The following is a 56,542-nucleotide window of genomic DNA, read 5'->3' on the forward strand; positions in this document are numbered from 1 at the left end:
GTCACGGATTCCTCCGTGACCGGCCCTCTCTGCGACTCTCACGAGTCGGGACGACAGGATTTGAACCTGCGACCCCTTGACCCCCAGTCAAGTGCGCTACCAAGCTGCGCCACGTCCCGGTGCTTGTCCGGATCGGCGTTCCGGCCGCCCGTACGGACGTAACGATACCCCATGTCAGAGGCGTCTCGCCCACCCTTCCGGGCGGGCCCGGCCGCCGGGTCCCGCAGCGGGCTCGTGCCCTCGCGCCGGCGGACGGTCCGGGTGGGGCCTCCCGGGTGTCAGAAGCGCTCCTCCAGCCAGGCCAGCAGGTCGTCCTGGACCTCCTCACGGTTGGTCTCGTTGAGGATCTCGTGCCGGGCTCCCGGGTAGGCCTTCCACGTCAGGTCGCGGGTGCCCAGGTAGCGGTAGTCCTCCAGCATCTCGTGGACGAGGATCATGCCGGCGTGGCACGGGTCCTGCTCGCCGACGGCGATGTGGATCGGCAGGTCCCGCGGCGTGCGGGCCAGCGCACGCGGGTCGTTGACCTTGCGGGCGGCGGCCACCCAGTCACGGCACAGGCCCGCGCTGAACGGGAAGCCGCAGTCCGGGTCGGCGGCGTACGCGTCGACCTCCGCCTCGTCGCGGGAGAGCCACTCGTAGCCGGTGCGGTGCTCGTAGGGGTCGTTGAAGGAGGCGAAGAGGTCGGGGACGAAGTCGGACAGGGCGGTCCGGCCCCGCTCGGCGATCTCCGCGTCCAGTCGGTCCAGGGCCCCCTGCACCTCCGCGCCGGGCAGGGTGCGGAAGGTCCCGGAGAGGATCAGTCCGGCCAGGTCGGCGCCGTACTCCTGGGCGTGGTCGCGGGCCAGCATCGAACCCATGCTGTGGCCGAGCAGGACCAGGGGGACGCCCGGGTGGGCGGCGCGCACCGCGTCGCCGATGTCCTTGAGGTCGGCCACCACGGCCCGCCAGGCCTCCTCCCCCACCACGCCCCGGCCGCCGGTCGAGTCGGCGGTGGCTCCGTGGCCGCGGTGGTCGGACGCCACCACGAGGTAGCCGTGTTCGGCGAGGTGGCGGGCGAACCGGTCGTAGCGGCGCGCGTGTTCGGCCGCCCCGTGGGCGATCTGCACCACCGCACGGACGCCGCCGGCCGCCGGCGCCCAGGTGTAGGTGGCGATCCGTGCGCCGTCGGGGGCCTGGTGGAACTCCGGCCGCAGGGTCTCCCGCACTGTTCTCTCCTGACTCTCGTCACCGGTTCACGCTGCTGGCACTCTCTCCCCTCACCTCCCGTCCCGCCAAGGGGTCGGCAGCCGGGACCGCGACCCCGCGCCTCCCGCCCGGTGCCAGGGCTTCCGGCCCGCCGCGGGCACCGGCGCGTCGCGGGACGCTGTCTGTCGCCTGCCGGGTGAACGTGTCACCATCGGCCGGCGGCCTGCGATCCGGGCCGCACCGCCATCCCCGGCCCGCTTCCGCCGACCGCCCCGCCCCCGGCAGCTCCGCGGTGTCCGCCGCGGAGCCCGGCGGGCCGCGGCGTGGTCACCACCGCCCGCCAGGAGGACCGTTGGCCCCCACCGACTCCGCCCCCGCCACCCCGCCGGACGCCGTCCCCCCGGCCCCGTCCCCCACCCGGCCTGCCCAGGGCCCCGGCCCCGGTCCGGAGCACCGGCCGCTCTCGCGCCGCGGCTTCCTGCTCTCCTCGGCGTCCGCGCCGGTGGTGGCACTCGGTCTCGGCGGCACGGCCGTCGCCACCACCGCGCCGGCCGCCGGGGCCGCCGGGCGCAGCGGCACCGCGCGGCTGGCGCTGACCGCGGCCACGAACGGTGCGGGCACCCTCTCCCCCACCGGGGGGCCGCTCGTCGCCGACGTCCAGGGCATCCTGTGGTCCATCCCGCCGGAGGGCGGTGAGGCCACCGCCCTCACCCCGCCCGACCTGGAGCCCACCCGGCCCGTCTTCTCCCCCGACGGTTCCCGGGTGGCCCTGTGCGCCTACCGCGGAGGCCGCTTCCACATCTGGACGATGGCCCCGGACGGATCGGCCCTGCGCCGGCACACCGACGGCCCTTGGGACGACCGGGGCCCGGCGTGGTCCCCGGACGGCCGCCGGCTGGCGTTCGCCTCGGAGCGCGGCGGCGACCCGGTGTCCGGCAGCCCGTACCGGATCTGGACCCTCGACCTGGCGACCGGGGCGCTGCACCGCGTGACGGGCGGGCCGGAGGACCCCGGGCCTGCCCAGGGCGGCGCGTGGGAGGACTTCGACCCGGTCTGGGACCCTGCCGGGGAGCGGCTGTGGTTCGTGCGCGGCCGGGTGGCCGAGGGCGTCCTGCACGCCGACACCCTCGCCTCGGCCCGCGCGGACGGCCGGGGCGAGATCCGGGTGGAGCACCGGGACGACAGCGGCGCGCAGCTGATGGCCCCCGCGCTCGCCCCCGGCCCCCGGCCGCGTCCGGCCTACCTCCGCACCACCCCGGCGCCGGGCCCCACCTGCACGCTCGTCGTCGACGGCGAGCCCGTCGACGTGCCCGGTGACGTGCTGCCGGTGCCGCCGCGCTGGATCGGCGGCGACGAACTCCTGCTCACCGTCGACGGCCACTTCCGCCGCTTGCGGCCCGGCGCCCCGGGCTCGGCGGTCACCGTGCCGTTCCACGCCTCCCTCCCCCTGGAACGGCCCTCCTACCGGGTGCGGGACTACGGCTTCGAGCGCCGTGGAACGGCCGCCGTGCGTGGCGTGCACCTGCCGGCCCTCTCGCCCGACGGGCGTCAGGTCGCCTTCGCGGCGCTCGACGGGCTCTGGGTGGCGCCGGTCCACGGCCGGGGCCGGCCCCGCCGTCTGGTGCGCACCTCGCCGTCCCACTACCTGCTGGCGCCGAGCTGGTCGCGCGACGGGCGGGCCCTGGTCTGGGCGGACGACCGGGACGGCCTGTTCGCGGTGCGGCGCCGCGAACTGGCCGACGGCTCCGAGTCCGTGCTGGCCTCCGGTGGGCGGGTGCTGCCGGCGCTGTCCCCGGACGGCGGGCGGCTGGCGGCGCTGGACATGTCGGGGAACCTGGTGGTCCGTTCCCTGGCCGACGGCACCGAGAAGGTGCTGGCAGCGCCGCTGGGCGGCGGTGGCCTGCCCGGCCGGCCCAGCTGGTCCCCGGACGGCCGTCACCTCGCCTTCTGCGACCGCAACCGCCTCAACCAGCGGTTCCGCGAGGGCTACAACCTCATCCGCGTGGTGGACACCCGCACCGGGACGGCGCGCCTCCACTCGCCCGCCCCGCACCTGTCGCTCGCCGACCGCTACGACTCCGGGCCGGTGTGGTCGCCGGACGGCCGGATGATGGCGTTCGTCGCCGAGTCCGCGCTGTGGGTGCTGCCCGTGGCGCCCGACGGCACGCCCGACGGGGAGCCGCGCCGGATCACGGACGAGGCCGCGGACCACCCGTCCTGGTCCGGTGACTCGCGCACACTGCTGTACCTGTCGCCGACGGGCCTGCGCACGGTGGGCGTCGACGGCGGCGGGGTCCGCTCGGTGGCGCTGCGCATGGACTACCGGCCCGCGAGCCCGGCCGACGTGGTGGTGCACGCCGGCCGGCTGTGGGACGGCACCGGCGAGACGGTCCGCGAGGACGTCGACGTGGTCGTCCGGGAGGGCCGCATCGCCTCCGTCTCGCCCCACCGGCCCGGGCGCGCCGCCTCCCGCATGGTCGACGCCTCGACGGCGACGGTGATCCCGGGGCTCTGGGACACCCACACCCACCCCTGGCAGAGCACCTACGGCGGCCGGCAGACCTCGCTGCAGCTCGCCTACGGCATCACCACCGCCGTCTCCTTCGGCGGGTTCGCCTACGAGCAGGCCCGGTTGCGCGAGGCGGTGGCCGCCGGGGCGCTGGCCGGTCCTCGGCTGCTGGCCACCGGGGAGCTGCTGGACGGGTCCCGGGTGGCCTACAGCATGGGGCGGGCGCACGCCACGGACGCGGGGCTGCGCCGGTCGCTGGCCCGGGCGGAGGCGCTGGACTGGGACTTCGTCAAGTCCTACGTGCGCAGCCCGGGGACCCGGATGCAGGAGGCCGCGCGCTTCGCCCACGAGCGGCTGGGGGCGCGCTCGGGAAGCCACCTGATCAGCCCGGGCGCCGAACTGGGACTGGACCTCACCACCCACCTCCAGGCCACTCAGCGCCTGGAGTTCGGGCACGCCACCTCGGCCACCGGGCACGCCTACCAGGACGTGCTGGAGGTCTACACCCGGGGCGACTTCGCCCTGGTCGCCACGCCGTTCACCGCGGCGGTGCTGGTGGGTGCCGACCCGTCGCTGGCGGCGGACCCCCGCGTTGCGACGCTGATGCCGCCCTGGGACGCCGCGTTGGTGCGCGAGGACTCCGGGCACCGCCCCACCGACGCCGAACTCGCCGACCTTGAGCGGGAGGTGGACGTCTACCGCCGGGTGATGGCGGGCGGCGGGCTGGTGGCGCTCGGCACCGACCAGCCGCTGGTGCCGGTGGGGCTCTCCCTCCACCTCTGCCTGCGCGGCCTGCACAGGTACGGGCTGAGTCCCGCGCAGGCGCTGCGCACGGCGACGCTCCACCCGGCGCGGATGTTCGGCGCGGAGAAGGACCTGGGGACGCTGGAGCCCGGCCGGCTCGCCGACCTCGCGGTGGTGGACGGGGACCCGTTCAGCGACTTCGAGGACCTGGTGCGCACCACGGCGGTGCTGCGGGGCGGCCGGCTCTTCACGCAGCGCGATCTGGTGGCCGCCTTCCGGCCGGCGCCGCAGGCCAGGGCGGCGAGCGCGGCGGCCCCCGGAGCTGCCGAGACCGACTGGCTCGCGGTGGGGCACCGGTTGCGGCAGGAGGGGTGCTGCGGAACGCCCGACCGGCGCTGAGGCCCCTTCGCCCGCAGGCAGGCGCACGGCGGGGACGCGTGGCCCCCGAACGTGCGCCCGGGCCGGCCGGGGAGCGGAAGGAGCGGGCCCGGCCCCTCAGCCCGTGGTGGTGGTCACCGGCTGTCCGGTCGGGCCGCGCGGTGTGCGCTGCCGCGGGGGGAGGCCGGCGAGGCCGATCAGGACGGTGGAGGCCACGGCGGTGAGGGCGAAGGCGGTGAAGCCCCACTTCTCCGCGCCGTCAGCGAGGAGTTGGCCACCGAGCCAGGGGCCGAAGACGGCGCCGAAACGGCCGATGCCCGAGGTCCAGCCGACGGCGGTGGCCCGGTTGTCGGTGGTGGAGCGGTCGGCCACCGCAGCGTAGACCATGGCCTGTGCGCTGAAGAGGAACAGGCCGGTGAGGAAGACCAGGGTGTAGGTGAGGGGCAGCGGCATGTGCACGCCCAGGAGGTAGACGCCCACGGCCGTCAGGACGAACCAGAGGGCGGCGATCCGGGGCGCGCCGAAGCGGTCGGAGAACCGGCCGGCGACGAGCATGCCCACGATGCCGCCGAGGTTGATGACGACGACGAAGGCGAGTGAGGAGCCGAGTTCGTAGCCGGCGCCGCGCATCATGGTGGGCAACCAGGTGCTGACGCCGTAGACGAGGAGCAGTCCGCCGAAGGAGGCGAGCCAGAACAGGAGTGTGCGCAGCCAGAGTCCGCCGCGGAACAGTCCGGCCGGCGCGCTCCGGCGTGCGGGCGCTCCGGGGCGTGCGGTGTCCGGGGCGGGGAGTTCCACGCCGTACCGGTCGGCCAGGCGCCGGGCCTCGTCGGTGCGGCCACGGGCGAGCAGGAAGCTCGTCGACTCCGGAAGGAGCTTCACGACCAACGGCACGGCGAGGACCAGCGGCGCCACGCAGACCCAGTAGGCGACACGCCAGCCCGAGTCGCCGCCGGTCCACAGGCCGACGAACCCGGAGAGGATGCCGCCTGCCTGGTGGGCGGTCATCAGCAGGCCGACCATCAGGTTGCCGCGGCCGCGCGGGGCGTACTCGGCGACCATCGTGATGGTGGTGGGCAGCAGTCCGCCGAGGCCGACACCGGCGACGAACCTGCCGGCCCCGAAGACGGTGAGGCCGGGAGCGAGGGCACAGGCGGCGGAGGCCAGCGAGAACACCACGGTGCAGGTGGTGATCACCTTCTTGCGTCCGACCAGGTCGGTGAGGGTTCCGGCGGAGAGGGCACCGAGCAGCATCCCGAACGTGGCGTAGCTGCCGATGTCCCCGCCCGCGGCCGCGTCGATCCCGAGGGCGTGGTGTTCGAGCATGTGCGGCAGCACCGAGCCGTAGACGAACATGTCGAGCCCGTCGAAGAGCACCACTGTCCAGCACAGGCCGACGACCAGCGCGGCCAGTCCGGTGCCGCGGGCGGGCTGGGCGAGGGAGGAGGACATCGTTGTTTCCTCTCGTCCGGGAGGAGGGTCCCTGGAAGGCGGGAGCGAGGGATCGGCGCGGCTCGCGCGGCCGAGGCGCCGGCGGGCGAGGGCCCGCGCGGCGGCGAGCGGAGGTGCTCGCGGTGTGGCCTTGACGCTAAGGACACCCGGCACAGCTGTCAACGCTTTTGTTAACAATCTGTTCGGCAGTTGTCCCGGCCGCCGGCGCGGGGCCGGTCTCGCCCTGCACGGCGGGGAGTCGGACTGCGCTACCGGGGTCGTGACGGCAGCGGGGCGTTCCGGGGGCCCGGCCTCTCGCCCCGCGCGCACGACTGCCCGGCCGGCGCGCAGGGTGGGGCGTGCCGGGCCGGGCAGTGGGGGCGGACGGGTGGGCCGGCGCCGGGGGCCGGGCGGGCGGAGCAACACTCGCGAGGCCCGCGAGGCCGCCCGCCGACCGGGCGGCGCGCGCCGCCGGCGGTGGCCCGCCACCCGTGGCGGCCGGGGCCTCAGGCGACCGGCGGTGTGCCGTGGGTGTGGAAGGACTCGATGGTCTTCAGCCCCCAGGCCTGCCCCTTGGAGCGCTCGGACTCGGTCCAGGTGACCAGGGGCCAGTCGGGTGCCAGCACCAGCCGGGTGAGCGGGTTGCACAGCTCGATGCGGTTGCCGCCCGGCTCGTAGACGTAGAGGAAGAACGTCTGCTGGATGGCGTGCTTGTGCGGACCGGTCTCGATGAACACCTGGTTGTCCAGGCAGATGTCGGCGGCGCGCAGGATGTCCTCACGGGTGTCCGTGGCGAACGCGATGTGGTGGAGCCGGCCGCGCGAACCGGTCCAGTCCTCGGTGTAGACCAGGTCGTAGGACTTGTTGGTGAACGTCAGCCACTGGGCGGCGAGTCGGCCGGTGTCCAGCACTATCTGCTCGGTGGGCCGGGCGCCGAGCAGGTCGCGGGTGAAGGCGGCGTTGGCGGCGACGTCGGCACCGAGGAAGTTGACGTGGTCCAGGCGGCGCACGCCGACCCCGTGTGCGGGCTTCGCCTGCGGCTGGTTCTTCAGGCCCGGCTTGAGGTCGGCCGGCGCCTGGTACCACTCGGACCCCCAGTACAGGGCCACCTCGTGGCCGTCGGGGTCGCTGGTGACGTACAACGGCCCGAGGCCGGGTTCGTCGCTGACCCAGCGCCCCGTGTGCCCCGCCGCCTCCAGCTCCGCCACCCGGCGGCCCAGCGCCTCCTCGCTGGAGGTGCGCAGGGCGGTGCGGCGGATGCCGGAGGTGGTGTGGGCGGTGAGGACGAGGCTGTGGTGCTCGTAGTCGTCCCAGGTCCGCAGGTAGACCGAGTCCCCCTGGCGGCCGTTCTCGGTCAGGCCGAGGATCCGGGTGAAGAAGTCGACGCTGGCGTCGAGGTCGGGGGTGAGGAGTTCGACGTGGCCCAGGTGGGCGATGTCACCGAGGGGCGGAGTCATCCGTGCCTCCTTCAGGGCTGGGTGCGGGGGCGGGGTGCGGGCCGGGCTGCGGGAGGGGGCGGGGGAAGACGGTGCCGTCGAAGATCTTGCGGGCGGTGCGGACGAGGGCGGTGCGGGCCACTGCCGGGGCACCGTCCGGGCCGTCCGCCATGTCCACGGAGACTTCGAGGAAGCCGGTGGGATGCTCGATCCGCAGGGGTTCACCGGGCGCCGGCTGCGGGGCGATGCGGCGGGCGACGCCGTCGGCCAGCCGGAGGCCGGCCGCGACGCCGGCAGCCCCGAGCACGCCGATGGAGGTGTGGCAGCGCCTGGGGATGAAGGTGCGGGTGGTGACCGCGCCGCCGGCGACCGGCGGGGCGAGCAGACTGACCTTGGGCACGGTGGTCTGCGAGACGTCGCCCAGGCCCATCAGCTCCCCGGCCTGACGTCGTATCTCCTGGACCCGCTCGACGAGTTCCTCGTCCCCCTCCAGCTCGCCGGGGCTCTCGTAGCCGCTCACACCGAGTGAGGCGGCTGCGACCAGCACGGTCGGCATGCCGTTGTCCACGCAGGTCACCGGCGTGTCCGCGACGGTGTCCAGGGGCCGGCCGGTGGGGAGGAGGGGGCCGGCGCCCTGCGGGAACTCGATCACCACGGCGGCCGCCGATCCCGGCACTCCGGAGATCCGCGTGTCGCCGGCGTAGGACACCCGGCCGCCGGGGGTGGGGAAGGTGGCGGTGGCCAGGTCGCCGCTGTTGAGCATGCGGATGCGGACGGAGGTCCGGTCGTCCCCCGGGGCCACCAGGCCGCGTTCGACGGCGAAGGGGCCGACGCCGGCGAGCAGGTTGCCGCAGTTCTGGCGGTCCGACACCTCGCCGTCCTCCACCCCCACCTGGAGGAAGAGGTAGTCGACGTCCGCCGCCGGATCGGCCGAGGCGGAGACCACGGCGACCTTGCTGGTCAGCGGGTGGGCGCCGCCCAGGCCGTCGATCTGGCGGGGGTCGGGGCTGCCCATGGTCCGCAGCAGCAGGTCCTCGCGGGCTGCGCGGTCCGGCGGCAGGTCCGCCGCGAGGAAGTAGGCGCCCTTGGAGGTCCCGCCCCGCATCAGCATGCAGGGCAGCTCCGCAGGCCCGCTCACGAGCCCGCCCCGTCGCGGACGTACTCCTCGTGCGTCCGGTAGCGCACCCCGAGACGGGCCAGCGTCTCCCGCAACCCGTAGCGGTCCAGGCCCAGTTGGCCCTCGGTGAAGGCAGCCCTGGTCGCCTCCTCCTTGGCGGTGCGGGCCGCGGCGGCCGAGACCGCCTCGGCGCTCCGGGCGCGGGGCACGCACATGACGCCGTCGTCGTCGGCGAGGATGACGTCGCCCGGGTGGATGCTCCGGCCGCCCACCACGACGGGGACGTTGACCGATCCGCCCGTGGCCTTCACCGTGCCCTGCGCCGACACCGCCGCCGACCAGACGGGGAAACCCATCTCCCGCAGCTCCGCGGTGTCCCGCACGCCGGTGCCGGTGACCAGGCCCCGCACACCGCGGCGCTGGAGGGCGGTGGCGAACAGCTCGCCGAACAGGCCGTCCGTACAGGGCGAGGTGGTGGCGACGACGAGGATGTCGCCCTCCCCGCACTGCTCGACCGCCGCATGGATCATGAGGTTGTCGCCCGGCCAGCACAGCGCGGTGACGGCGGTACCGGCGACCCGTACGCCCTGCTGGACGGGGCGCAGCCGGGAGTCGAGCAGCCCGGTGCGGCCGAGCGCCTCGTGCACGGTGGCCACCCCGTGTTCCGCCAGCGCCTCGACGTCCGCACGGTCCGCCTTCGGGGGGTTGGTGACGATCACGCCGCTCATGTCAGCTCCTCGGTGGCCTGGGGGTGGGAAGGCAGGTACGCCTCGCCGTGAACGGCGCCTCCCGGGCGTCCCGCGCAGTGCCCGGCGGGCGCGGTGCCGGCCAGGGGGGAACCCGGTGTTCTGGACGCGTCGACTTCCGTCATGTGCTGCAATCTCCTCGCTGGACAGGGCTGCGCCCTCCCCGGCGGCGCCGACGGCGCTGTGCGTGGCGGAGTCCGTGGCACATCGGGCACCCGACGAGGCCGCCCGGGCTGGTGCCGGGCGCCCCCACGGCGCCGGGAGTCCACCTGGGACGGCCTCGGGGCGCCGGGCGTGCGGGAGGAACCACCGGGACGGTTCGGCGGCGCGGTGCGGTGCCGCCGCCCGGCCCGGGCGGTCGTGCGGTCAGGACTCCTCAGTCGCGCAACGCCTCGATCACGCTGCTGAGGTGGGCGCGGACGGCCGCTTCGGCCGCCTGCGGGTCCCCGGCCCGGATCGCTTCGATCATGGCCAGGTGCTCACTCAGGGACTGCTGGGGGCGTCCGGGTCGCAGCGCCAACTGGAAGCGGTGTCGTACCAGTTGGGCGTTGAGCCGTTCCAGGAGCGCGACGGCCGTCTGCTGGCCGGAGAACTCCCGCACCCGGGTGTGGAGGTCGTGGTTGAGCTCGGAGTAGGTGACGGGGTCGCCGTCGGCCACCGCCCGGGACATGGCCTCGCCCAGGCGGATCAACTCCTCGCGCTGCTCCTCGGTGGCCGCGACCGCGGCCTTGGCCGCGCACAGCCCCTCCAGCGCCATCCGGCACTCGGTGATGGCCACCGCCTCCTCGACGGTCACCACCCGCACCCGCGACCCGCGGTTGCGGACGCGCTCCACCAGACCTTCGGCGGCGAGGTCGATCAGCGCCGCCCGGATGCTGGCCCGGGTCACACCGAACTGCTCGGCGAGATCGTTCTCCACCAGCCGCTGCGCCGGCACCATCTCCCCTCGCTGGATCGCCCGCCTGAGCCGAGCCAGGGCCAACTGCTTGGCCTCTTCTCCGCTGCTCGGACCGGCTTGCTTCGGCATGGTCGCCCTCCCTGAGTGAGTGCCTGTCGAAGCTAAATCTAGGGCAACAGGATTGTCAACAATTTTGTCTGCAATGCACTGCGGCAGCTCGGTTCCGCACGCCGGACGCCACGCCCGCCACCCCCGGCAGTTGCCGGCCCGGACCCGCTCCGGCCGGAGTCTGTGCGCGAGCCATGAATGTCAACGAAATCGTTGACGCTGCTTCGCCGCCAGCCCTACGTTCCCCCAGCAGGACCCGGCAGCGAGGTTCCCGAGCTCCGCGTCAGCGCCCCACCGGACAGCCCGCCGGGGCGGTTTCCGCCGGCACCGGTCAAGGCCACGGGCGACGCGAAGGAGACAGCAGTGAAGCGCAGGACCTTGGTCATCGGGCTCACCACGGCAGTCGCGGCGCCCGCGGCGGGCCTCTCAGCCGGCTCGCAGGCATGGGGCGCCGCCGCCCCCGCGACCTCACCTCTCCACCCTCCTCGGCACCTCCGGTGACAGCCCGCCGCACGAGGCATACCTCAGGGAGCCGGGCGCGGCCCCCGCCGGCGACGCCGTCTTCGCGGTCGCCGGCTACTGCCCCATCACCGACCTCGAACACGCCGACATGGCCTACGCGTCGGCGTGGGGGGGAAACCCGACGGCCTCCGGCGCCCGTGGACCGGACGGTCTCCCGGCAACCGAGCAGCGACTTCACCGTTACCAGGCCGGCCTCGGGCCGGGGACCAGCGCGGCGCGGCCCTGACGGCCCGCAACCTCGACACGCACCTGCTGGAGACCTACCTCCGGCCGGTCGCCACCCGCTACCTGACCGGCCTGTCCGCCGCGGACCGCGCGACCCGTCTGGCCGCGGACCCGTGGCTCACCTGGTCCGCGGGCCGGGCCGCCGTCCGGCCGGGACAGCGGCCGGACCCGCGAGGTCTGCGCCGGGGCCGCACGCCGCCCTGGCACGCCGAGTTGGTCTAGTCCAAAGCATTGACGTGCCCGCGTCGGACGCCGATAGTGAGGCGACCTTCCCACAGCAGCCGCCAGGAGACCTCCGTGAAGCGTCTTCGTACCCTGCTCTGCGCCGCCGCCGGCACCGCACTCGCCGCCGCCGGTCTCACCGCCGCGTTCGTCCCCCAGGCCTCGGGGGCGACCGCGGCGCAGTCCGCCCTCAGCAGCCGCTGGTACGCCGCGGCCCCGTACCTCATGCCGCTGGACAACGACCCGCCCGACGCCGGCGCCATCATGGACGCCAGCGGGCTCAAGGCGTTCCAGCTCGCCTTCGTCCTCGCCCCGAACACCGGTGGCTGCACCCCGACCTGGGACGGCACCGCGCCGGTCTCCGCGGACACCAAGGTGGCCTCGGTCATCAACGCGATCCGCGCCAAGGGGGGTGACGTCTCGGTCTCCATCGGCGGCTACAACGGCACCAAACTGGGCCAGGCCTGTTCCGACGCCGCCTCGACCGCCGCCGCCTACCAGCAGGTCATCACCAAGTACGGGCTGAAGGCGATCGACTTCGACCTGGAGGAGCCGGAGTACGAGAACACCGCGGCGATCGCCCACGAGATCGGCGCCGCGAAGATCCTCCAGCAGAACAACCCGGGCCTGTTCGTGTCGGTGACCACCGCCGGCACCTCGGCCGGCACCGGCTGGTTCGGCCAGCAGATGCTCAACGAGGCGAAGTCGCAGGGCTTTACCCCCGACAACTTCTCGATCATGCCCTTCGACGGCGGCTTCTCGAACGCCGCCGCGCAGACCAGTGCCCTGACCGCGTTCAACGGACTGCTGCGTTCGACCTTCGGCTGGGACACCGCCACGGCCTACGCCCACGAGGGCTTCTCCGGCATGAACGGCCGCAGCGACACCGGCGAGTTCTTCAGCCAGAGCGACTTCCAGACCGTCCTGGACTACGCGACGAGCAACGGCATGGGCCGCTTCACCTTCTGGTCCCTCAACCGCGACCGCCAGTGCTCCCCGCCGGACAACAACGGCCGTACCTCGGGGACGTGCAGCAGTGTGCCGCAGAGCTCCTGGGACTTCGCCAAGTACTCGGTGAAGTTCGCCGGGGCGACCCCGCCCACCACTCCGCCCACCACTCCCCCGCCCACCGACCCGGGCAGTGGTGACTGCACCGCCACCGCCTGGCAGGCCACGGCCGTCTACACCGCCGGCAACCTGGTCTCCTACAACGGGCACACCTGGAAGGCCAAGTGGTGGACGCAGAACGAGACGCCGGGCAGCACCGGCGAGTGGGGCGCCTGGGAGGACGAGGGCGCCTGCTGAGAACAGGCTGCGGCGGCCGGCCGGGGCGCACCGCCCACCGGCGGGAGAGCCCGCCCCCTTCACCGGGGGCCCGGTGACCGGCACCGCCGCGCACACGACGGAGCCCGCCCCGTCCTCAGCGACGGGGCGGGCTCCGGCGTCTTTCCGCATCCCGGGGGCCGGTGGCGGCGCTCTGGGTGGACGGGCCGTGCCGGCGCCGCCCCCCGGCGGGAGGGCGGCGCCGGCGCGTCCGGGCGCGCTTACCGCGTGCGCAGGGCGTCGGTGAGGACCTGGGTGACAGAGCCGCCCTGGTCGTCGTGGACGGCTGCGCGCAGCGACACGCCCGTCGCGCCGCGCGGTACCCGGAGGGTGCCGGTCCACTTCGCACCCTTGCGGCTCAGGTCGACGGGGACCCAGGTGTGTCCGCTGTCGTAGGACACCGAGAGGGCACCGGTGGTGAGGGTCCCGGTGGAGGCGGCGCCCGTGACGTAGGAGGCGTGCAGGCCCACCGGGAGCCGCCGGCCCGCCGGGACGGTCCCGTCAAGCGCGGTGTCCACGTCGAACCCGAGGTTGATCACCGGCAGGGTGGTCCGGACGTCCGCGGGGGTGTGGGCGGACCTGACCTCCCAGGCGGTGTGGCCCTTGGTGCCCAGGCCCCAGACGCCGGGGTCGAGGCTGGTGTCGGTGATCACCTTGTAGGTGTGCACGGCCGGGTCGGCGTCCCAGAGGTTGATGCCGGAACTGGTCGCCTTCGCCACCGTCTCGCCGTCCACCTGCACCTGCGTGGTCTGGGTGAGGGAGGTGTCGCTCCAGACGTCGCCGAAACCGGTGTGGTCGGTGCCGGAGTCGCCGAAGCCGGGGGTGTTGAAGGCGAGGTCGTCACCGGTGCGGGTCTGGCCCCAGCCGAGGCCGCCGCCGAGCCAGGGGTGCCAGACCGGCTGGAACCACCGCAGGGCGGTGTGGGTGCCGCCGGGGTAGGCCACCAGCCCGCCGCGCTCCTCCAGCGAGCCCTCCTCCCCCACCGTCAGGGACTCGTGCCAGCGCTGACCGGGCGCCGCGGTGACGTAGTCGGTCCGCTTGCCCGGGTAGGAGGCCCGCTCCGGGAACCCGACGCCGACGGGGAAGGCGTCGGTGATGGAGTACCGGAACTCGCCGCCCGTCCGGGCCCTGGGGGCGTAGTAGGTGGTGTCCACGGTCGCGAGGTCCTTGCCGCGCGGGGCGATGGTGAGGTCCTTGGCCGGGATCGCCCCCGCGTAGCCCTGCGAGAGGTCGTAGACGTAAGGCGGGTAGGGGTCGCCGGTGAGCTTCGCCTTGGCGCCCCTGGCGGCGGCCTTGGCCAGCCGGGCGCCGTCCGCGGCGTTCAGCGTGGCGACGGGGATCTTCCGGTCGGCGTAGTCGGCGTCCCCGACGAAGTCGGTGAGGCGTCCCGGTACGTCGTCGGTGAGGAAGAGCGCAGCGGCGCCCGCGTCGACGGCGTTCTGGGCGAGTCGGGAGGCCGTGGCGGTGCCGTCGGCATGGACGAGGACGGCGCGCCCCTCTGCCTCTTTGCCGGCGTAGTCCGCGGGCGTGCCGGCGCCGGCGTCGAGGAGCGGTGCGGAGAGGGTGCCGTCCAGGAGGCCGGTGCCGCCCGGCAGGTAGGCCTCCCCCAGGGTGGTGCCGCCGGCGTGGACGGTCAGCGGGGCCTTGCCGAGCCGCCACACCGTCCGGTACTCGAAGGTGCCGGTGGCGGGCTTGTGGCTGGGTGCGGCGAAGATGCTGTCGTACTTCGGCGGGACGAGGGCCTGCGCGGTGTAGGTGGAGCCGTTCGCGGTGCGGCCGGCCTCCATGACGAGCTGCCGGGTCTGGGCGGCGCGGGGCAGGTCGGTGCTGATCTCCCGCAGGGTGCGGCCGTCCAGGGTGATCTCGCGGTCGCGGTCCAGGGTGATCTGCGGGTCGGTGAGGTAGCCGAGGCCGAGCGAGTCCTTGCCGTGGCTGCCGTGCACGTCCAGGAAGGTGCTCACGGCGTAGCTGCCGGGGGCGAGCCGGAGCCGCAGCGTTCCGGAGTCGCCGACGGTCTCGGGGAAGGTGTCACCGCCGGCGGCGAGGGTCTGGAGGGCGAGGGCCGCGGCGACGGGGGCGCCGTCCCGGTTCTTGACGTGGATCGTCAGGCTGTACCGCTCCTCCTCCTTGACCATGCCGAACGCGGTGTGGGCGACGGCTTTGCCGTCGGCCTCGGCGACCACGCGTCCGCTGGTCTGACCGGTGGGTGCGGGGCCGGGGTCGCCGGTGAGGGTGGTGTGGGCGCTGCCGTGGGCGGGGACGGTGAGGCTGTCGTCGGCGAGGGTGACGGCTGCAGCGGGGGCTCCCTCGGCCCGCAGGTGCAGGGTCACCGGCGCGTCACCGTCGTTGCGGTAGGTGAGGGTGCGGGTGACCGGGGTGTCGTCCTCGTGCGGCCAGGCGTGGAAGCCCAGATCGGCGCTGCCGGTGGCGGTGACGGCGCTGCCCACCGCGTCGGGGACGCTGACCCGCCCCGCGCCCAGGGCGTAGGGACTGGCGTCGAGCTGGTGGGAGGTGGACATCAGGGCGTCCTTGAGGCGCGCCCCGTCCCAGTCCGGGTGCTGCTGGGCGAGGAGGGCGGCGACGCCTGCCACTTGCGGGGTGGCCATGGAGGTGCCGCTCATCTCCACGTAGTCGCCCTCGCCCGCGGTGAGGCCGGAGCGGGCGGCGAGGATGTCCACACCGGGTGCGCAGATGTCGGGCTTGAGGGCGTTGTCGCCGTAGCGCGGGCCCTGGCTGCTGAAGTAGGCGAGCTGGTCGGCGGAGTCCACGGCGCCGACGGTCAGTGCGTCGTCGGCGGCGCCGGGGGAACCGATCGAGCCGGGTGAGGTGGAGTTGCCGGCTGCGACGACGAAGAGCGCCCCGGTCTGCTCGGAGAGCGTGTTGACGGCCTGGGCCATCGGGTCGGTTCCGTCGCTCGGTTCCTGCGAGCCCAGGGACAGGGAGACGATCCTGGCCTTGGCGTCCTGGGCCGCCCACTGCATGCCCGCGATGATCTGCGACTCGGAGCCCTCGCCCGCGTCGCTGAGCACCTTTCCGACGACGAGGTCGGCCTCGGGTGCGACGCCCTTCTCCTTGCCGTCGGAGGCGGCGCCGCTGCCCCCCACCGTGGAGGTGGTGTGGGTGCCGTGGCCGTTGCGGTCGGCGATCTCCTCGCCCTCGATGAAGCTCTTCGACGCCGACACCCGGCCCCTGAGGTCGGGGTGGGCGGTGTCGATGCCGGTGTCCAGGACGGCGACCCTGACGCCCTTGCCGGTGAGGCCGGCGTCCCAGGCGGCGGAGGTGCCTATCTGCTGGTTGGACTCGGCGAGTGCGGAGGTGACCTTCGCGTCCAGCCAGACCTTGCCGACCCCGGCCGCGAAACCCTTGGGGGTCCTTGCCATATGAGCGTCCGATGAGGTCGCGTGGTCTGGTGCCGTGCATCGCAAGGCGCCGGAGAGTCCTCGTAGCGGAGCTACTAGGGCTTTTCGGCAACGCCGCGAGGTGCGGTGCCAGACCACGCGGCCCGGGCGGGCATATGGCAAGGACCCCTTAGCCGAGCGCCCGGACGCCTCGCCGGCCCTGGTGGTGAGCGCCGACCACAGGCGGGTGTCGGGAGCGGCCCGCAACGCCTCGCCCCGGACTGCCGGCAGAGCCCGGACCTGTCGGGCGCCGGGGAGGTCGGAGCGGGCGGAGCGGGCCGCGGTACCGGTGACGATCAGCGGCAGCCCTGCGGGCTTCTCACCGGCGGGGGTGGCGAAGCCCTGGGCGAGGAGGGCGGTGACGTCGAAGAGCCGGCGGTCCAGGGTGCCGGCGGCGAGGTAGGGCCTGGCCTCGTCGGGCACCACGCTGACGTGGCCGTCGACCGTCTCGGTGCGGACGCCGCCGGTGGCACCGCGGGGACGTCGGACGGAGACGGTGGACCGGCCCTGGCCGAGACCGGTGACGGTCACGCGGTCGCCGGTCACCAGGGTGACGGTCCGGGCGGCCGCGGTGGCGCTGTGCGCCTCAGTGGTGGGGCGGGCGCCCGCCGCGTGGGCGAGGGCCCCGCCGGGCAGCAGCACCAACGCCAGCCCGAGGGCCGGCAGACTCGCTCTTCGCCGCTGGGAAGCTCTTGTCATGGGTCGCCTCTCTGCGAGGGCCGGGGTGGGAGCCCGGCATGCTGCGAAGAGTCTGACGGGACTTGTGTGACACGCGAGTTGCCCGGTTCAAGCCGGTTCCCGGGGATGGTGTTTTCGCGCCAGAATCGTTCGCAGGGCAACCTTCTGGCCGTGGTCTGTGCAGGCTCGACGCTCTCTCCGACCCCGTCGAGCGAATGGCGGTCGAAAAGCATCGACGTCCGCTCGAATGCGACCGGAAATCGCCGTATGGCGGGCAGGCGCCCGCAGTTCCTGCGAGGCCGGAGGGTGGCGCGGCCGTGCGCCCCGTCCCCGTCAGCCGGCGAAAGCGGCGCACTCCTCCCGGCGGCGGACCGGAGACGGGTACACGCGGCAGACGGCACCGCCCCGGTCAGGTCTGCGGCGCGTCGAACGGCAGGGCGCGGTGGAAGACGACCATGTCCCGCCCGGGACCGTTGTAGTCGGCGACCGTTTCCGCCTCGAAGCCCAGGCGACGGTGGAAGGCGACCGAGGCGGTGTTCCCGGTCGACGTGATCGCCTTCAGTCGCACGGCGCCGTGGCCTTGTGCGGCCTTTGCGAACGCCGCGTACAGCTGACGCCCGAGTCCGGTGCCGCGGGCGTCGTCCCGGGTGGCGATCAGGTGCACGTACCCCGTCCCGGCCGGGGTGACGAAGCCGAGCACGTACCCGCGGATCCCGTCCCCGGCCCGCGCGACCAGGCAGGTCGGGCCGAACTCCTGGACCAGGGCGAGGAGATGGAGGGAGCGCAGGTCCCGCTCCCCCCAGTACCGCGGGTGTTCGGCGAGGACCTGGTGGATGTCGGCCATCGCGGCCGGTGTGATCTGCAGGGACATGGCAGAGATGATGACAGGCGCCCGGGTCGGGACCGGCGGCGCGTGAACCGGTGCAGCCACGGCCTGCCGGACCGGGGCACCGGGCCCCGCTGGTACTTCGCTCCCGCGCGGACATCTCCCGGCGGGATCAGGCAGGTCGGCGCTCCGGCAGGGAATGCCCGGACCGCCCACCGGCTCGTGGACATCCTTCGCGCGGCGGGTCTAGGTTGACCGCGTATCCGCACCGGTCCCGCGTCGGCGATGGGAGCCTGGCCATGACGGACCTCACCCCGCTCGGTGACGGGTGGAGCCTGCACCATGCCGGGGCGTCGCTGCCCGCCCGCGTCCGCGCGGGCAGCCGGCGCGGGCCGGACGCCGACCACGGCCGGGCGGCCTCGTACCCCCTGGGACCCGTATGAGCGCTCCCACCGGGCGGGTGACCATCAAGGACGTCGCCGCCCGGGCCGGGGTGTCCAAGGGGGCGGTGTCCCTGGCCTTCAACCACAAGCCGGGGGTCTCCCACGCCACCCGGGACCGGATCTTCCGGGCCGCTCAGGAACTGGGCTGGGCCCCTGACGCGCGGGCCCGCAGCCTGTCCGGCACCCGGGTGGACACGGTGGGCCTCGCGATCTGCCGCCCGGCCCGGCTGCTGGGCCTGGAGCCCTGGTACATGGAGTTCGTCTCCGGTATCGAGAGCGTGCTGGCGACACGCTCCTGCTCGCTCCTGCTCCACCTGGTGCGGGACCTGCCGGAGGAGATAGCGCTCCAGCGCAGGTGGTGGCAGGCGCGCCAGATCGGCGGGTCCCTCCTGGTCGACTTCCGCACCGACGACCCGCGGGTGCCGGCGCTGGGTGCCCTCGGGCTGCCGGCCGTGGCGGTCGGACACCCCTCCCTCACCGGTGACTTCACCTCGGTGTGGACCGACGACGCGGGGGCGACCGCGGAGGCGGTGCGCTACCTCGCCGCACTGGGGCACCGGCGCATCGCCCGCGTCGGCGGGCCCGCCGGGCTGGGCCACAGCGCGATCCGCGCCGCGGCGTTCGACGCGACGATGCGGGAGTTGGGGCTCACCGGCGGGCTCCAGGTCGCCACCGGCTTCGAGGACGAGGAGGGGGCACGCGCCACCCGCTCGCTGGTGCTGCGTCCGGACCGTCCCACCGCGATCCTCTACGACAACGACATCATGGCGGTGGCCGGGGCGGCGGTGGCGGCCGAGACGGGCCTGCGGGTCCCGCACGACCTGTCCCTCCTGGCCTGGGACGACTCCCAGTTGTGCCGGCTGACGCACCCCGCGCTCTCCGCGATGAGCCACGATGTCCACGGTTTTGGCGCCGACGTTGCACGGACCCTGTTCGCGCTCCTGGACGGGGAGGAGGCCGAGTCCCACCCGGTCCCCACCCCCTCGCTCACGCCCCGCGGGTCCACCGGCCCGCCCACCGGGGGCTGACCGCGCCGGAGGCGGGCCGCCCGTGCGGGGCGGGTCGGCCCGTGCCCCCGGCGCGCCGACTCACCCGGCCGTCACCGGGCGGGCCGCACTCGGTGCGGTGCCGTGGACACCGGCCTCCCTGGCCGTCTCCTGGATGCCGTCCGGTCCCTGGAAGATCCGCTGCCCCCAGGCGGTGAGCCGGGAGGCGTCGAAGTCGGTGGCCATGTCCAGGTAGGCCACGTCCTGGCCGTTGCCGCTCCACGACCAGCCCAGGTAGCCCACGCCGAGCTGCCGGGTGGCGCTCATGATGGCGTCCTCGTCCGGGTCGCCGTCGGTGTGCCGGTCGCCGAACTCGCCGACCACGAGCGGCAGCTTGGCGTCGGCGAACCGGTTCAGGTAGTCGTTCACCTCGGCCGCGGTGTCGAAGACGCCGTACATGTGGACCGAGAAGAGGGTGTTGCGCTCCGGGTCGGCGGCGAACACGGACCCGGCGTTGTCACGCATGGTGAACGACCAGTCCTGTCCCCAGTTGGGCGCGTCCACCATCAGCGTGTTGTGGAACCCCGCGGCCCGCAGCTTGTTCACGGCGGCTGAGGTGTCCGCGGCCCAGGAACCGTAACCGGTGTTGCCGTAGGGCTCGTTGCCGATGTTGAGGACGACGTACTTCTCCTGGCCCCGGATCGCACTCGCGACGCTGATCCAGTAGTCGGCCGCGCGGTCCAGGCTGACGGCGCCCGCCTGCTCGCCGAATCCGGTGGTGTCGTGCGCCTCCAGGACACAGACCAGGCGGTTCTCCTTGCACTGGGCGACGACGGCGGCCACGTCGGCGGCGTCGTCGGCGGCCCAGCGGTCGCCGGTGCCCAGGACGATCCGGACCGTGTTGGCGCCGAGCGCCCTGATGTCCTGCAACGCCCGGGGGGTGCTGGACCGGTACCAGGCATGGGCCTGGTTGACGCCCCGCATGACGAAGTCGTGGCCGTCCGCGTCGAGTAACCGCCCGTCGCTGATGTGGAATCCGGGCGGGGCCTCTGCCCGGGCGGGAGGCGCGGCGGTCACGCCGAAGGTGGCCGCGGTGGCCAGGAACGCCGTCACCAGGGCGGCCAGTCGTTTCCTCATCGCTCTCTCCTGTTCGCTCGTGTGCACGCGGTTCCGCCCGCGGCGGCAGGGCGCGCGTGCGGCTCACCGGGAGGTACGGGGGCGCCGCCACCGGTGCCGCCGCCCCGCCCCGGGGATGCGGCGGGGCCGGCCGGGGCGGGCGTACCGGCCCGCGCCGGACCTGCGGCACCCCAGGCGACGTGCGGCGACCGGTGCCGGAACTGCGCTGTGGCGTCGCTGTGTTGCAGCCCCCGGCGGGCAGCGGTGACGCGCTTCCGTCCGGGCTCTCCGGCCCCTCCGGAAGCAGGGCCGACCGCCGTCCCGGGGGCCCCTGGCATCTCCGCGGGCGGTCGTGGACGACAGTAGGGGCGCGGCACGGGCAGCACAACGGTCCGGACGAAACCGGTTCAGGAGGCCACGTGCTCCGGGCTCGCCGACTCCGGGACCGCCCGGGCTCCGGGGTGGCGAAGGGCTTTCTCCGGGTGGCCGGACACTGCGGGACGAAGGCCGGAAGCAGCCGTTGCCCCGTCAGAACGCGCTAGGTTACGGTGACATAGATGTGGATCGAGATCCTGCTTCTGTCCAAGCTGGCCAGGGAACCGCTGCACGGGTACGAACTCCGGAGGGCGGTGGAGGCCTCGACGGGGCGCACCCTGTCCAACAACTCGCTCTACCCCACCCTGCGCCGGTTCGTCGACGCGGGTGCGTTGACCCGGACGGCTGAGGAGCAGGAGGCCAAGCCGCCCCGGCACGTCTACACGATCACCGACGTGGGACGGGAGCTACTGCACGACATGCTCGCCGACCTCCCGGCGGAACTTGCCCTGGACGAGGCGGAGTTCCTCGCCAGGGTCGGCAACTTCGACTGGTTGGGCGCTGCGGAGCGGTCGGCCGTCCTCGACGTGCGCGACCGTGCCCTGGCCGCGGAGTGCGACCGGCTCGCCGCGCTCGCCGGGGCGCAGGCCGATCCGTGGAGTCGCGCAGCGCTGGACCACGTACGGCACAGGTACGCCGCCGAGCGGGCATGGCTCGCCGAGCTGCGGGGTGCCGGGAAACCCATCCAACACGAGCAGAGGACCCACGCATGACGAGTACGGCGAACGAGGCACCTCAACTCCCCTTCCACCAGCCCAACGCGCTGGAGATACCGCCGCTCTTCGGTGCGCTGCGCCGCGAGGCACCGGTGACGCGGGTGACCACCCCCGCCGGCGACCCGGCCTGGTTGGTGACCTCGTTCGAGGAGGCGAAGGCAGTCTTCCGCGACGCTCGCTTCGGTCGCTCGCACCCCGCTCCCGAGCAGGCGGCCAAGATCTCCTACGCCGCGATCCAGAACGGCCCGACCGGCAACTTCGAGGACGAGGAGCGCGAGCACAAGCGGATGCGCCGGATGCTGGCGCCCGCCTTCTCCGCACCCCGCATGCGCGCCCTGACCGAGCACATCACCGAGCTGACCGGCCGCTGCCTGGACGACATGCAGGCCGCACACGACGCCCGGCCGGACGAGCCGGTCGAGCTCACCGAGCTGCTGGCGTTCCCGCTGCCGGTGCTGGTCATCTGCGCACTGCTCGGAGTCCCCTACTCCGACCGCGCCCACTTCCGCCGGCTCTCGGAGCGCATCGCCGTCCTGGACGGCGGCACGGACGCCCAGGAGGCCATGCGGGAGTTCAAGGCCTACATGACGAGCCTGGCGGTGGCCAAGCGCCGGGACCCGCAGCCCGACGTCATCTCCGACATGGTCGCCGTGCAGGCGGAGGACCCCACGTTCACCGACGACGACCTTGCCCGTCAGGCCGCGGGCCTGCTGTTCGCCGGGCACGAGACGACGTCCACCCGGATCGCCCTGGGCGTGCTGTTCCTGCTCACCGACACCGACAGGCGGGACCGGTTCCTCGCGGACCCCGAGGGCCGGGTGCAGCAGACCGTCGAGGAGATCCTGCGCATGTCGGCCACCAGCCGCACCGGCGGGCTGCTGCGGTACGCCCACGAGGACGTCGAGGTCGGCGGCGTCCGGATCGCCCGCGGCGACGCCGTGCTGGTCGCCAGCGACGCCGCCAACCGCGACGAGTCGGTCTTCCCCGACCCGGACGAGTTCGACCCGGACCGCTCCCCCAACGTCCACCTCGCCTTCGGCAACGGTGCCCACGTCTGCATCGGCGCCAACCTCGCACGGACGGAGCTGCGGGTCGTCTTCCCCGCCCTGTTCCGCCGTTTCCCGGGGATGCGCCTGGCCGTCGACCTGAACGACATCGCGGTGCGGACGAACCGGATCGCCGGCGGGGTCGACCGGGTCCCCGTCCTGTGGTGAGCCGGGCGCCGGCGTCCGGCGGCCGCGGGGCCCGCCGGGAGCGGAGCGGCCACTGCCGCCCGGCCGGCAGCGCCACCGTCCGTGCCCCGAGGAAGCGCTGAGGAGAGAACCGCCATGAAGTTGACCGTCGACCACGGCAAGTGCGTCGCCTCCGGGCAGTGTGTGATGGCTGCCGGGGACGTCTTCGACCAGCGTGAGGAGGACGGTCTCGTCGTCCTCCTCACCGAGGACCCTCCGGCCGCACTGGCCGACGACGTCCGCCACGCCGCGGCACTGTGCCCGTCCTCGGCCATCACCGTCGTGGAGGACTGAGAACTCGGCCGCCGGGTCGCGGCACACTGTGTAGGTGGTGTCGCGACCCGGCGGACCGGGCCGGCGGCCGCAAGGCTCCGGGGCGCCCTCGTGCCGCCTGGTGTGGCGGGTCGCACGACCGGGGCGGCGGGCGCCCCTCCGGCCCCGGTCAGGCCCCGGCCTTCACACCCGGGCCGTCGCCCCGCCCGCGGGCTTCGACCGCGTCCTGCACGGGAGCGGTCTCCTGAGCCCCCGGCGGCCAGGACGGCCACCCGTGGCGCGGCGGGACGGCCACCTCCCGCCACCACGGGACGACCGTGGGCGGCTCCGCGGGTTCGAAGGGCTCCCCCACCCGGGGCACCACGCTGGTCGCGCCGGCCTCGTGCGCGGCGCGCACGGTGTGCTCCGCCGGTTCGGCCCACGGGTGCGGAGCCAGGTTGAAGGTGCCCCAGTGGATGGGCACCATCACGCCACGGCTCGCCTCGCCGCCCTGGAGGTCGCGGTGGGCCCGCATGCCCTCCGCCGGAGTCATGTGCACGGCCGGCCAGAACTCGCTGTACGCGCCGACCTGGATCATCGTCGCGTCGAAGGGGCCGTGTGCGGCCCCGATCCGGGCGAATCCGGGGAAGTAGCCGGTGTCACCGCTGTGGTAGATCCGGTGGTCGGGTCCCGCCACCACCCAGGAGGCCCACAGCGCGTGCCGCGGCCCCCGCACTCCCCGGCCGCAGAAGTGCTGCGCCGGCGTCGCGGTGAGGGTGAGCGGCCCGACCTCCGTCGACTCCTTCCAGTCCAGTTCCCTGATCCGGTCCGCCGGCACGCCCCAGAACTCCAGGTCGGCGCCGACGCCCAGCGGTACGGCGAAGAGGGTGCCGGTCCGGGCGAGGGACCGGACGGTGTCCATGTCGAGGTGGTCGTAGTGGTCGTGGGAGATCACCACGACGTCCACGTCTCCCAGCTCCGTCAGCGGGACCGGCACCGGGTGCAGCCGGCGGGGGCCGGCCCAGGTGAACGGCGAGCACCGCTCCCCCCACACCGGGTCGAACAGCACGCGGCAGCCGTCGATCTCCGCCAGCACGCTGGAGTGGCCCAGCCAGGTCAGCCGCAGCCCCGAAGCCGGCGCCGTCGCCCAGTGACGCGGCGCCTCGCGGTACACCGGGATCTCACCCACCGGGGCCCGCCGCACTCTCCCCTCCCGGCTGAACTGGCTGCGGGCGAAGGGCAGCAGGGACCCGCGGGCGAACTGCTCGGCCGGCACCGGGTTGCAGAACTGGCCGTCGGCGAACTGTGGTGACCGGCGCATCCGTGCCAGCCGCTCGCCGTCCGGAGCGGCGCCGAACGAGGCGGGTCGCAACGAGGGAAAACCGACGCGTCGGAAGGGTGAGTCGGGCACGGCACCTCCTGGGTCAAGACGAACGTGGGGGAAACGGTCCGCGCGGGAAGCGGGTTCCACACGGTGGCGCGGACAGCCGGTCACCGGCGGAAGCGGCCGCGACGTCACGGAACACCCGTGTCCGTCCGGTTCGTCGCCTCTCGTCCGATCTGTCCCAGCCGTCCTCCGGCATCCGTGCTCTCCTCCGCCCCGGCCTGCATCTGTAGTCCGTGTACCACTCACGACCTGGGCAAACCCCCGTCCGCCCGGGGAACCTCCCGCAGCGGCCGAGCCCGGCGCGAGGCAGCCTCAGAAGCCGCTGACCCGCAGCGTGAGGTTGAGCCTGCCGGTGAGGCCCAGCCCTGCGGGGGCGCTGTGCGCCTCGGTGCGGGGCACCCCGTGGAAGGCGGCCCTGGACGGTCCGCCGAAGACGAAGAGGTCGCCGCTGCGCAGTGTGACGTCGGTCCAGGGCCGTCCGCGGTGCTCCAGGTTGCCGAACCGGAAGACGCAGCTGTCGCCGAGGCTGACGGAGACCACCGGGGCGGGCGAGCGTTCGTCCTCGTCCCGGTGCATGCCCATGCGGGCACCCGCCTGGTAGAAGTTCAGCAGGGCGATGTCGTAGCTGCGGCCCGAGGCGTCCCGTGCCGCCTCGGCGTCCCCGGGAGCGGCCTCGCCCGGCGGTCCGTACGCCGCCGCCACCGCCTCCTGCGCCAGCGCGTCGAGGTGGGCCGGGAACGGCTTGACCGGTGCTCCGTCGCCGTCGAAGACGGTACGGCCGTAGGCGTAGGGGAAGGAGTGCCGGCCCGGGCAGGCCGCGTTGTGCGGGGTGGCCAGCGCGCAGGACGGGCAGCGGTCCACCGGGCCCCAGTGCCGGCCCAGGGACACCTGCCGCACGGACATCCGCGCCCCGCCCCTGAGCGTCACGCTCCGCAGCCCCGCCGGCGGGCGGGCCCACTCCCGGCAGGCCGCCAGCAGGCCGCGCTGCCGGTCGGCGTCGAGCCAGTCGGGCACGTGCACGGCTCCCGGCGCGACCCGCGTCACCGGGCGGGGGAAGAGAGCGTCCACCTCTCGATTGTGCAGCAGTCCGGGAGCGGCCGGCCCGGCGGGGACGGGGCACCGGCCGGCCCTGGGGCACGGGTACGCGGTGGACTTCGCTCGGGGACGGGGGCGGGCCCGGTCCTCAGGGCTTGCGGCCCACCCCGCCGTATCCGCCGGGACGCGGCGCGTCGGCGGGTTCCCCGGGGGGCGTCCCGTCGGGGCGCCACTGCGGCCCCGGGACGAGTCCGGGTTCGATGAGGGCGAACGGCCCGAAGAGCCGGGCGATCTCCGCGTGGCTGCGCAGGACCAGCCCGGCGGTGGCCTCCCGGTAGGCGCCGACCACCGCGCGGCGCACCTCCTCGTCCGCCGGGCGGTCCGCCGCCCGCTGCTCGTCCTGGTCGGAGGTGACGTGGGTGAGGAGCAGGTGGCTGCCGGCGGGCACGGCGTCGGCGAAGGTGCGGACGATGCCGGCGGGGTCCTCCGCGTCGGTCACGAAGTGCAGGACGGCGAGCATGGAGACGGCCACGGGCTGGTCGAAGTCGATCAACTCCCGCACCACGGGGCTCTCCAGCACCGACTTCGGTTCGCGGATGTCGGCGAGCACGAACCCGGTCCCCGGGGTGTTCGTCAGCCGCGCACCCGCGTGCGTGGCCACGATCGGATCGTTGTCGACATAGACCACCCGCGTGTCCGGCGCCACCTCCCGCGCCACCTCGTGCGTGTTCGGCGACGTCGGGATACCCGTCCCCAGGTCGATGACCTGCCGCACCCCGGCCGCCACCACCGTGCGCACCGCCCGCCGCAGGAAGGCACGGTTGATGCGGACGGCGGCCCGGATCTGCGGCGAGGCGTCCAGGGCCTGCTGCGCCGCCTCGCGGTCGACCTCGTAGTTGTCGCGGCCGCCCAGGTAGTAGTCGTACATCCGCGCCGGGTGCGGTCTGCTGGTGTCGATCTCGTCAGGGCGGAAGCCCTCCTCGCCTGCCATGCCGTCTCCGTCTCGTTCGCCGCTCACCAGGTGTCCGCGCGCCCGCCGGTCGGTGCGGTGCGCGTCGTACGGGCGCTGAGCCCCGGGGTCAGGAGATGCGCCCCACCGCCCCGTAGCAGCCGACGAGGCTGACCTGCTCGGCGGTGGGCACGGCGCCCTCGGGCCGCCAGAGCGGCACCCGGACCAGTCCGGGGTGAAGGAGGGTGAGGCCGGCCAGCAGCGGCTGGATCTCCTCGTGGCTGCGGAAGGTCAGTTGCGCGGTGGCGTTGCGGTAGGCGTCCTCCAGCGCGCTGCGGGCGGTGCCGTCCAGCGGGTTGTCCGCGTCCTCGTACCGGTCGGTGGTGCCGTGGGAGAGGATGACCATGCTGCCGGGGGGCAGGGCCTGGACGAAGGTGCGGACGATGCCGGCGGGGTCCTCCGCGTCGGTCACGAAGTGCAGGACGGCCACCATGCACACCGCCACGGGCTGGCCGAAGTCGATCAACTCCCGCACCACGGGGCTCTCCAGCACCGACTCCGGTTCGCGGATGTCGGCGAGCACGAACCCGGTCCCCGGGGTGTTCGTCAGCCGCGCACCCGCGTGCGTGGCCACGATCGGATCGTTGTCGACATAGACCACCCGCGTGTCCGGCGCCACCTCCCGCGCCACCTCGTGCGTGTTCGGCGACGTCGGGATACCCGTCCCCAGATCGATGACCTGCCGCACCCCGGCCGCCACCACCGTGCGCACCGCCCGCCGCAGGAAGGCACGGTTGGCCTCCGCTCCCACCCGGATGAACGGGACGACCTCCATGGCGGGTTCCACGGCGGCGCGGTCGGCCGCGTAGTTGTCCCGGCCGCCGAGGTAGTAGTCGTACATCCGCGCCGGGTGGGGCGTGCCGGTGTCGATCTCCTCGGCGGTGAAGCCGCGCTCGCCGGCCATCGCCGACCTCCGATCCGTGGTGCTGTTCGCTGTGCCCGGGGCCGCGCCGCCCGCCGGGGGCGGCGCGGGTGAGGGACGCCCGTCGGGCGTGTGCCGGTCCGGGGGTCGGCCGCGGACCGGGGTGCGGTCACCCCTTGCGTCCCACGCCGGCCAGGAGGCCGATCCGGGCTGCCTCCTCCCGGCTGGGTTCGGCGCCGTCCGGGCGCCACAGGGGCAGGGGGACCAGTCCCGGTTCCAGGAGGGCGAACGGTCCGAAGAGCGCGGCGATCTCCTGGCGGCTGCGGAGCGCGAGGCCGGTGTTGGAGGTCTCGTAGACCTCCTCGATCTCGTCCCGCTTGTTCTCCTGGCCGGCCACCGGGAAGTAGGGCTCGGTCGTGCCGTGCGACATCGCCAGCATGCTGCCCGGGGCCAGGTCCGCGGTGAGGGTGCGGACGATGCCGGCCGGGTCGCTCTCGTGGCCGACGAAGTGGAGCACCGCGAACATGCAGACCGCGACCGGCTGGTCGAAGTCGATCAACTCCCGCACCACGGGGCTCTCCAGCACCGACTCCGGTTCGCGGATGTCGGCGAGCACGAACCCGGTCCCCGGGGTGTTCGTCAGCCGCGCACCCGCGTGCGTGGCCACGATCGGATCGTTGTCGACATAGACCACCCGCGTGTCCGGCGCCACCTCCCGCGCCACCTCGTGCGTGTTCGGCGACGTCGGGATACCCGTCCCCAGATCGATGACCTGCCGCACCCCGGCCGCCACCACCGTGCGCACCGCCCGCCGCAGGAAGGCACGGTTGGCCTCGGCGATGAGCTTGATGTACGGCACGACCTCCATGGCGCGCTCCGCGGCCACCCGGTCGACCTCGTAGTTGTCCCGGCCGCCGAGGAAGTAGTCGTACATCCGCGCCGTGTGGGCGGTGCCGGTGTCTATCTCCTCGGGCGCGAAGCCCCGTTCCGCGCTCACGCCGTTCTCCGTTCGGTGTACACGCAGCCGGAGACGTCCTCGAGGAGGAAGTCGGCGTCTCCCGCCTTCACCCCGGCGACGAAGCTGCGGATCTCGTGGTGGGTGTAGATCAGTGCCGGGCCGTCGGGGTCGGTGGACTGCCGCAGTGCGACCCTCCCGTCACCCAGACGCATCGCCTCGACGCACTCGCCACCGTTTCCGCCGCTCCACGGCTTGTGCCAGCCTTCACTGCCGAGTTCGGCTGCGGGCATGCCGTTGTAGATGCGTATCCGACTTCGATCCATCGTTCAGATCTCCTTGCGAATGCCACCCAGAAGGGCCTCGGTGGTCTGTGCCGGCGCGGCCTGCGCGCACATCCGGTCCAGTGCCTCCAGGAACTGCGACACGTCGTCGCGCTGGTCGATGTACGCGGCGCCTACCAGGCTCTCGGTGTAGGCGATGTCGGGCAGCTCGGGCACCGGGAACCGGAAGATGTGGAAGGGACCGTACATGGCCGGGTGAGGCCCGGCGGTGAAGGGGATGACCTGGAGCCGCACGTTGGGCAGCTCGGTCGCCTCCATCAGACGGGTGACCTGGTCCCGCATGACCCGGGGCTCGCCGATGGGGCGCCGGAAGACGGTCTCGTCCATGACGACCCAGAGCATCGGCGCCTCGTCCCGGGTCAGCAGGGTCTGGCGCTGCATCCGCAGGTCCACGCCGCGCTCGATGTCCTCCTGCGAGGCGTGCGGCATGCCGGCGCGCAGCACGGCGCGCGCGTACTCCCTGGTCTGCAGCAGGCCGGGGACGTAGTGGGGCTGGTAGGAGCGGATGAGGTTGGCTTCGCTCTCCAGGCTGACGTAGGCACTGAACCACTCCGGCAGCACGTCGCGGAACCTGTGCCACCAGCCGGGCTTGTTCGCCTCACGCGCCAGGGAGAGGAACCCCTCGACCTCCTGGGGGGAGGTGACGCCGTAGGTCGTCAGGAGCTTCTCGACGTACGGGATCTTCAGGCCGACTTCGGCCTTCTCCATCCGCCTGATGGTGGCGTGGGTGACGTCGAGTGCGTCGGCGGCCTGGGCGTAGGTCATCCCGACCGACTCCCGGAGGTCCTGCAAGCGCTTGCCGAGCACCATCCGCAGAACCGTGGGGGCGCCACCCGCCCGTACTTCGACCACTGGGTCTACCTCCAACTGACATGTCGAGTCCGCAGTCTGTCACGCCGTCAGGGAGCCCGACATCCCGTTCCTGCGAAACTGTAAATTACAGATTGATCCTTGCCATTCGTCACACGCATCCCACAGACTTACGGCGTGGCTTCCTCCAACAACGCTCCTTCGTTAGAGCGCAGCGGCGGTCGTATCGCCGTCCGGCGCCTGCAGGACGTTTTCCACCTTCCGGCGTGCCGCACCTCGGTCCCCGAGGCGCGCAGACGCGTCCTCGCCACTCTCTACGACTGGGGGGCCTGCCAACAGACCTGCGAGGACGCGGAGTTGGTGGTCTGTGAACTCTTCACCAATGCGGTCCGGCACGCCGACGGGGAGTCGGTGGAATGCGAGATGACCGTGATCGGCGACTGCCTGCGGGTGGAGGTCGCCGACGGGGGGACCAGCCGGACCGAGCCGATGCCCCGCCCCCGCTGCGCGGAGCGCGAGTCGGGACGGGGACTGCTGCTGGTCGGCGCCCTCTCCGACAGCTGGGGCGTGCGCGACCGTGACCAGGGGCCGGGCCGCGTCGTCTGGGCCGACCTGCCCTACCGCGGCCTGCACTGAAGTCCCCGGCCCGCGGGTGCGGCCCTGCCGGGACCGCACCCACCGCCGCTCACAGCGGCAGGAGTTCGGGACGCTTGGGCTCGACCCCGTCTCCGGAGGACTCCCCGCGCAGCCGCCGCCCGATCCAGGGCACCAGGTGTTCGCGCGCCCACATGACCGTCTCGCGGCGGCTGGCCGCCGCCGAACGCTGCTCCTCGGGCGGCCACGGCTGGTCCGGGTCGGCCGGCACCTCCAGCCCCAGCACCTGGCCGGCCCGCAGCGCCACCCGGGTGTGGCCGTCGCCGGAGAGATGCAGCCGGTCGGCGCTCCAGGCCCTGCGGTCCTGCACGGAGCGGAGCGACCACAGGTCCAGCACCAGGCAGTCGTGCCGGTCCGCGATGGCCCGTACGTGCGCCGTGTACGTGGCGATCTTGCCGCGCAGGTGGCGCAGCACCGGCACCCCGCGGGTGTCGAAACCCGTGCAGACCACGACCGTCCCGACCGCCTCCCGCAGCCGCACCACCGCCGCCTCGTAGCGGGCGGCGACGTCGTCGGGGTCGGAGCCGGGGCGCAGGATGTCGTTGCCACCGGCGCAGAAGGTCACCAGGTCGGGCGCGAGCTCGACGGCCCGGGGCACCTGCTCCGCCACGATCTGGTCCAGCAGCCTCCCCCGTACGGCCAGATTGGCGTACCGCAACGTGCCTGCCGGACGCTGCTCCGCCAGGAGGACGGCCAGCCGGTCGGCCCAGCCCAGCAGCGTCCCGTCCGGCCCGGGGTCACCGACCCCCTCGGTGAAGCTGTCCCCCACAGCGACATAACGCTCGATCGCCCCGCGGGCGCCGCCGCCCTGCACAGGCCCCGTCCGGTCCGCCGCCGCAGAGGCCGGCGACGCTTTCCGCACATCCATTGCATCTTCTGCCACGTCAGGACATCCTTCACCGCCGACCATCCCTTACGCCACCGTAACCACCTCCGGGCGGGGGTGACGCACGCCACCTGCCCGGTGCGCAGGTCCTGGGCACTCCGCCGGCGGCCCGGCGCAGGGGTGACGAAGGCCCCCGCACAGGCCCCTGCCAGGGCCGACACCCTGTCGTATGGTCGGTAAGTGCCATCACCGCGCCGGCGCGTTCCGCCGGCCCGATCCCAGGAGCGCTCGTGACGCAGACGCCCGAAGTCCCCCAGGCCGGCGCCCAGGTGGAGGAGGTGCTCACGCAGGTACGCAACTTCCGTGACGTGGGCGGTCTGCCGACGGTGGACGGGCGGCGGCTCCGCGAGGGCGTGCTCTTCCGCAGCGGTCACCTCGCGCACGCCACCGAGGCGGACGCGCAGTTCCTCGGCGGCCTGGGCCTCCACACGATCTTCGACTTCCGCAACGCCGCGGACATCAGGCTGGAGGGCCCCGACGTCGAGCTGCCGGGCGTGCGGAACGTCAACATCCCGCTGACCGACCCGGCCGACGGCGCGGAGTTCTGGCGGATGGTGCGCGACGGCGAACTCGACCAGCTCCAGGAAATCCTCGGCGACGGCAAGGCCGCCGACCGGATGACGCAGACCTACCGGTCCATCATCCTCACCCGCACCGCCGACCACAGCAGGGTGCTCCACGAGATAGCGGACGGCAGCGTCCCCGTCCTGATGCACTGCGCCGCCGGCAAGGACCGCGCGGGCCTGAGCATCGCCGTGACCCTCCTCGCCCTCGGTGTGGAGCCGGACGCCGTCGCCGCGGACTACCTGGAGTCCAACGCCGCCCACCGGCGCTACCGGGTGCGCCGCTCGGAGAACTCCGCGGCGGGCATGTCGGAGGAGGTGATGGCGCTGCTGGCGCCCCTCTTCGACGCGCGTGCCGAGTACCTCCGGGCGGCGCTGGAGACCATCGAGTCGACCTGGGGCTCCACCGAGACCTACCTGAAGGAGGGCCTGAAGCTCTCCGAGGAGACCCGTGAGCGGATGCGCGCGCGCATGCTGACGGGCTCCTGAACCTTCTCCCGCGCCGGCCCGGGCGGCCCTTTGCCCACCGGCGCCGCGGCCACCCGTCCCGTCCGGCGCCGGCCTGTCTGCCTGCCCGCCTGCCCGGCGCCCGCCGGTGAGTGGGGCGGCAGGGTTGGGCGGCGGGGTTCAGAACCGTGGCTTCACCTCGTAGCGGGGTCCCAGGTCGGGGTTGTCGACCCCCTGCAGCTCCGTGACGAGCCGCTGCTCCGCGGTGAGGTCGTGGAGCAGGTCACGGGTCTCCGCACGCCCGGTGTCCGCCCGGCGCGCGACCTCCTCCAGGTAGACCCCCGCCCCCGACCGTTCCCGCTCCAGGTCGGAGAGCGCCCGGAAGACCCGCTCGTGGGAGGGCGTGTAGTCGGCGACGTTCCGCCCCTGGTAGGACACCCCCGAGGGCTCGGGGGCACTCCCCCTCTCGGCGGTGCGCTGCGGGTCCCGCTGCTTGCCCCGGTGACGGGTGGCGGTCCGCTCCTCGTGGACGTCGACGTGGTGGGAGAGATGGGTGCGCTGCTTCGACGCGCCCGTGGTGCCGCCGCGTTCGCTGGGCAGCTCCTCGGACCGGGCTGCGGCGTGGGCCGCGGCTCGGCGCTGCTCCTCGTTGCCCTCCATCTTCTTGCTCACCATGGTGGCCTCCTCTCCTCGCGGGTGGCCTGGACACCTGTCGAGCCGGTGCCCCGGGGTGTCGGCGCGGCGCGGTGAGGTCGCCTCCGCCGCCCCGCGTCGCGGGGAGGACCGTCCGGCCCGTCCCGCCGGCGCGGCCGACGGGAGGGCGGCCGCGGCCGTCCTCCCCGTGACACGCGGTGCACCGGAGGGTCACCCCGCGTCCGCGGAGCCCGGTGGGCCCTACGCCGCCCGGACCGGGTTCCCGCCACCGGCGGGCTGAATGCACCCCGGGGCCGCCCCGCCCGGCGGCCCCCTCTGCGTCCGGCGGACTCGAGGGCTCAGCGGTTGGCCACCGCCTGCTTGACCAGGGTCCGGCCGAACTCCCAGATCAGGCCGCCACCGGAGTGGGCGTCGTCCATGACGGCGGTGAACGCCTCGACGAAGCGGTCCACCTCCGCCTCGCCGATGATCAGCGGCGGGATCAGCTTGATCACTTCCAGGTGGTCGCCGGAGACCTGGGTCAGGATGCGGTGGCGCTGCAGGAGCGGGACGACGACCATCTGGGCGAAGAGGCCCTTGCGCGCCGCCTGGAGCATCGCCCACCGGCTGCGGAGCTTCATCGACTTCGGCTTGCCGAACTCGATGCCGACCATCAGGCCCCGGCCCCGGACGTCGGCGAGGAGCTCGTAGCGGTCCACGAGCGCGGCCAGCCGGCTGCGCAGCAGGTCGCCGGTGCGGCGGGCGTTGCCGACGACGTCCTCGTCCTCCATCACCGACAGGACCGCGAGTCCGGCGGCCATGGCCTGGGCGTTGGAGCCGAAGCTGGCGGAGTGCACCAGCACCCGGTCCATCGACGAGTAGACCTTCTTGAAGATCCACTCCTTGCCGAGGGTCGCGCTGACCGGTACGTACCCGCCCGAGAGGGCCTTCGCCACGCACACCAGGTCGGGCTCGACGCCCTCCTCCGCCTGGTAGGCGTAGAAGTCACCGGTGCGGCCGAGGCCGGTCTGCACCTCGTCGGCGATGAGCAGCGCCTTGTGCTTGTGCAGGAGTTCCTGGGCGGCGCGCAGGTAACCGGGCGGTGTCGGGTGGACGCCCTTGCCCTGGATCGGTTCGACGATGAGCCCTGCGACGTCGCCGCGCGCCAGCTCCCTTCGCAGCCCGTCCAGGTCGCCCATCTCGACGGCTGTGTCCGGCAGCAGCGGGGCGAACCCGTCGCGGAATCCGCTCTCGCCGTTGACGGAGAGGGAGCCGGTGGTCAGCCCGTGGAAGGCGTGGGTGCAGTACAGGATGCGGGGCCTTCCGGTGGCGTAGCGCGCGAACTTCAGCGCGGTCTCCACCGCCTCGGTCCCGCTGTTGCCGAAGAAGACCCGCTCCAGGTGCGGGGTGTGGGCCAGCAGCTTCTCGGCCAGGAGGCCCGGCAGCGGTGGGCAGTCGAACCTCGTGAGGTCGGCGAGCTTGGCGTCGAGCACGTCGTGCAGGGCCTGCCGGACGACGGGGTGGTGGCGTCCCAGCCCCATGACGCCGAAGCCGGCGAGCATGTCGAGGTAGTCCCGGCCCTCGTCGTCGTAGAAGTAGGCGCCTTCGGCCCGCTCGTAGACCCGGTCGAAGCCGATCGTGTGCAGCATCCGGGGCAGTTGGTGGTTGAGGTGCCGGGAGTGCAGTTCGTAGCGTTCGGCGCCACGCTCGGCCAGGAGCTTGTTGAGGTCGAAGTCGGTCACGAGAGGTTCTCCTTGTCCGCCCCGGCGGTCGCGAGACGCGCCACCGTTGCGCTGATCCGTCCGGCGATCCGCGCCGGAGTCAGCCCGATGTCCGCCGGTAGCTCACCACGCCCGGTGCGGCCGAGGAACACCTCGGGCGTGCCGGGCAGGCGGACCGGGAGGTCGACGTGAGCGTCGCGCGGCGACCGCGCGACCCTCGAACCGACGCCGCCGGTAGGGCGGTTGACGGCCGTGAGGTCCCCGTGCGCGGCGGGTGGCGGCCCGCTCCTCCCGCCGCGTGCCGCCGCGGCCCCGGACGGGCCGGCGGCCGGTGCCGGGGGCCGGGTCGCCGCCGGGCCCGGGGAGGGGGCACCGTCCGGCGGGCGCTGCCGTATCGCCCCGGTCACGTGCCCCGCAGCGAAGGCCGGCCGGAAGAGGGGGAGTCCACGGACGGGGGTGTGGTGCTTCCCCTCCCCCGCTGTGCGGGCCGCGGGCGGCGCGCAGACACGACGGGCGGTGGCACCCGTTCCGGCCGTGCCGGGCCCGGGGCGGCCACCGGTTCGGGTGTCCGCCTCGACGAGCCAGGCGGGTATCTTCCCCGCGGGCCCGCCGCGTTCGCCGTCGGCGGGCGCCCTCACCCCACGCGGGGCGCGGTTCTTCGGCTGTGGCATGTTCCCCCCTGGTCGGCCAGGACGTCCGGGGGCGTCGGTCGTTTCGCGGCCACGGCCTGCGGCCGGGCCGACCCGGGGGCGGAGACGTCGGGACGAGCCTCCACCCCCGGGGTTGCACACGACTCTCAGCTGCGGTTTCCTCCGACGGTCTCCCGGGCGGCGCGCAGCGAGTTCTTCAGCGACCCCATCGTGGCGAGCACGGCGGTCGGCTCGTAGCCGCAGTGCGCCATGCAGTTGGCGCAGCGCGGGTCCTTGCCGCGACCGTACTTGTCCCACTCGGTCTTCTCGATGAGCTCCCGGTAGGTGGGCACGTAGCCGTCGCTCATCAGGTAGCAGGGGCGCTGCCAGCCGAAGAGCGAGTAGTTGGGGATGGCCCACGCCGTGCAGTCGAAGTCGACCTTGCCCTCCAGGAAGTCCAGGAAGAGCGGGCTGTGGTTGAGCCGCCAGCGCTTGCGGTTGCCGCCCGCGAACGCCTTCCGGAACAGCTCGCGGGTCTGCTCCACACCGAGGAAGTGCTCCTGGTCCGGCGCCTTCTCGTAGGCGTAGGCAGGCGACAGCATCATCTCGTCGACCTGGAGCTCGTCGTTGAGGAAGTTGAGGACCTCGATGATGGTCTGCGGGGTGTCGGTGTTGAAGAAGGTGGAGTTGGTGGTCACCCGGAAACCGCGGCGCTTGGCCTCCTTGATGGCCGCCACCGCCTCGTCGAAGACGCCTTCCTTCGCCACCGACTCGTCGTGGCGTTCCCGCATGCCGTCGATGTGCACGGCGAACGCGAAGTACGGCGAGGGGGTGAACTTCTCCATCTTCTTGCGCAGCAGCATCGCGTTGGTGCACAGGAAGACGTACTTCCTCTTGGCGACCAGCTGCCGCACGATCTCGTCGATCTGCGGGTGCATCAGGGGCTCGCCACCGGCAATGGAGACCATGGGGGCCCCGGACTCCAGTACCGCGCCGACGGCCTGGGCGACCGGCATGCGCTGCTTGAGCACGCCCGCCGGATGCTGGATCTTCCCGCATCCCTCGCACTTGAGGTTGCAGGCGAAGAGCGGTTCGAGTTCCACGATCAGTGGGAACTTCTCGCGCTTGCGGAGCTTCTGTTCAAAAAGATACGTACCGACCCGGATGGTCTGGCGAAGCGGCATGGCCATCTGGCTCACCTCCTGGGGAGCAGCAAAGAACGGTGCCATTGGAAAAAAACAGGGCGGACCGCATGCAGTACACGGAAGGCTGATATTCCACCGCGTACGGTCCCGATGCGTACGAGTTCGTGTCCCGGGGCGTCCACGACCACCCGGACGGCCGCAACCGGCCGTGGTCCCACCGCGAGAGCGGCCCGCAGGGTGGCGGCGGACTCCATGTCCACCGCCACTGCGCCGTCGGCGTGGAGTGCGGCTCGCTCCGAGCCGCGCACCACGTGGTCGCTGCCGCGCAGCAGGCCGGTGTGGACTCTCAGGCCTCGCGCCCGCAACGAACGCACCAGCAGTGCGTTCGTCTCGCAGACGAGGTCGTCCCCGCAGGGCCGGTGGTCGCGCGTGGCGTCGGCGACGACGACGTCTCCGGGACGCATCCCGGGGGCGAGGCCGGCACAGAAGCCGGTGGCCACCACCGGTGAGCCGCCGAGCCCGGGCCGCTCGCGCAGCGCCTCGGTGACGGCGCGGCGCGCCGCGTCCGGGCCCATCCCGGTGCGCAGGACGACCGCGCGGGCGGTCGTCCCGGTCCGCTGGAGGCCGCGCAGCGCGAACTTCTCGATGCCGAGCGCGCAGGCGACCACCAGGGGTGGTTCCGCTTCCAGGAGGGACGTCGGCGGCGTGAGCGCCATCAGGCCTCCACGGCGTCGGGGGTGGAGTCGGCCACATAGCGGCCGAGCGCGGTGAGCGGGAAGACCTGCCGGTAGAGGTGGTAGTTGATGGAGAAGTCCCAGGGGAAGCCGGTACCGGTGAAGTAGGGCTCGTCCCACGACCCGTCGGCCTTCTGGGTCTCCACCAACCAGCGCACGCCGCGTTCGACGGCCCGGCTGCCGCGCTCACCGGCGGCGAGCAGCGCCATGAGCGCCCAGGCCGTCTGGGAGGCGGTCGACTCACCTCGCCCGGCCCACTCCGGGTACTTGTAGGACCGCTGGTCCTCGCCCCACCCGCCGTCCTCGTTCTGCACGCTCTCCAGCCACTGCACCGCCCGCCGGACGGCCGGGTGGGAGCCGGGCACGCCGGCCGCCGCCAGCGCGGGCAGCACGGAACCCGTTCCGTAGAGGTAGTTCGTGCCCCACCGGCCGAACCAGGCGCCGAAGGCCTCCTGTTCGTCCAGCAGCCACTGCACGCCGCGGCGGGTGACCTCGTCGTCGGCCCGGCCGACGTCGGCCAGCATCTCGACGACGTGGGCGGTGACGTCGGCCGACGGCGGGTCGATGACCTCGCCGAAGTCGCAGAACGGCAGCCGGTCGGGGAACGGGCTGGTGTTGTCGGCGTCGAAGGCACCCCAGGCTCCGCCCCGCGAGCGCATGCCGACGTTCCACCGCACCGCGCGGCGGACCGCGGAGTCGACGCGTTCGGGGTCGGGGTGGGCCACGCGGCGCAGCGCGAGGACGACCTCGGCGGTGTCGTCGATGTCGGGGTAGTTGTCGTTGTCGAACTCGAAGGCGAAGGCGCCGGGGGCCAGGTCCGGGCGGCGCACCGTCCAGTCACCGGGCCGGACGACCTGCTCGGCGAGCATCCAGTCGGCGGCCTTGACCAGCTGGGGGTGGTCGGCGGGCAGCCCGGCGTCGGCCAGGGCGATGGTGGCCAGGCAGGTGTCCCACACCGGCGACTGGCAGGCCTCGATCATGCGGCTGCCGTCGGGGCGCCACACGGCGAACCGGTCGAGGGACTTCAGGCCCTCGCGCAGCACCGGGTGGTCCAGGTCGTAGCCGAGCAGGTGCAGGGCGATGACCGAGTACACCGCCGGCGGCTGGATGCCGCCCCAGCAGCCGTCGTTCTCCTGGCGCTCGATGATCCAGCGGGCTGCGGCGGCCATCGCGCTGCGGCGCAGTCTGCGCGGGGCCACCCGGTGGTAGAGGTGCAGGCCCTTGTCCAGGCGCTGGAAGAAGCCGTCCCAGCTCGTCAGTGGCGCGAGCTTCCTGGCCGGGTTGGGGTCGGCGGGGTCGGCGTGCAGTTCGTCCAGGGCGAAGGGCGCGGGACGCACCGGCCGCAGTGTCGCCACGACGGTGAGCGGCACGATGGTCTGCCGTGCCCAGCAGCCGAAGTCGTAGATGTTGAGCGGGAACCACTTGGGGAAGTAGATGAGCTCCGGCGGCAGGTCGGGCAGGTCCTCCCACTTCCACCAGCCGAACAGGGCCAGCCAGATGCGGGTGAAGACGCGGGCCGCGGCGATGCCGCCCTGCTCGCGGACCCAGGCGGCCGCCCTGGCCATGTGCGGGGCCTCGGGGTTGTCGCCGGCGAGGCGCAGGGCCACGTAGCCCTCGATGGTGGTGGAGATCTCCCCGGGGCCGCCGTGGAAGGTGGCCCAGGTGCCGTCCTCGCGCTGCTGGGCCCGGATGTACCGGGCGGCTGCCTCGGTGGTCTCGGGGTCCTGGACTCCCAGGAACTGCCGGAGCAGGAGGTCCTCGGCGTCCATCGTCACGTTGGTCTCCAGGTCCCCTTTCCACCACCCGGCGGGGTCCTGGAGGGAGAGGAGGAACCGGGTGGCGCGCTCCGTCGCACGGCGGGCGGCCGAGTCGGCCTCGTCGGAGGGCTCGGCGGTCCGGGCGTGCGGTGCGGTGGGGGCGGCCTGCGGGGTGGTGCGGGGGGCCTCGGCGGTGTCGCGGCGGCCCGGAGGTACTTCCTTGACGACCGTTCCGGTGGCGGTCTTTACAGCGCTTTTAGCGTCCGTCGCGTATTCAGTTGGACAGGTCGTGGTGTTCTCGGTGGACTCAGCAGTGGCATCGGTGGCCGCGGCTGCGTGCGGGGGAAGAGCCCCGGTGCTTCCGTCGGTCGTCGCTGTCATGGCTTCCCCTTCTGCAGTGAACTGTTAAGCGTGCATGGGGCTGCCGTCGGCCGGCGCGAGGACACACGGGCAGGCGACCCGGGTGGCAGGCGCCGGCCGGCGACTGCGAACCTCAGTGACTCTCTATGGGCGATCATCTCTCTCGTACGACGACGAAGTCCGCGAGCGCCACCAGTTGTGCGCGGACCTCGGCAGGCATGTCGATCTCGTCCAGCGCCGCCACGGCGGTGGTGTGCTGCCGGCGGGCCTCCTCGGCCGTCCACTCGCGGCCACCGGCCTCCTCGATGAGCGCGGCGCGCGAGGCGAACTCCTCCTCGGTGAAGTCGGCGATCTCGTCCTCGCTCTTGCTCGCGTCCTCCGCGAGGATGTGGGCGAGCTTGTCGGCCGCCGGGTTCTGCCCCGACAGCGCCGCGACGACGGGCAGCGACTTCTTGCGCTGCCGCAGGTCGCTCCAGGGCCGCTTGCCGGTGGCCTCCGGGTCGCCCCAGATGCCGAGGAGGTCGTCGACGGCCTGGAAGGCGAGGCCGAGGTGGTGGCCGTAGCGCTCCAGGGTGTCGGCGGTGGCGTCGTCGGCGCCCGCCAGCACCGCGCCGATGGAGACGGCGCAGGCCAGCAGGGCCCCGGTCTTGTTCCCCTCCATCTCCAGGCACTCGTGGACGGAGACCCGCTCGCGGTGCTCGTAGGAGATGTCCTGCGCCTGACCGTCGATCAGCTTGCGGGTGGCGGTCGTCAGCCGCCGGGTCGCCCGCGCCGCGTCGGCGGTGCCGAGCTCCAGGAGGATGTCGTTGGCCAGCGCGAAGAGCGCGTCACCCACCAGGATGGCCTGGGCGGGTCCGTGGACCTTCCAGACGGTGTCGCGGTGGCGGCGCTGCTCGTCGCCGTCCATGAGGTCGTCGTGCAACAGGGAGAAGTTGTGGACCAGTTCCACCGCCACCGCTCCGGGGATGCCGACCTCCGGCAGCCCTCCGGCGGCCTCGGCGGAGAGCAGGGCGAGTGCCGGGCGCACGGCCTTGCCGCCGTCCCCCTCCGCCGGGCGGCCCTGGGCGTCGATCCAACCGAAGTGGTAGGCGGCGACGGTGTCCATGGGGGGAGCGAGTCGTTCCACTGCGGCACGCAGCACCGGGGTGGCGAGCGTCCGTCCGCGCTCCAGAAGCGCGGTCACGCTCTCGGCGTCGATAGCTGGGGAAGCCGGGGTCACGGTTTCTCCTCTGTTTACGGTGCTTGTGCTCGTGCGAGCGCGCGTACTCGTCGTCATGCCGCCTCCTTGGGCAAACTGGCCGGCGGGAAGCCGAGTTCGGTGATCGCCTCGCGTGCGGCGGCCAGGCCGCTGCGCACAGCGCTTTCCATGGTCGCGGGCCACCCTGTGGCGGTCCACGCACCGGCCAGGTACAGGCCGGCGGTCCTGGTCCGGGCGGCGGGGCGGAGCCTGCCGACGCCCGGTCGGGGGGCGAACGTCGCGGTGCGCTCGCGGGTGACGAAGAAGTCCGTGACGCCGGCCCCCCGGGCTGCGGGCAGCAGCCGCTGCAGTTCCGGGAGGTAGCGGGCACGGAGGGCGGCGACCGGCTGGTCGATCTCGTCCTCGGCGGCGGACTGGGAGACGGCCAGGTACTGGCTGCCGCCCGCTGACGGGTTGTCGGCCAGGCCGGAGGTGTCGGTGCGGTCGAAGACCCACTGCACGGGTGAGCCGAGCGCGGCGAAGAACGGCCGGCGCAGCACCTTGCGGTCGTAGACGACGTGCAGGTTGAGGATGGGGGCGGTGCCGATGTCCAGCAGCCGGTCGGGGTCCGGCAGCGCGCCTGTGGGCAGCAGGCCGTGGGTCTCGCGCTGCGGCAGCGCCAGCACGACCGTGTCGGCCTCCACCTGGTCGCGCCCGGTGGGGCCGTGCTCGGCGGCGACCCGCCACCGGCCGTCCTCGGTCCGGCTCACGGCGCCGGCCCGGCAGCGCAGTTCGACCCGCACGCCGGCCTTCTGGAGGGCCTTGGCGGCCAGGGTGTCGTGGATCTCGCCGAGCGGCACCCGGGCCCAGCCGATGTCCGCCGCGCCGGGAGCGGAGAGCAGCCCGGTGCCGAAGACCTTGGCGGCGAGCGCGAGGGAGGCGTTCGCGGCCCGGGCGTTGAGGGTCGCGACGCCGACCAGGTCCCACAGGGCCTCGATGGCCGTGTCGGACTGCCCGTGGTCGCGCAGCCAGCTCGCGAAGTCGACGTCGTCCAGGGCGGGGTCCGCCGGGTCCAGGGCGCCCAGTGCGAGGGCGGCGCGGCCCACGGCGGCGCGCTCGCCCAGGGAGAGGTGCGGGTAGGTGGCCAGCGAACGGGCCAGGTGCAGCGGGACCGGAGCAGCGGTGCGGCGCAGGCGTCCCAGCCGCAGACCGGCGCGCCACTGCTCCCCCTGGGAGGTCGCGCCGGCCCGCAGCACGGGGACGTCCAGCCGCGGCTGGACCGGGGCCAGCGGCGCGGCGCCCAGCCGCTCCAGCAGGCCGGTGTAGGCGGTGCAGCAGCGCAGGTAGACGTGCTGGCCGTTGTCGACGCTCAGCCTGCCGGCGGCACTGTCACGCTGGAAGGAGAAGACCAGGCCGCCGAGCCGGGGGCGGCTCTCCAGAAGGGTGACCTGCAGGCCGGCGCCGGCCAGGGCCAGCGCGGCGGTCGTCCCCGCCAGGCCGCCGCCGACGACGACCGCGGTCCTCCCGGTCCCGCCGCGCGGAGCGCGCGGTCCGGCCGCGTCGGGCATGTCGCACCCCGCCGTCATGCGTCCTCCCCCCGGTTCGCCTCCCAGGACGCGTACGTCCGAGAGGGGGTTGCTTCCCAGCGATCGCCGGCCTCACCCCTCGCGGCGGCGAGCGGTGCGCATGATTCACCCGTTCGATACGCCCCGCGGCGGGTCATACAGGCCTCCCGGAGGCCCGGCGCCGGGCGACGGCGCGGGCGTCCAGCCCGGCCAGACCGCGGACGGCGACCAGCGCCTTCTCGCGGCCCGGCAACGAGACCCTGCCCCGCAGCACCCCTTCGGGCGTCGCGGCGATACGCCCCAGCAGGCGGTGGTAGATCCCCGCCATGGCGGCCACGCAGGCGCCGCTGCGACGGTCGAGCATGGGCAGCAGCCGGAACCCCTCGTCGAAGAGGGCACGGGCGCGGCGGACCTCGAAGTGCACCAGACCTGCGAAGTCGGCGCCGGGCGGCGGGACGGGAGCGGCGAAGCCGTCCGTGCAGCCGAACTTCTCCAGGTCCTCCGCCGGCAGGTAGGTCCTGCCCTCCAGGGCGTCCTCCCGCACGTCCCGGAGGATGTTGGTCAGTTGCAGCGCCAGGCCGAGGGTGTCGGCGTACTCGGCGGCGCGCGCGGTGTCCGGCGCGCCGGGGACGGTGCCGAAGATGCCCAGCGACAGGCGGCCGATGGCGCCGGCGACGCAGCGGCAGTACACCTTCAGGTCGTCCCAGGAGCGGTACGTCTCGCCTCGCACGTCCATCTGGACACCGTCGATCAGTTCGTCCAGTCCCGCCAGCGGAACCGGGAAGCGCCGGGCGGTGTCGGCCAGGGCGACGGCCACCGGGTCGGTGTCGTCCTCCTGTACCTCGCCGGCCTTGACCCGGGCCAGCACCTCGCGGGTCTCCTCCAGGCGCCGGTGCTTGACCTCCGGCTCCAGGGCACCGTCGCCGATGTCGTCCACCCGCCGGGAGAAGGCGTACAGGGCGGACATGCCCTGGCGCTTGGCCGTGGGCAGCAACCGGATGCCGTAGGCGAAGTTGCGGGCCTGCGTGCCCGTGACGGCCTCGCAGTAGCGGTATGCCGCCAGGACCGGTGCGGACGCGGACGCTGTTGTCTCCACCGTCCGACTCACCCCTTTCGTCGCAGTGTCGCCCCTACCTCGCGCAGCAGGCTGAGCTTGGGCGGTTTGGGGGGGCCGGGGAGCACGTCGTGGTCGGCGTCCGCCACCGCCTGAAGGGCGGCGCGGCCACCGGCGACGAAGCCGGCGAGCAGCAGCCGGAGCCTGCCGTGGACGCTGCGCACCAGCCCGGTGCCCTCGTCCAGCAGGTCGCTCGCGCGTGCCGCCTCGAAGGCGATCAGCGCGCGCACCGCGGACCCGGCCCGCGGAGCTTTCAGGTCGTCCTCGCTCACACCGAAGCGTTCCATGTCCTCGCGGGGCAGGTACACCCGGTCACGGCGCAGGTCCTCGGCGACGTCCTGGAGGTGTTCGACGATCTGCAGGGCCGTGCACACGGCGTCGGAGCGGCGCACCCGTTCGGGGCTGGTGGTGCCGGTGACGCCCAGGACGAGACGGCCGACGGGGTTGGCCGAGAGTTCGCAGTAGGCCAGGAGGTCCTCGTAGCGTTCGTACCTGCTCACCCGCTGGTCCTGCCGGTTGGCCTCGATGAGGTCCAGGAAGGGCTTCGGGGTCAGGGTGCGCCGCCGGACGGTGGGGCCCAGAGCGCGCATCAGGGGATGGCCGGGGCCGGGCGCCTTGTTGCTGAAGACGCGGAAGAGGTCGTCCTCCAGCGCGTCCAGCATCGCCGGGCGGTCCTCGGACCGGGAGCGTTCCAGGCCCAGGAGCACGGCGTCCTCGCCGCCGGGGGCGAGGTCCCCGTCGCCGATGTCGTCGACCAGCCGGGCGAACCCGTAGACAGCCATGAGGTCGGCGCGCCAGGCGCGCGGCAGGAAGAACGGCGCGACGGGGAAGTTCTCGTGCGCGGCCTTGTCGAGGGTGTTCGCCTGCGCGGTGGTCCCCGGGCTCACCGGAGGCAACCCGGCGCTTGGGGAAGCCGGAGAGGTCCAGTAGCCATTGCCGTCACAACTCCCGTTCTACACCGCCAGGCATAATTAACTCATTTCAGACACGCCGCCGACCGCGACCGACCGAACGCGACAGGGCGGCACTCGAGTATGGGAATTTGCCCGACTTGTGCAGCATGTGCCGTTCGGTACCCCATAGCTTACGCCGTACGTCTCGACGCCGTCCGCGGGGGTGCCGATCCTTCGACAACGATCGGATCAACAGCCACCACGAGGCAACTGTTCCGGACCACGACGGAGTTGACCATTAATTAACCTCGACGGCCCCGCGAGTCGCACTCGCGGGGCCGAAAAGGCAAGGATAGGACTACTTGCCCGTTTCCTTCTCGTATGCCTTGATTACTTCGTCGGTGGGGCCGTCCATCAGGAGTTCCCCCTTCTCCAGCCAGAGCACCCGGTCACAGGTGTCGCGGATGGACTTGTTGTTGTGACTGACCAGGAAGACGGTTCCGGCCTCCTTGCGGAGCTCGCGAATACGTGCTTCGGACCGTTTTTGGAACTTGCGGTCACCGGTCGCCAAAGCCTCGTCGATCATCAGCACGTCATGGTCCTTCGCGGCGGCGATGGAGAACCGCAGACGTGCGGCCATACCGGAGGAGTAGGTGCGCATCGGAAGCGAGATGAAGTCGCCCTTCTCGTTGATGCCGGAGAAGTCGACGATCTGCTGGTACCGCTCCCTGACTTGCTCGCGCGACATTCCCATCGCCAAACCACCGAGCACGACGTTCTTCTCGCCGGTGAGGTCGTTCATGAGAGCGGCGTTGACACCGAGCAGCGAGGGCTGCCCGTGGGTGTACACCTTCCCCCGTTCGGCGGGCAGCAGCCCGGCCACCGCCTTCAGCAGCGTCGACTTTCCCGAACCGTTGGACCCGATCAGCCCGATGGACTCACCCCGGTAGGCGGTGAAGGTGACGCCCTTGACGGCGTGCACCTCACGGACACCGGTGGACGGCCTGCGCCGCACGATGCGGTTGAGCGCGGCCGTGGCACTGCCCCGGCCCGCGCCAGCGCCGTAGACGCGGTAGACGATGTGCAGGTCGTCGGCGATGACGGTGGGGGTGCGCTCCCCGCGCTGCGCGACCGTCGCGCCGGCCGCGGTCTCCTCGGGCATGTTCTCCTGCTCAGCCACGTCCGTACCTCTCCTCCGCCTTCCAGAAGAACACGAAGCCCACCACACCCATGACGACCGCCCAGCCCAGCGCCAGCGCCCACACGTGCGGGGGGAGCTGGTGGGCGGTGAAGCTGTCGATGAGCGCGAACCGCATCAGGTCGATGTAGACGGCCGCCGGGTTGACGTCCAGCACGAACTGGATGAACCCCGGCACGTGCTTGCCCCGCGTGATGACGTCGATGCTGTACATGACGCCGGAGGCGTACATCCAGGTGCGCAGCACGAACGGCATGAGCTGGGCCAGGTCGGGCGTCTTGCTCCCGAGCCGGGCCATGACCATGGCCAGCCCGGTGTTGAACACGAACTGCAGCGCCAGTGCGGGGAAGGCCAGCAGCCAGGACCAGCCCGGGACCTGCCGGAAGCCCAGCAGGATCACCACCAGCACGACCATGGAGAACATCAGCTGCTTGAGCTGCATCAGGCAGAACGAGATGGGCAGGCAGGCCCGCGGGAAGTGCAGGGCCCGCACCAGCCCCAGGTTGCCCGAGATGGCACGGGTGCCCGCGAGTACCGAACTCTGGGTGAAGGTGAACAGGAACACGCCCGTCACCAGGAACGGGATGTAGTCCGGCACGCCCCGGCTGGTCCCGATCAGGAGGCCGAAGATCAGGTAGTAGACGAGCGCGTTGAGCAGCGGCGTCACCACCTGCCAGAGCTGGCCCAGCTTCGCCTGGCTGAACTGCGCGGTCAGCTTGGCGCTGGAGAAGGCCGAGACGAAGTGGCGGCGGTCCCACAGCTCGGCGACATAGGCAGGCAGGCTGGGGCGGGCACCGCTCTGCGACAGCCCGTACTTCCGGGCCAGCTCGGCGGGGCTGAGCCCCTCGTCCGCCGGCGGCTGGGGCCGCTCGGCCAGCACGCCGTCGTGGGTGGTCTCGCTCACAGTCGACACTTTCGTCCTCTGGGTGCGGTCCGGAACTCTTCCCGGACCGCGTTGCTCATTACTGACGAGCTTGTCAGATGACGGGCGGACGTCCCAGTCGTGTGAGCCGCCACACGGTGCGCCACCGCATCGGCCGCCGCGGACCGCACGGGGAGGTCCAGCCCTCCCGGAAGCCGCCGAGCCAGGCCCGCAGCGCCTGTCCGGAGGGCCTGCGCGCCACCGTGAGCAGCAGCCACACCCCCAGGTAGACGGGGACGAGCAGGGCCGGCAGGTTGCGGCGGGCCAGCCAGACCCGGTTGCGCGCGACCATCCGGTGGTACACCGCATGGCGGCTCGGCGCCGTCGTCGGGTGGTGGAGGACCATGTCCGCCCGGTAGTCGATCTCCCAGCCGGCGTCCAGCGCCCGCCAGGCCAGGTCGGTCTCCTCGTGGGCGTAGAAGAAGTCCTCGGGCAACTCCCCCACCTCGGCGAAGACCGCCGTGCGCACCGCGTTGGCGCCGCCGAGGAAGGTGGTGACACGGGAGGAGCGCATCGGGTCGGAGGCCCGCAGCCGCGGCACGTGGCGGCGCTGGGTGACGCCTGTCTCGGGGTCGGCGATGCGGAAGCTGATGATGCCGAGCCGCTCGTCCCGGGCGAAGGCCTCACGGCACAGCTCGGCGGTGTCCGCCCTGGGCAGCAGGCCGTCGTCGTCGAGGAAGAGCAGTATGTCCACCTCGCAGCCGCCGGGGCCGAAGGCCTCTATTCCGACGTTGCGCCCGGCGGGGATGCCCACGTTCTCCGGCAGCTCGACGGTGCGTATGTGCTCCGGGAGGTCCGGCAGCGGCGCACCGTTGCCGACGACGACGACCTCGACCCGCTCCCCCTCCTGACGGGCCACGGAGTCCAGCAGGGCGCGCAGTTCCTCGGGGCGGTTGCCCATGGTCAGGACCACCGCGCCCACCCGGGCGGGCCGGGTCGCGGAACCGGAGTGGGCCGAAGGGGTGGAGTGGATCGAGGTCACGACTCTCGCCTTCCGTTACTTGAGCCTGCTGGAGGCCAGGATCGACACCAGGTGGAGCAGGGTCTGCAGGACCGCGATGCCGGCGAGGACGGCGACGCCCAGCCGGCTGAAGAACAGGTCGCCCCGGATCGAGTCCACGATCGCCAGCACGAGGATCAGCAGGGACGCCTCGATGCCGAGGACCAGGCGGTGGAACTTCAGCGCGGCGGCGGCCCGGCGGGCCAGCGCCATGCCGGACGAGCGCGGCTCGGAGGCCGTCTCCTTGACCGGCGGCAGCCCGCCCTGGTGCCGTGCCACCCCGACCAGGTCCGTCTCGGCCTTGATCAGGATCGCGCCGAGAGCGGCGAGGGTGCCGAGGAAGGCCCACAGCCAGTCGATGCGTCCGCTGCCCCACAGGTCGGCCGCGCGCAGGCCGAAGCCCACCAGGACGGCCGCGTCGGTCAGGTACGCGCCGACCCGGTCCAGGTAGACGCCGCCCAGCGAGAACTGCTTCTTCCAGCGGGCGACCTCGCCGTCCACGCAGTCCAGCAGCAGGTAGAGCTGGACGGCGACCACGCCGAGCACCGCACCCGCCACGCCCGGCACCAGGAGTGCCGGGGCGGCGAGCACGCCGCAGACCGTCATGAGGTAGGTCAGCTGGTTGGGCGTGACCCTGGTGTTCACCAGGTGGCGGTCGACCCGCAGCGAGATCTCCCGCATGTACAGGCGCCCGCCCCAGTGCTCACCACTGCGCCGGTCCTTCACCCCGGCGGGGTGGACGACCGGCCGGAGCTCAGCTACTGACGGTTTTGGCATAGTCGGCGTACGCGTCCCTGATCTGGTCGGTGGACAGGTCGAGGTGCTCGAGGATCGTGTAGCGGCCCGGACGGGTCTGCGGTGCGTACGCGACGGCCTTGACGAACTCCTCGTCGCTGAAGCCGATCTCCCCGGGGGTCACCGGCAGGCCGTGGCGGCGCAGGCTCTCGACCATCAGGGAGCAGGTCTCCGTGTCGCCCCGCAGATGGGTGGCGAAGGCCGCGCCGAGGCCGCACTGCTCGCCGTGGCTCGCCGCCCGCTTGGGGAACAGCAGGTCGAAGGCGTGGTTGATCTCGTGGCAGGCACCCGAGGCCGGGCGGCTGTCGCCCGCCACCGACATGGAGATGCCGGTGAGCACCAGGCCCTCGGCGAGGATCTGCAGGAAGCTGTCGTCGCCGACGCCGCCGGGGTGGCGCAGCACCGCCTCACCGGCCTGGCGCGCCATGGCGGCGGCCAGTCCGTCGATGTCCTCGCCCGTCTCGCGGTGGGAGAGTTCCCAGTCCGCGACGGCGGAGATGTTGGAGATGGCGTCGCCGATCCCGGACCGCACGTAGCGGACCGGGGCCTCCCGGATGATGTCGAGGTCGATGACGACCGCGATGGGGTTGGGCACCCCGTAGGAGCCGCGGCCCGCGTCGTTGTCGAGGGTGGCGACCGGCGAGCACAGACCGTCGTGCGAGAGGTTCGTCGCCACGGCGACCAGCGGCAGGCCGATCCGCGCGGCGGCGTACTTGGCGCAGTCGATGATCTTGCCGCCGCCCAGGCCCACCACGGCGTCGTAGCGGCCCTTTTTCATGGCGTCGCCGAGCTTGATGGCGTCGTCGAGGGTGCCGCCGCCCACCTCGTACCAGTCGGCGCCCGGCAGCGCCGGCGCCAGCCGCTCACGCAGCTTGGCGCCGGAACCGCCGCTTATCGCGATGGCCAGCTTTCCTGAGGCGGAGATCCGCTGGTCGGCCAGGAGACCCGCCAGGTCGTCCAGCGCGCCGGCGTTGATGTCGACGACGACCGGAGACGGAATGAGGCGGGTCAGTACCGGCATGCGATCTCACGGCCCTTCGCGAGGTCGTCGTGGTTGTCGATCTCGACCCAGTCGACCTCCCCGATGGGGCAGACGTCGACCTGGAAGCCGCGGTTGACCAGCTCCTGGTAACCGTCCTCGTAGTAGAGCTGCGGGTCGCGCTCGTAGGTGGCCTTCAGCGCGTCGGCGAGCTCCTCGGCGGCCTCGCCCTCGATGAGGGTGACACCGATGTACTCGCCAGTGGCCTCGGCCGGGTCCATGAGCTTGGTGATCTTCTGGACGCCCTTGTCGGGGTCGACGACGACCTTCATCTCCTCGTCGGCGAGCTGCTTGACGGTGTCCAGCGCGAGGATGATCTTCTTGCCGTCACCCCGGGCCGCCAGCAGGCTCTTCTCGACGGAGACCGGGTGCACGGTGTCGCCGTTGGCGAGGATCACGCTGTGCTTGATCGCGTCCCGGCCGCACCACAGGGAGTAGGCGTTGTTCCACTCCTCGGCCTTGTCGTTGTCGATCAGCGTGAGCTTGAGGCCGTACTTGGCCTCCAGCGCCGCCTTGCGCTCGTAGACGGCTTCCTTGCGGTAGCCGACGATGATCGCGACCTCGGTGAGGCCGATCTCCGCGAAGTTCCCGAGGGCGATGTCCAGGACGGTCGTCGCCTCCTCGTCGCCCTCGGGCCCGACCGGCACCAGCGCCTTGGGGAGGGTGTCGGTGTAGGGGCGCAGGCGCCGTCCGGCGCCTGCGGCCAGCACGAGGCCGATCATGCGGGTTCTCCTTCGTCGTGTACGGCGGGTGCCTTTGCGGACACCCAGAAGCGGATGCTCTCGACGAGCACCAGCAGCGCCAAGATCCCGGCGAGGACCGTGAGCGCGTAGGGGAAACCAGTGGAATGCAGCAGGGCTGCGAGGACGGTGACGAGCAACGTCCGCCCTTCATGGCCACCCGTGGCGCTCACTAGCCATCCGGGGGGAGCGCCGCTGCCTCCGCGAATGCGGTAGACGGTGTCGTAGTGATGGTAGGCGACCGCGGCCACCAGGCCGAATGCCGCGGGCAGCGCCCCGTGGACGCCCGAGCGGGCGGCCAGGGCGAGGACGGTGACGTACTCGCCGGCGCGGAAGAACGAGGGGACCAGCCAGTCCAGGGGCCCGTCCAGGGCTCCCCGGGTGGCGAAGGCGCTCGTCACCAGGTAGCAGGCCGCGCCCAGGACCGGCCACCAGCTGCCCGGCTGTGACCACAGCGACAGTGCGACGACGGCGGCGGCGCCCACCAGCGCGGCGAGCGGGGCCAGCGGCAGGCGGCCACCTCGTCCGCGGCCGAGGGCGGCGGACAGTGCCCGGGAGAGGGGGCCCGCGTCGGCGAGGTCGGCCAGGGCCCGGGCGGCGTGGGCGGAGCTGCGGGCCCGCCGCGTCACGGACCGCAGGAGCCGGCCGGCAGTGGTGTAGCAGGCGGCGAGCGCCGAGAGGACCAGGAGGACCGAGAAGGTGATGCGCGGTGTGGTGCAGGCCGTGAGGACGGCCACCAGTGCCCAGCGTTCACCGATGGGGAGGACGATCATCCGGCGGGCCCATACCGTCCAGCCGACCCGGTCCAGGCGGTCGGAGAAGCCGGCGGTGGGGCTGGTGTTGGCGGGGCCTGCCGCGCCGGGCGCCGCGGGGTCCGGGGTCTGCGCCTCGTTGTAGGCGTTGTCCAGCAGGTGGCGGCAGGTCTGCAGCACCATCGCGCCGAGTGCCAGCGCCCAGACGTCGTCGCCGCCGCGGGCCGCGCCGAGGGCGAGACCGGCGTAGTAGGCGTACTCCTTGGCGCGGTCGAAGGTCGCGTCCAGCCAGGCGCCGAGGGTGGAGTACTGCAGGGAGTAGCGGGCGAGCTGTCCGTCGGCGCAGTCCAGTACGAACGAGGCGATCAGGAGGACGCCGGCCGCCACGAAGCCGCCGCGGGTTCCGGTGGCGGCGCAGCCGGCGGCTATCAGTGCGGTCAGCAGGGAGGCGGTGGTCACCTGGTTGGGGGTGAGGCCGCGTCGGGCGCACCACCGGGCGACGTAGCGCGAGTAGGGGCTGATGCAGTGGGTGGTGAAGAACCCGTCGCGGGACTTCACGGCGGAGCGCAGCCGGACCGCTTCCTCGTCGACGGCGGCGACGGCCGCGCGGGCGGCCTCGCGGGCGGGCTCGTCGGGCGGGACGGTGGCCACCAGGGAGCCCAGCTCCACCCGGTGGAGGGAGGCACCCTCCTCGCCTGCGTCTTCCAGTGTCCGCGCCAGGGTGTCGGGGAGGCTGGTGGTGAGGGCGTCGGCATCGGTGCTCACGGCCGCGCGGACCGGCAGCGGCTGGGCCGCCGCCTGTGCGGCGGCGCGGGCCAGGGCCGGGCGCGCCTGGGGCTGGGCGCTGAGCGCCCCGGGTATGGCGGCGGCCGGGAAGCGCGGGTCGGTCAGCGCCAGTCGCAGAGCGTGACGGTGGCCGATCAGGCGCGGGTCGACGACGGCGGCCCGCTGTGCGGCCGGCACGGCGGCGAGCAGGCCGGGCACCTCGTCCGGGGCTGCGGCGACGACCACGTCGAAGCCCAGCGACCGCAGGTCGCCTTCGAGCGGCGAGCCGGCGACCGGCGGACCGGTGAGGATGGCGGTCGACAGACGAACTCACTCCTTGCAAGCTGGCGAGGGCGCCTCGGCGGTGACCGCATTCGGTACGGCCTACCCCGGCAGCGCGCGCGAGACACCTTCACCCCGGTGGGGCGGCGTGCACGTCGGCAGAGGCTATCCGATCACCGAGGGCGTTCGTTCACCCTCCATTCATCCGTACTCGGATGACCGGGGGTGACCTCTGTTCCGATCATCATGGTGGATTGAGGGGCCGTGAACAACCGGCGTCCACCGCGACGAGGGCCGGGCGGGGCCGTGACCCGCGGTGGGGCGTGTCGCGGCCGGGACCAGGTGGGCGCCGGGCGCGGGCCCCGGACGGGTGCCGGTGGGGGGAGCTCCGGTCCGGTGCGGCGGACTGGCTCATCCGGGTGAGATGCCTCTCACCCTGTGTCACTGCGGACACGTCTCCCTCTCCGTGCCCGTGCGGCATGCGCCCTGCGGGGTCCGCTCACCGTCCCGGGCCCGGCGGCAGGTGTGGTGGCGAGCGCGGGCCGGCCCGCGAGAGGACCGGACGGTGCCCGCGGCTCAGAGCGGAAGGGGGCGTGTCAGGGGGCGCGCGGGGTTGCGGGAGGGAGTGCGACGGGGCAGGGGCAGGCGCTGTCTCACGAGGTGGGGAGCGCCTGAGGCAGACTGGGCGCGACGACCGAGAGAAGGATGCGCATGCCGATCACACCTACTCACGCACAGACCGCCGCCGCCTCGTCCGCACCCCCGGCGGACGACGCCGCCGAGCCCATCATGCTGGAGCTGGTGGACGAGGAGGGCCGGACGATCGGCGTCCAGGAGAAGCTCGCCGCCCACCAGGCTCCCGGGCAGCTCCACCGCGCTTTCTCGGTGTTCCTCTTCGACGAGCAGGGCCGGCTGCTGCTGCAGCGCCGTGCCCTGGGCAAGTACCACTCCCCCGGCGTCTGGTCCAACACCTGCTGCGGCCACCCCTACCCCGGGGAGTCCCCGTTCGCGGCGGCAGCCCGGCGCACCCACGAGGAGCTGGGGGTGGGACCGTCGCTGCTGGCGGAGGCGGGCACCGTGCGCTACAACCACCCCGACCCCGCCTCCGGCCTGGTCGAGCAGGAGTACAACCACCTCTTCGTCGGGCTGGTGCGTGGCGCGCCGCAGCCCGACCCGGAGGAGATCGAGGAGATCGCCTTCGTCACCGCTCAGGAACTCGCCGCCCGCCACGCCGAGGACGTCTTCTCCGCGTGGTTCATGACCGTTCTGGACGCCGCGCGCCCGGCGGTGCGGGAGCTCACCGGGGGTGCGGCGGGCTGGTGACGGCTGCGGCGTCGGGAAAGAGCGGCAGTTCGGCCCAGACGGCCTTGCCGCCGCTGGCGGTCCGCTCCACGTCGCAGGTCCCGCCGGCCTCCTCGGCGACCATCTTGACCAGCCAGAGCCCGCGGCCCCCGAGGTCGTGCTCGGTGGCCTCCAGAGCCTTCGGACGGTACGGGTGCTCGTCCTCGACGGCCACCCGTACCCAATCCCCCTTCACCGCGACCTCGACGGCGACGGTGGGCGAGAGCAGCGCGGCGTGCCGTACCGCGTTGGTCACCAGTTCGGAGACGATCAGCAGCAGGCCGTCCCTGATGTCGCGGGCCACGGGGATCCGCTGCCGGTCCAGCAGCGCGCGAACGGCGTGGCGGGTTTCGGGGACCGACGAGTCCAGCGCCGGCGTGGTGAACCGCCAGACACCGCCGTCGGGGGCCGGGTCGGACAGGTCCGAGGGGGGATCGGCTGGGGGTCCAGAAGGCGTCCTCACAAAAACGAGTTTTGTGAGAACTTGGTGCGCACAAAGCACCTGAACGCAAGTAGTCAGGTCTTGTCGCTTTACGGCCACCCACGCCCGCAACCGACCGGTTTTCCTCCGGTACCGGTGGACGAGACACCACTAGCCGACAGCCCACCGCCAGGTCCGCGTCCCGCGGTCCGTACCAGCGGGCCCCGCAGGCCGTGCCGGAACGACACGAGGGCCCGGTGCGCTGCACCGGGCCCTCGTCACAGTAGCGGGGACAGGATTTGAACCTGCGACCTCTGGGTTATGAGCCCAGCGAGCTACCGAGCTGCTCCACCCCGCGTCGTGAACACCACCTTACGGGTCCCCGAGCACGACGCCAAATCCTCGCTCCGGCCCCGTGCACGCCCGCCGGGACGCCCCGGACGCGGGCAGCCGGCACTGCCTAGGATCTGCGCCCATGGAGCCGGCCCTGCACACCCGTGTCGCCGACGGCGTCGCCACCGTCGTCATCCGCCATCCCGCCCGCCGCAACGCCATGACCGGTGCGATGTGGCGGTCCCTGCCGCCTCTGCTGGACCGCCTCGCCGCGGACCCCGCCGTGCGCTGCCTGGTCCTCACCGGCGCGGGGGACACCTTCTGCGCCGGTGCCGACATCACCATGCTGCTGGACGGGAAGGAGGACGCGCGCGCCCTGGCGGTGGCGGCCGAGGAGGCGCTGGCCGCCTTCCCCAAGCCGACGGTGGCGGCCGTGCGCGGCGCCTGCGTCGGCGGCGGCTGCCAGTTGGCCGTCGCCTGCGACCTCAGGTTCGCCGAACACGGTGCGCTCCTCGGCCTCACCCCCGCGCGCCTCGGTGTCGTCTACCCCGCCTCGGCGACGGCCCGGCTCAGAAGCCTGGTGGGGCCCTCGACCGCCAAGTACCTCCTCTTCTCCGGCGAGTTGGTGGGCGCCGACCGGGCCCTGCGGATGGGGCTGGTCGACGAGGTGACCGGTGCGGGCCTGCTGACCGAGCGCGTGGACCGGTTCACCGCCGCCCTCGCCGGCGGCTCCCTGCTGACGCAGATGGCGGCGAAGGAGTTCACCGACCGGGAGGGGACCCCGGCCGAGCGGGAGGCCCACTGGGCCTCGGCGGCCGTCGGCAGCGGCGAGACCGCCGAGGGGGCCGCTGCGTTCCTCGGCCGGCGTCCGCCCCGCTTCGCCTGGCGTCCCGGGGCGTCCTTCCCCGGCGCCGCGCCCCCACCTCACGAAGGCTGACTACGCCTCGGTAACGTGCGCGCATGACGACCACGCAGCCCGCCTCCGAGGCGACCGCCCAGCCCGCCCCGGACACCCTCCCGGAGCACGCCGGCCGCAAGTGCCACAACGTGCTCAACCCCCTGCACTCGGCCCTGTACTTCTCACCGGACCTGGCAGCGGAGCTGACCGCGCTGGGCCTGACGAACCGCGCGGGCTACTTCGCGGGCCGCGCCGCCGCCCTGGGCGCCGTCGGGCCGGGCGCCGTCGCGGCCACCTTCTACAACTTCAAGTACGAGCTGGTCGCCGAGCACCTGCCGGCGCTGTGGTCCACCGTCTCGCCGGCCCAGGTGCTGCGGGCCCGTCTCTCGGCGGCCGACACCACGCTGCGCAGGCTGCTGGGCGAGGAGACCGTCGCCTCCGCGGAGATGGCCGAGGCCGCGCAGCTCGCCCTGGAGGCGACACGCGGCTGCACGCCGCACGCGCGACCGCTCTACGCCGCCCACGCCGACCTGCCGGTCCCGCAGGAGCCGCACCTGGCCCTGTGGCACGCCGCCACGCTGCTGCGCGAGCACCGCGGCGACGGCCACCTGGCCGTGCTGCTGGACGAGGAGCTCGACGGGCTGGAGGCGGTCGTCTCGCACACCGCGAGCGGCAAGGGCATGAACCGCACCTGGGTCATGTCGACGCGGGGCTGGGACGAGAGCGAGTGGGCCGCCGCCGAGGGCCGGCTCCGCGACCGCGGACTCCTGGATGCCGAGGGCACCTTGACGGAGGCCGGAGTCGCCATGCGGCAACGCGTGGAGGAGCGCACCGACCGGCTCGACCGCGCCCCCTACGCGCACCTGGGTGCAGCGGGCGTGGCACGACTGACGGAGCTGGGCACCGCCTTCACCCGGCAGGCGCTCGCCGCCGGGGCGTTCCCCGCGGACCTCTTCGGCGCCCGCTGACCCTCGCGCCGGGTGGTCCGGTCCGCGGCTTGAGGCCGACCACCCGGCACCGCGCCCGCCGGGGTCCGTCGTTGCTCCCCCCGACGCGTTCCGGCACCACGCCGCGCCCCCGGCGCTACCGGCGCTGTCCCCGGTACCTGCCACAATGCGTCGCGGAACGGGGCGAACGTAACTGAGACGGAGCGCAATGGTGACGACCTCCATCACCGGGTCCATCGAGGCCCGCATCGCCGAGGAACTCGGTGTGAAGGAGCGGCAGGTGAGGGCCGCCGTCGAACTGCTCGACGGGGGTGCGACGGTGCCGTTCATCGCCCGGTACCGCAAGGAGGCGACCGAGACGCTCGACGACGCGCAGTTGCGCGCGTTGGAGGAGCGGCTGCGCTACCTGCGCGAGTTGGAGGAGCGGCGGGAGGCCGTCCTGGAGTCGGTGCGCTCCCAGGGCAAGCTGGACGCGGCGCTGGAGGCCCGGATCAGGGCCGCCGACTCCAAGGCACGGCTGGAGGACGTCTACCTCCCCTACAAGCCGAAGCGGCGCACCAAGGCGCAGATCGCCCGCGAGGCCGGCCTCGAACCGCTGGCGCTGGGGCTGCTGGCGGACCCGACGGTGGAGCCGGCGGCGGCTGCCGCCCCGTTCGTGTCGGCCGACAAGGGGGTCGCCGACGCCGCCGCCGCGCTGGAGGGCGCCCGGGCCGTCCTCACCGAGCGGTTCGGCGAGGACGCCGACCTCGTCGGTGAGCTCCGGGAGCGGATGTGGACCCGCGGCCGGCTGGTGGCGAAGGTCCGCGAGAACAAGGCCGAGGACGGCGCAAAGTTCGCCGACTACTTCGACTTCTCCGAGCCCTTCACCGCACTCCCCTCCCACCGCGTGCTGGCCATGCTGCGGGGCGAGAAGGAGGAGGTGCTCGACCTCACGCTGGAGCCGGAGCCGGCGGACGAGGCCGCGGCCACCGGCCCCAGCAGCTACGAGCGGGCGGTCGCCCGGCGCTTCGGCATCGAGGACCGGGGCCGTCCCGCGGACACCTGGCTGCTGGAGACGGTCCGTTGGGCCTGGCGCACCCGGATCCTGGTCCACCTCGGCATCGATCTGCGGCTGCGGCTGCGGCAGTCGGCGGAGGACGAGGCGGTGAGGGTGTTCGCCGCCAACCTCCGCGACCTGCTGCTGGCCGCGCCCGCCGGGACGCGGGCCACGATGGGGCTGGACCCGGGCTTCCGCACCGGTGTGAAGGTCGCCGTGGTCGACGCCACGGGCAAGGTCGCCGCGACGGACACGATTTATCCGCACGTCCCGCAGCAGAAGTGGGACGCCGCGCTCGCCACCCTGGGCCGCCTCGCCGAGGAGCACGGGGTCGAGCTGATCGCCATCGGCAACGGCACCGCCTCCCGTGAGACGGACCGCCTGGCGGCGGAGCTGATCGCGGCCCGGCCGGCGCTGAAGCTGACGAAGGTCGTGGTCAGTGAGGCCGGGGCGTCGGTGTACTCGGCCTCGGCCTTCGCCTCGCAGGAACTTCCGGAGCTGGACGTCTCGCTGCGCGGCGCGGTCTC

At 73.2% G+C, this 56,542-nt stretch carries 48 protein-coding genes and 2 tRNA genes (1 of these 50 only partly in view); 13 read left to right on the forward strand and 37 right to left on the reverse strand.

The genetic code is table 11. The annotated features are described in order from the left end of the window. Positions 1-45 precede the first annotated feature (45 nt). A tRNA-Pro gene (locus ACFV3R_RS18045) sits at positions 46-119 on the reverse strand. A 159-nt stretch (positions 120-278) separates the two neighbouring features. Continuing rightward, on the reverse strand, positions 279-1,205 hold the full coding sequence (locus tag ACFV3R_RS18050; RefSeq protein ID WP_385583199.1) for an alpha/beta fold hydrolase: 927 nt from the start codon (positions 1,203-1,205) through the stop codon (positions 279-281). Between the two features lie 332 nt (positions 1,206-1,537). On the opposite strand from ACFV3R_RS18050, the gene ACFV3R_RS18055 reads away from it, so the two are divergent. Beyond that, the gene (locus ACFV3R_RS18055) at positions 1,538-4,837 is read left to right on the forward strand and encodes an amidohydrolase family protein (RefSeq protein WP_385583202.1); all 3,300 of its coding nucleotides are present in this window, start codon (positions 1,538-1,540) and stop codon (positions 4,835-4,837) included. 96 nt (positions 4,838-4,933) lie between these two features. Here ACFV3R_RS18055 and ACFV3R_RS18060 read toward each other — a convergent pair whose 3' ends face one another. The 6 genes from ACFV3R_RS18060 to ACFV3R_RS18085 all read right to left on the reverse strand — a co-directional run bounded on the left by ACFV3R_RS18060 (position 4,934) and on the right by ACFV3R_RS18085 (position 10,573). Further along, complete coding sequence (locus tag ACFV3R_RS18060; RefSeq protein ID WP_385583206.1) at positions 4,934-6,268, reverse strand: MFS transporter; 1,335 nt, start codon at positions 6,266-6,268, stop codon at positions 4,934-4,936. A gap of 485 nt (positions 6,269-6,753) precedes the next feature. Further along, complete coding sequence (locus ACFV3R_RS18065; RefSeq protein ID WP_385583209.1) at positions 6,754-7,704, reverse strand: catechol 2,3-dioxygenase; 951 nt, start codon at positions 7,702-7,704, stop codon at positions 6,754-6,756. Continuing rightward, positions 7,685-8,821, reverse strand: a complete 1,137-nt coding sequence (locus ACFV3R_RS18070) for a 4-oxalomesaconate tautomerase (RefSeq protein ID WP_385583212.1) — start codon at positions 8,819-8,821, stop codon at positions 7,685-7,687. The genes ACFV3R_RS18065 and ACFV3R_RS18070 overlap by 20 nt, the downstream gene beginning before the upstream one ends. Then, a complete protein-coding gene (locus ACFV3R_RS18075) occupies positions 8,818-9,528 on the reverse strand; it encodes a 4-carboxy-4-hydroxy-2-oxoadipate aldolase/oxaloacetate decarboxylase (protein WP_385583215.1) in 711 nt (236 codons plus the stop codon). The genes ACFV3R_RS18070 and ACFV3R_RS18075 overlap by 4 nt, the downstream gene beginning before the upstream one ends. Then, positions 9,525-9,671 (reverse strand): hypothetical protein, encoded by a 147-nt coding sequence (locus tag ACFV3R_RS18080; protein WP_385583218.1) that lies wholly within the window; start codon positions 9,669-9,671, stop codon positions 9,525-9,527. Before ACFV3R_RS18080 ends, ACFV3R_RS18075 begins: the two co-directional genes overlap by 4 nt. 251 nt (positions 9,672-9,922) lie before the next feature. Continuing rightward, positions 9,923-10,573: a GntR family transcriptional regulator gene (locus ACFV3R_RS18085; protein WP_385583221.1), complete on the reverse strand. Its 651-nt coding sequence runs from the start codon at positions 10,571-10,573 to the stop codon at positions 9,923-9,925. 1,023 nt (positions 10,574-11,596) lie between these two features. Between ACFV3R_RS18085 and ACFV3R_RS18090 the strand changes: the two genes are divergently transcribed. After that, complete coding sequence (locus ACFV3R_RS18090; RefSeq protein ID WP_385583224.1) at positions 11,597-12,826, forward strand: chitinase; 1,230 nt, start codon at positions 11,597-11,599, stop codon at positions 12,824-12,826. A gap of 239 nt (positions 12,827-13,065) precedes the next feature. Here the strand turns inward: ACFV3R_RS18090 and ACFV3R_RS18095 are convergent, their stop codons facing one another. Beyond that, entirely contained in the window at positions 13,066-16,941 is a 3,876-nt protein-coding gene (locus ACFV3R_RS18095; RefSeq protein WP_385583227.1) for a S8 family serine peptidase, read from the reverse strand. A gap of 388 nt (positions 16,942-17,329) precedes the next feature. Then, complete coding sequence (locus ACFV3R_RS18100; protein ID WP_385583230.1) at positions 17,330-17,791, reverse strand: GNAT family N-acetyltransferase; 462 nt, start codon at positions 17,789-17,791, stop codon at positions 17,330-17,332. Positions 17,792-18,045: 254 nt separating this feature from the next. Here ACFV3R_RS18100 and ACFV3R_RS18105 point away from each other — a divergent pair, with 254 nt between their 5' ends. Both ACFV3R_RS18105 and ACFV3R_RS18110 read left to right on the forward strand, forming a co-directional pair. After that, positions 18,046-18,189 (forward strand): hypothetical protein, encoded by a 144-nt coding sequence (locus tag ACFV3R_RS18105; protein ID WP_385583232.1) that lies wholly within the window; start codon positions 18,046-18,048, stop codon positions 18,187-18,189. Then, positions 18,186-19,217 carry a LacI family DNA-binding transcriptional regulator gene (locus ACFV3R_RS18110; protein WP_385583236.1) on the forward strand — a complete coding sequence of 344 codons (1,032 nt, stop codon included), beginning with the start codon at positions 18,186-18,188 and terminating at the stop codon, positions 19,215-19,217. The genes ACFV3R_RS18105 and ACFV3R_RS18110 overlap by 4 nt, the downstream gene beginning before the upstream one ends. A gap of 60 nt (positions 19,218-19,277) precedes the next feature. On the opposite strand, the gene ACFV3R_RS18115 is transcribed toward ACFV3R_RS18110, so the two are convergent. Then, positions 19,278-20,312 carry a cellulase family glycosylhydrolase gene (locus tag ACFV3R_RS18115; protein ID WP_385583240.1) on the reverse strand — a complete coding sequence of 345 codons (1,035 nt, stop codon included), beginning with the start codon at positions 20,310-20,312 and terminating at the stop codon, positions 19,278-19,280. Positions 20,313-20,848: 536 nt separating this feature from the next. Between ACFV3R_RS18115 and ACFV3R_RS18120 the strand changes: the two genes are divergently transcribed. The 3 genes from ACFV3R_RS18120 (at position 20,849) to ACFV3R_RS18130 (ending at position 22,908) form a co-directional block, all read left to right on the forward strand. After that, entirely contained in the window at positions 20,849-21,379 is a 531-nt protein-coding gene (locus tag ACFV3R_RS18120; RefSeq protein ID WP_385583243.1) for a PadR family transcriptional regulator, read from the forward strand. Further along, the gene (locus ACFV3R_RS18125; protein ID WP_385583246.1) at positions 21,376-22,596 is read left to right on the forward strand and encodes a cytochrome P450; all 1,221 of its coding nucleotides are present in this window, start codon (positions 21,376-21,378) and stop codon (positions 22,594-22,596) included. The genes ACFV3R_RS18120 and ACFV3R_RS18125 overlap by 4 nt, the downstream gene beginning before the upstream one ends. A gap of 114 nt (positions 22,597-22,710) precedes the next feature. Continuing rightward, positions 22,711-22,908 carry a ferredoxin gene (locus ACFV3R_RS18130; protein WP_385583249.1) on the forward strand — a complete coding sequence of 66 codons (198 nt, stop codon included), beginning with the start codon at positions 22,711-22,713 and terminating at the stop codon, positions 22,906-22,908. A 148-nt stretch (positions 22,909-23,056) separates the two neighbouring features. On the opposite strand, the gene ACFV3R_RS18135 is transcribed toward ACFV3R_RS18130, so the two are convergent. The 7 genes from ACFV3R_RS18135 to ACFV3R_RS18165 form a co-directional block, all read right to left on the reverse strand. Further along, positions 23,057-24,277, reverse strand: coding sequence for an MBL fold metallo-hydrolase (locus tag ACFV3R_RS18135; RefSeq protein ID WP_385583252.1), 1,221 nt, complete (start codon positions 24,275-24,277; stop codon positions 23,057-23,059). A gap of 288 nt (positions 24,278-24,565) precedes the next feature. After that, positions 24,566-25,321, reverse strand: a complete 756-nt coding sequence (locus tag ACFV3R_RS18140; protein ID WP_385583257.1) for an alpha-ketoglutarate-dependent dioxygenase AlkB family protein — start codon at positions 25,319-25,321, stop codon at positions 24,566-24,568. Positions 25,322-25,436: 115 nt separating this feature from the next. Next, positions 25,437-26,279 (reverse strand): SAM-dependent methyltransferase, encoded by an 843-nt coding sequence (locus ACFV3R_RS18145; RefSeq protein WP_385583260.1) that lies wholly within the window; start codon positions 26,277-26,279, stop codon positions 25,437-25,439. A gap of 88 nt (positions 26,280-26,367) precedes the next feature. Beyond that, positions 26,368-27,201, reverse strand: a complete 834-nt coding sequence (locus tag ACFV3R_RS18150; protein WP_385583263.1) for an SAM-dependent methyltransferase — start codon at positions 27,199-27,201, stop codon at positions 26,368-26,370. A gap of 127 nt (positions 27,202-27,328) precedes the next feature. Beyond that, entirely contained in the window at positions 27,329-28,156 is an 828-nt protein-coding gene (locus ACFV3R_RS18155) for an SAM-dependent methyltransferase (RefSeq protein ID WP_385583266.1), read from the reverse strand. After that, a complete protein-coding gene (locus tag ACFV3R_RS18160; protein WP_385583269.1) occupies positions 28,153-28,440 on the reverse strand; it encodes a DUF397 domain-containing protein in 288 nt (95 codons plus the stop codon). The genes ACFV3R_RS18155 and ACFV3R_RS18160 overlap by 4 nt, the downstream gene beginning before the upstream one ends. A gap of 3 nt (positions 28,441-28,443) precedes the next feature. Further along, positions 28,444-29,268 carry a helix-turn-helix domain-containing protein gene (locus ACFV3R_RS18165; protein ID WP_385583391.1) on the reverse strand — a complete coding sequence of 275 codons (825 nt, stop codon included), beginning with the start codon at positions 29,266-29,268 and terminating at the stop codon, positions 28,444-28,446. A 177-nt stretch (positions 29,269-29,445) separates the two neighbouring features. Here ACFV3R_RS18165 and ACFV3R_RS18170 point away from each other — a divergent pair, with 177 nt between their 5' ends. Then, positions 29,446-29,904, forward strand: a complete 459-nt coding sequence (locus tag ACFV3R_RS18170; protein ID WP_385583274.1) for an ATP-binding protein — start codon at positions 29,446-29,448, stop codon at positions 29,902-29,904. A gap of 49 nt (positions 29,905-29,953) precedes the next feature. On the opposite strand, the gene ACFV3R_RS18175 is transcribed toward ACFV3R_RS18170, so the two are convergent. Further along, positions 29,954-30,805 carry an SGNH/GDSL hydrolase family protein gene (locus ACFV3R_RS18175; RefSeq protein WP_385583277.1) on the reverse strand — a complete coding sequence of 284 codons (852 nt, stop codon included), beginning with the start codon at positions 30,803-30,805 and terminating at the stop codon, positions 29,954-29,956. Positions 30,806-31,038: 233 nt separating this feature from the next. Here ACFV3R_RS18175 and ACFV3R_RS18180 point away from each other — a divergent pair, with 233 nt between their 5' ends. Beyond that, a complete protein-coding gene (locus ACFV3R_RS18180; protein WP_385583280.1) occupies positions 31,039-31,860 on the forward strand; it encodes a tyrosine-protein phosphatase in 822 nt (273 codons plus the stop codon). Between the two features lie 138 nt (positions 31,861-31,998). On the opposite strand, the gene ACFV3R_RS18185 is transcribed toward ACFV3R_RS18180, so the two are convergent. The 16 genes from ACFV3R_RS18185 to ACFV3R_RS18260 form a co-directional block, all read right to left on the reverse strand. Further along, positions 31,999-32,493, reverse strand: coding sequence for a hypothetical protein (locus ACFV3R_RS18185; protein WP_385583283.1), 495 nt, complete (start codon positions 32,491-32,493; stop codon positions 31,999-32,001). Positions 32,494-32,810: 317 nt separating this feature from the next. Further along, positions 32,811-34,193, reverse strand: coding sequence for an aspartate aminotransferase family protein (locus ACFV3R_RS18190; RefSeq protein ID WP_385583287.1), 1,383 nt, complete (start codon positions 34,191-34,193; stop codon positions 32,811-32,813). Positions 34,194-34,968: 775 nt separating this feature from the next. Beyond that, positions 34,969-35,991, reverse strand: coding sequence for an adenosyl-hopene transferase HpnH (gene hpnH / locus ACFV3R_RS18195; RefSeq protein ID WP_385583290.1), 1,023 nt, complete (start codon positions 35,989-35,991; stop codon positions 34,969-34,971). Between the two features lie 5 nt (positions 35,992-35,996). Continuing rightward, positions 35,997-36,662, reverse strand: a complete 666-nt coding sequence (locus tag ACFV3R_RS18200) for a 1-hydroxy-2-methyl-2-butenyl 4-diphosphate reductase (protein ID WP_385583293.1) — start codon at positions 36,660-36,662, stop codon at positions 35,997-35,999. After that, complete coding sequence (gene shc, locus ACFV3R_RS18205) at positions 36,662-38,818, reverse strand: squalene--hopene cyclase (RefSeq protein WP_385583296.1); 2,157 nt, start codon at positions 38,816-38,818, stop codon at positions 36,662-36,664. Before shc ends, ACFV3R_RS18200 begins: the two co-directional genes overlap by 1 nt. A 133-nt stretch (positions 38,819-38,951) precedes the next feature. After that, positions 38,952-40,016 carry a polyprenyl synthetase family protein gene (locus tag ACFV3R_RS18210; RefSeq protein WP_385583299.1) on the reverse strand — a complete coding sequence of 355 codons (1,065 nt, stop codon included), beginning with the start codon at positions 40,014-40,016 and terminating at the stop codon, positions 38,952-38,954. Between the two features lie 53 nt (positions 40,017-40,069). Next, complete coding sequence (gene hpnE, locus ACFV3R_RS18215; RefSeq protein WP_385583394.1) at positions 40,070-41,542, reverse strand: hydroxysqualene dehydroxylase HpnE; 1,473 nt, start codon at positions 41,540-41,542, stop codon at positions 40,070-40,072. 151 nt (positions 41,543-41,693) lie between these two features. Further along, positions 41,694-42,647 carry a presqualene diphosphate synthase HpnD gene (gene hpnD / locus ACFV3R_RS18220; RefSeq protein WP_385583303.1) on the reverse strand — a complete coding sequence of 318 codons (954 nt, stop codon included), beginning with the start codon at positions 42,645-42,647 and terminating at the stop codon, positions 41,694-41,696. Then, positions 42,644-43,540 carry a squalene synthase HpnC gene (gene hpnC / locus ACFV3R_RS18225; protein ID WP_385583307.1) on the reverse strand — a complete coding sequence of 299 codons (897 nt, stop codon included), beginning with the start codon at positions 43,538-43,540 and terminating at the stop codon, positions 42,644-42,646. Before hpnC ends, hpnD begins: the two co-directional genes overlap by 4 nt. Before the next feature lie 364 nt (positions 43,541-43,904). Further along, complete coding sequence (locus ACFV3R_RS18230) at positions 43,905-44,708, reverse strand: ABC transporter ATP-binding protein (protein WP_385583397.1); 804 nt, start codon at positions 44,706-44,708, stop codon at positions 43,905-43,907. Between the two features lie 10 nt (positions 44,709-44,718). Continuing rightward, complete coding sequence (locus ACFV3R_RS18235) at positions 44,719-45,648, reverse strand: ABC transporter permease (RefSeq protein ID WP_385583310.1); 930 nt, start codon at positions 45,646-45,648, stop codon at positions 44,719-44,721. 73 nt (positions 45,649-45,721) lie between these two features. Then, positions 45,722-46,567 (reverse strand): glycosyltransferase family 2 protein, encoded by an 846-nt coding sequence (locus ACFV3R_RS18240; RefSeq protein WP_385583400.1) that lies wholly within the window; start codon positions 46,565-46,567, stop codon positions 45,722-45,724. Positions 46,568-46,663: 96 nt separating this feature from the next. After that, positions 46,664-47,443: a CDP-alcohol phosphatidyltransferase family protein gene (locus tag ACFV3R_RS18245; RefSeq protein ID WP_385583313.1), complete on the reverse strand. Its 780-nt coding sequence runs from the start codon at positions 47,441-47,443 to the stop codon at positions 46,664-46,666. Beyond that, entirely contained in the window at positions 47,421-48,482 is a 1,062-nt protein-coding gene (locus ACFV3R_RS18250; RefSeq protein ID WP_385583315.1) for an iron-containing alcohol dehydrogenase family protein, read from the reverse strand. Before ACFV3R_RS18250 ends, ACFV3R_RS18245 begins: the two co-directional genes overlap by 23 nt. Next, positions 48,470-49,222: a sugar phosphate nucleotidyltransferase gene (locus ACFV3R_RS18255; protein ID WP_385583317.1), complete on the reverse strand. Its 753-nt coding sequence runs from the start codon at positions 49,220-49,222 to the stop codon at positions 48,470-48,472. The genes ACFV3R_RS18250 and ACFV3R_RS18255 overlap by 13 nt, the downstream gene beginning before the upstream one ends. After that, positions 49,219-51,081 carry a DUF5941 domain-containing protein gene (locus ACFV3R_RS18260; protein ID WP_385583403.1) on the reverse strand — a complete coding sequence of 621 codons (1,863 nt, stop codon included), beginning with the start codon at positions 51,079-51,081 and terminating at the stop codon, positions 49,219-49,221. The genes ACFV3R_RS18255 and ACFV3R_RS18260 overlap by 4 nt, the downstream gene beginning before the upstream one ends. Positions 51,082-51,750: 669 nt before the next feature. On the opposite strand from ACFV3R_RS18260, the gene idi reads away from it, so the two are divergent. Next, on the forward strand, positions 51,751-52,362 hold the full coding sequence (gene idi, locus ACFV3R_RS18265) for an isopentenyl-diphosphate Delta-isomerase (RefSeq protein WP_385583320.1): 612 nt from the start codon (positions 51,751-51,753) through the stop codon (positions 52,360-52,362). Here the strand turns inward: idi and ACFV3R_RS18270 are convergent. After that, positions 52,337-52,843, reverse strand: a complete 507-nt coding sequence (locus tag ACFV3R_RS18270; protein ID WP_385583323.1) for an ATP-binding protein — start codon at positions 52,841-52,843, stop codon at positions 52,337-52,339. The genes idi and ACFV3R_RS18270 overlap by 26 nt on opposite strands. Before the next feature lie 242 nt (positions 52,844-53,085). Next, a tRNA-Met gene (locus tag ACFV3R_RS18275) sits at positions 53,086-53,159 on the reverse strand. Between the two features lie 117 nt (positions 53,160-53,276). On the opposite strand from ACFV3R_RS18275, the gene ACFV3R_RS18280 reads away from it, so the two are divergent. From ACFV3R_RS18280 to ACFV3R_RS18290, 3 genes are all read left to right on the forward strand, one after another. After that, on the forward strand, positions 53,277-54,071 hold the full coding sequence (locus tag ACFV3R_RS18280) for an enoyl-CoA hydratase/isomerase family protein (RefSeq protein ID WP_385583326.1): 795 nt from the start codon (positions 53,277-53,279) through the stop codon (positions 54,069-54,071). 23 nt (positions 54,072-54,094) lie between these two features. Then, a complete protein-coding gene (locus ACFV3R_RS18285) occupies positions 54,095-55,000 on the forward strand; it encodes a hypothetical protein (RefSeq protein ID WP_385583329.1) in 906 nt (301 codons plus the stop codon). 187 nt (positions 55,001-55,187) lie between these two features. Then, positions 55,188-56,542: the 5' portion of a Tex family protein gene (locus ACFV3R_RS18290; RefSeq protein WP_385583332.1), read on the forward strand. Its footprint extends 1,081 nt past the window's final position; the window shows 1,355 of its 2,436 coding nt (coding positions 1-1,355); it begins with the start codon at positions 55,188-55,190; its stop codon lies beyond the right edge, outside the window.

It is taken from the genome of Streptomyces sp. NPDC059740, from assembly GCF_042733155.1.
Classification (GTDB): domain Bacteria; phylum Actinomycetota; class Actinomycetes; order Streptomycetales; family Streptomycetaceae; genus Streptomyces.

What these genes read in the sequence shown, in the direction of transcription:
- ACFV3R_RS18060 (WP_385583206.1), bottom strand. Translation starts at nt 6,268, where the DNA reads ATGTCCTCCTCCCTCGCCCAGCCCGCCCGCGGCACCGGACTGGCCGCG.
- ACFV3R_RS18065 (WP_385583209.1), bottom strand. Translation starts at nt 7,704, where the DNA reads ATGACTCCGCCCCTCGGTGACATCGCCCACCTGGGCCACGTCGAACTC.
- ACFV3R_RS18075 (WP_385583215.1), bottom strand. Translation starts at nt 9,528, where the DNA reads ATGAGCGGCGTGATCGTCACCAACCCCCCGAAGGCGGACCGTGCGGAC.
- ACFV3R_RS18080 (WP_385583218.1), bottom strand. Translation starts at nt 9,671, where the DNA reads ATGACGGAAGTCGACGCGTCCAGAACACCGGGTTCCCCCCTGGCCGGC.
- ACFV3R_RS18085 (WP_385583221.1), bottom strand. Translation starts at nt 10,573, where the DNA reads ATGCCGAAGCAAGCCGGTCCGAGCAGCGGAGAAGAGGCCAAGCAGTTG.
- ACFV3R_RS18095 (WP_385583227.1), bottom strand. Translation starts at nt 16,941, where the DNA reads ATGACAAGAGCTTCCCAGCGGCGAAGAGCGAGTCTGCCGGCCCTCGGG.
- ACFV3R_RS18100 (WP_385583230.1), bottom strand. Translation starts at nt 17,791, where the DNA reads ATGTCCCTGCAGATCACACCGGCCGCGATGGCCGACATCCACCAGGTC.
- ACFV3R_RS18105 (WP_385583232.1), top strand. Translation starts at nt 18,046, where the DNA reads ATGACGGACCTCACCCCGCTCGGTGACGGGTGGAGCCTGCACCATGCC.
- ACFV3R_RS18110 (WP_385583236.1), top strand. Translation starts at nt 18,186, where the DNA reads ATGAGCGCTCCCACCGGGCGGGTGACCATCAAGGACGTCGCCGCCCGG.
- ACFV3R_RS18115 (WP_385583240.1), bottom strand. Translation starts at nt 20,312, where the DNA reads ATGAGGAAACGACTGGCCGCCCTGGTGACGGCGTTCCTGGCCACCGCG.
- ACFV3R_RS18120 (WP_385583243.1), top strand. Translation starts at nt 20,849, where the DNA reads ATGTGGATCGAGATCCTGCTTCTGTCCAAGCTGGCCAGGGAACCGCTG.
- ACFV3R_RS18125 (WP_385583246.1), top strand. Translation starts at nt 21,376, where the DNA reads ATGACGAGTACGGCGAACGAGGCACCTCAACTCCCCTTCCACCAGCCC.
- ACFV3R_RS18130 (WP_385583249.1), top strand. Translation starts at nt 22,711, where the DNA reads ATGAAGTTGACCGTCGACCACGGCAAGTGCGTCGCCTCCGGGCAGTGT.
- ACFV3R_RS18145 (WP_385583260.1), bottom strand. Translation starts at nt 26,279, where the DNA reads ATGGCAGGCGAGGAGGGCTTCCGCCCTGACGAGATCGACACCAGCAGA.
- ACFV3R_RS18150 (WP_385583263.1), bottom strand. Translation starts at nt 27,201, where the DNA reads ATGGCCGGCGAGCGCGGCTTCACCGCCGAGGAGATCGACACCGGCACG.
- ACFV3R_RS18160 (WP_385583269.1), bottom strand. Translation starts at nt 28,440, where the DNA reads ATGGATCGAAGTCGGATACGCATCTACAACGGCATGCCCGCAGCCGAA.
- ACFV3R_RS18165 (WP_385583391.1), bottom strand. Translation starts at nt 29,268, where the DNA reads ATGGTGCTCGGCAAGCGCTTGCAGGACCTCCGGGAGTCGGTCGGGATG.
- ACFV3R_RS18185 (WP_385583283.1), bottom strand. Translation starts at nt 32,493, where the DNA reads ATGGTGAGCAAGAAGATGGAGGGCAACGAGGAGCAGCGCCGAGCCGCG.
- hpnH (WP_385583290.1), bottom strand. Translation starts at nt 35,991, where the DNA reads ATGGCCATGCCGCTTCGCCAGACCATCCGGGTCGGTACGTATCTTTTT.
- ACFV3R_RS18200 (WP_385583293.1), bottom strand. Translation starts at nt 36,662, where the DNA reads ATGGCGCTCACGCCGCCGACGTCCCTCCTGGAAGCGGAACCACCCCTG.
- shc (WP_385583296.1), bottom strand. Translation starts at nt 38,818, where the DNA reads ATGACAGCGACGACCGACGGAAGCACCGGGGCTCTTCCCCCGCACGCA.
- hpnE (WP_385583394.1), bottom strand. Translation starts at nt 41,542, where the DNA reads ATGCCCGACGCGGCCGGACCGCGCGCTCCGCGCGGCGGGACCGGGAGG.
- ACFV3R_RS18230 (WP_385583397.1), bottom strand. Translation starts at nt 44,708, where the DNA reads ATGCCCGAGGAGACCGCGGCCGGCGCGACGGTCGCGCAGCGCGGGGAG.
- ACFV3R_RS18240 (WP_385583400.1), bottom strand. Translation starts at nt 46,567, where the DNA reads ATGGGCAACCGCCCCGAGGAACTGCGCGCCCTGCTGGACTCCGTGGCC.
- ACFV3R_RS18245 (WP_385583313.1), bottom strand. Translation starts at nt 47,443, where the DNA reads ATGCCAAAACCGTCAGTAGCTGAGCTCCGGCCGGTCGTCCACCCCGCC.
- ACFV3R_RS18250 (WP_385583315.1), bottom strand. Translation starts at nt 48,482, where the DNA reads ATGCCGGTACTGACCCGCCTCATTCCGTCTCCGGTCGTCGTCGACATC.
- ACFV3R_RS18255 (WP_385583317.1), bottom strand. Translation starts at nt 49,222, where the DNA reads ATGATCGGCCTCGTGCTGGCCGCAGGCGCCGGACGGCGCCTGCGCCCC.
- idi (WP_385583320.1), top strand. Translation starts at nt 51,751, where the DNA reads ATGCCGATCACACCTACTCACGCACAGACCGCCGCCGCCTCGTCCGCA.
- ACFV3R_RS18280 (WP_385583326.1), top strand. Translation starts at nt 53,277, where the DNA reads ATGGAGCCGGCCCTGCACACCCGTGTCGCCGACGGCGTCGCCACCGTC.
- ACFV3R_RS18285 (WP_385583329.1), top strand. Translation starts at nt 54,095, where the DNA reads ATGACGACCACGCAGCCCGCCTCCGAGGCGACCGCCCAGCCCGCCCCG.